The organism is Paenibacillus sp. FA6 (assembly GCF_051550225.1).
Taxonomy (GTDB): Bacteria; Bacillota; Bacilli; order Paenibacillales; family Paenibacillaceae; genus Paenibacillus_AQ.
Genome location: NZ_CP188820.1, coordinates 1384112 through 1441782, shown reverse-complemented (window position 1 = coordinate 1441782; position 57671 = coordinate 1384112). Strand labels below are relative to the sequence as shown.

Annotated in this window: 46 protein-coding genes and 3 pseudogenes (1 of these 49 cut by a window edge); 11 read left to right on the top strand and 38 right to left on the bottom strand. The window is 40.4% G+C overall.

Annotated features, from left to right (window positions below):
- Positions 1-177 precede the first annotated feature (177 nt).
- The 17 genes from ACP8HI_RS06615 to ACP8HI_RS06535 all read right to left on the bottom strand — a co-directional run bounded on the left by ACP8HI_RS06615 (position 178) and on the right by ACP8HI_RS06535 (position 21695).
- Positions 178-1065 (bottom strand): glycoside hydrolase family 43 protein, encoded by an 888-nt coding sequence (locus ACP8HI_RS06615; RefSeq protein ID WP_438350326.1) that lies wholly within the window; start codon positions 1063-1065, stop codon positions 178-180.
- Between the two features lie 15 nt (positions 1066-1080).
- Complete coding sequence (locus ACP8HI_RS06610) at positions 1081-2733, bottom strand: MGH1-like glycoside hydrolase domain-containing protein (RefSeq protein WP_438350325.1); 1653 nt, start codon at positions 2731-2733, stop codon at positions 1081-1083.
- A gap of 90 nt (positions 2734-2823) precedes the next feature.
- Positions 2824-4155, bottom strand: a complete 1332-nt coding sequence (locus ACP8HI_RS06605) for an ABC transporter substrate-binding protein (protein WP_438350324.1) — start codon at positions 4153-4155, stop codon at positions 2824-2826.
- 122 nt (positions 4156-4277) lie between these two features.
- The gene (locus ACP8HI_RS06600; RefSeq protein ID WP_438350323.1) at positions 4278-5114 is read right to left on the bottom strand and encodes a carbohydrate ABC transporter permease; all 837 of its coding nucleotides are present in this window, start codon (positions 5112-5114) and stop codon (positions 4278-4280) included.
- A 3-nt stretch (positions 5115-5117) separates the two neighbouring features.
- On the bottom strand, positions 5118-6032 hold the full coding sequence (locus ACP8HI_RS06595) for a carbohydrate ABC transporter permease (protein WP_438350322.1): 915 nt from the start codon (positions 6030-6032) through the stop codon (positions 5118-5120).
- A gap of 82 nt (positions 6033-6114) precedes the next feature.
- Positions 6115-7716: a response regulator transcription factor gene (locus tag ACP8HI_RS06590; RefSeq protein WP_438350321.1), complete on the bottom strand. Its 1602-nt coding sequence runs from the start codon at positions 7714-7716 to the stop codon at positions 6115-6117.
- On the bottom strand, positions 7709-9472 hold the full coding sequence (locus ACP8HI_RS06585; RefSeq protein ID WP_438350320.1) for a sensor histidine kinase: 1764 nt from the start codon (positions 9470-9472) through the stop codon (positions 7709-7711). Before ACP8HI_RS06585 ends, ACP8HI_RS06590 begins: the two co-directional genes overlap by 8 nt.
- 197 nt (positions 9473-9669) lie before the next feature.
- Complete coding sequence (locus ACP8HI_RS06580) at positions 9670-11517, bottom strand: DUF2264 domain-containing protein (RefSeq protein WP_438350319.1); 1848 nt, start codon at positions 11515-11517, stop codon at positions 9670-9672.
- 23 nt (positions 11518-11540) lie between these two features.
- Complete coding sequence (locus ACP8HI_RS06575) at positions 11541-12704, bottom strand: glycoside hydrolase family 88 protein (protein WP_438350318.1); 1164 nt, start codon at positions 12702-12704, stop codon at positions 11541-11543.
- A gap of 11 nt (positions 12705-12715) precedes the next feature.
- Complete coding sequence (locus tag ACP8HI_RS06570) at positions 12716-14317, bottom strand: response regulator transcription factor (RefSeq protein WP_438350317.1); 1602 nt, start codon at positions 14315-14317, stop codon at positions 12716-12718.
- Positions 14310-16121, bottom strand: a complete 1812-nt coding sequence (locus ACP8HI_RS06565) for a sensor histidine kinase (RefSeq protein WP_438350316.1) — start codon at positions 16119-16121, stop codon at positions 14310-14312. Before ACP8HI_RS06565 ends, ACP8HI_RS06570 begins: the two co-directional genes overlap by 8 nt.
- A gap of 74 nt (positions 16122-16195) precedes the next feature.
- Complete coding sequence (locus ACP8HI_RS06560) at positions 16196-17593, bottom strand: ABC transporter substrate-binding protein (RefSeq protein ID WP_438350315.1); 1398 nt, start codon at positions 17591-17593, stop codon at positions 16196-16198.
- Positions 17594-17709: 116 nt separating this feature from the next.
- Entirely contained in the window at positions 17710-18549 is an 840-nt protein-coding gene (locus tag ACP8HI_RS06555; RefSeq protein ID WP_438350314.1) for a carbohydrate ABC transporter permease, read from the bottom strand.
- Positions 18550-18576: 27 nt separating this feature from the next.
- Positions 18577-19518, bottom strand: coding sequence for a carbohydrate ABC transporter permease (locus ACP8HI_RS06550; protein ID WP_438350313.1), 942 nt, complete (start codon positions 19516-19518; stop codon positions 18577-18579).
- Between the two features lie 394 nt (positions 19519-19912).
- The gene (locus ACP8HI_RS06545; protein WP_438350312.1) at positions 19913-20293 is read right to left on the bottom strand and encodes a DivIVA domain-containing protein; all 381 of its coding nucleotides are present in this window, start codon (positions 20291-20293) and stop codon (positions 19913-19915) included.
- A 21-nt stretch (positions 20294-20314) separates the two neighbouring features.
- Positions 20315-20674 (bottom strand): helix-turn-helix transcriptional regulator, encoded by a 360-nt coding sequence (locus ACP8HI_RS06540; RefSeq protein ID WP_438350311.1) that lies wholly within the window; start codon positions 20672-20674, stop codon positions 20315-20317.
- 433 nt (positions 20675-21107) lie between these two features.
- On the bottom strand, positions 21108-21695 hold the full coding sequence (locus ACP8HI_RS06535; protein WP_438350310.1) for a TetR/AcrR family transcriptional regulator: 588 nt from the start codon (positions 21693-21695) through the stop codon (positions 21108-21110).
- Positions 21696-21840: 145 nt separating this feature from the next.
- Here ACP8HI_RS06535 and ACP8HI_RS06530 point away from each other — a divergent pair, with 145 nt between their 5' ends.
- From ACP8HI_RS06530 to ACP8HI_RS06515, 4 genes and pseudogenes are all read left to right on the top strand, one after another.
- Positions 21841-22554, top strand: coding sequence for a DMT family transporter (locus ACP8HI_RS06530; protein WP_438350309.1), 714 nt, complete (start codon positions 21841-21843; stop codon positions 22552-22554).
- On the top strand, positions 22555-22869 hold the full coding sequence (locus tag ACP8HI_RS06525) for a DMT family transporter (protein WP_438350308.1): 315 nt from the start codon (positions 22555-22557) through the stop codon (positions 22867-22869). It begins immediately after the preceding gene.
- 43 nt (positions 22870-22912) lie between these two features.
- Positions 22913-23767, top strand: a complete 855-nt coding sequence (locus ACP8HI_RS06520) for a CPBP family intramembrane glutamic endopeptidase (RefSeq protein WP_438350307.1) — start codon at positions 22913-22915, stop codon at positions 23765-23767.
- A 318-nt stretch (positions 23768-24085) separates the two neighbouring features.
- Positions 24086-24670, top strand: a pseudogene (locus tag ACP8HI_RS06515) (GNAT family N-acetyltransferase); the annotation flags it as partial.
- Positions 24671-24818: 148 nt separating this feature from the next.
- On the opposite strand, the gene ACP8HI_RS06510 reads toward ACP8HI_RS06515, so the two are convergent.
- From ACP8HI_RS06510 to ACP8HI_RS06485, 6 genes are all read right to left on the bottom strand, one after another.
- Positions 24819-25511 carry a M23 family metallopeptidase gene (locus tag ACP8HI_RS06510; RefSeq protein ID WP_438350306.1) on the bottom strand — a complete coding sequence of 231 codons (693 nt, stop codon included), beginning with the start codon at positions 25509-25511 and terminating at the stop codon, positions 24819-24821.
- Positions 25512-25584: 73 nt separating this feature from the next.
- The gene (locus ACP8HI_RS06505; RefSeq protein ID WP_438350305.1) at positions 25585-26217 is read right to left on the bottom strand and encodes a TetR/AcrR family transcriptional regulator; all 633 of its coding nucleotides are present in this window, start codon (positions 26215-26217) and stop codon (positions 25585-25587) included.
- A gap of 253 nt (positions 26218-26470) precedes the next feature.
- Complete coding sequence (locus tag ACP8HI_RS06500) at positions 26471-27460, bottom strand: alpha/beta fold hydrolase (protein ID WP_438350304.1); 990 nt, start codon at positions 27458-27460, stop codon at positions 26471-26473.
- Positions 27461-28445: 985 nt separating this feature from the next.
- Positions 28446-28562, bottom strand: coding sequence for an S-layer homology domain-containing protein (locus tag ACP8HI_RS06495; protein ID WP_438350303.1), 117 nt, complete (start codon positions 28560-28562; stop codon positions 28446-28448).
- Between the two features lie 39 nt (positions 28563-28601).
- Positions 28602-29678, bottom strand: coding sequence for an alanine/ornithine racemase family PLP-dependent enzyme (locus ACP8HI_RS06490; RefSeq protein WP_438350302.1), 1077 nt, complete (start codon positions 29676-29678; stop codon positions 28602-28604).
- Positions 29675-30763 (bottom strand): DUF1611 domain-containing protein, encoded by a 1089-nt coding sequence (locus tag ACP8HI_RS06485; protein ID WP_438350301.1) that lies wholly within the window; start codon positions 30761-30763, stop codon positions 29675-29677. The genes ACP8HI_RS06490 and ACP8HI_RS06485 overlap by 4 nt, the downstream gene beginning before the upstream one ends.
- A gap of 581 nt (positions 30764-31344) precedes the next feature.
- Between ACP8HI_RS06485 and ACP8HI_RS06480 the strand changes: the two genes are divergently transcribed.
- Positions 31345-31689, top strand: coding sequence for an SRPBCC domain-containing protein (locus tag ACP8HI_RS06480; protein ID WP_438350300.1), 345 nt, complete (start codon positions 31345-31347; stop codon positions 31687-31689).
- Here the strand turns inward: ACP8HI_RS06480 and ACP8HI_RS06475 are convergent.
- From ACP8HI_RS06475 to ACP8HI_RS06465, 3 genes and pseudogenes are all read right to left on the bottom strand, one after another.
- Positions 31616-31855, bottom strand: a pseudogene (locus ACP8HI_RS06475) (VOC family protein); the annotation flags it as partial. The gene ACP8HI_RS06480 and the pseudogene ACP8HI_RS06475 overlap by 74 nt on opposite strands.
- Before the next feature lie 4 nt (positions 31856-31859).
- A complete protein-coding gene (locus ACP8HI_RS06470; protein ID WP_438350299.1) occupies positions 31860-32486 on the bottom strand; it encodes a type 1 glutamine amidotransferase family protein in 627 nt (208 codons plus the stop codon).
- 113 nt (positions 32487-32599) lie between these two features.
- Positions 32600-33562 (bottom strand): helix-turn-helix transcriptional regulator, encoded by a 963-nt coding sequence (locus tag ACP8HI_RS06465; RefSeq protein WP_438350298.1) that lies wholly within the window; start codon positions 33560-33562, stop codon positions 32600-32602.
- Positions 33563-34338: 776 nt separating this feature from the next.
- Between ACP8HI_RS06465 and ACP8HI_RS06460 the strand changes: the two genes are divergently transcribed.
- Both ACP8HI_RS06460 and ACP8HI_RS06455 read left to right on the top strand, forming a co-directional pair.
- Entirely contained in the window at positions 34339-38838 is a 4500-nt protein-coding gene (locus ACP8HI_RS06460; protein WP_438350297.1) for an S-layer homology domain-containing protein, read from the top strand.
- Between the two features lie 272 nt (positions 38839-39110).
- Positions 39111-39467 carry an MmcQ/YjbR family DNA-binding protein gene (locus ACP8HI_RS06455; RefSeq protein ID WP_438350296.1) on the top strand — a complete coding sequence of 119 codons (357 nt, stop codon included), beginning with the start codon at positions 39111-39113 and terminating at the stop codon, positions 39465-39467.
- A gap of 103 nt (positions 39468-39570) precedes the next feature.
- Here ACP8HI_RS06455 and ACP8HI_RS06450 read toward each other — a convergent pair whose 3' ends face one another.
- Together ACP8HI_RS06450 and ACP8HI_RS06445 are read right to left on the bottom strand one after the other, a co-directional pair.
- Complete coding sequence (locus tag ACP8HI_RS06450; protein WP_438350295.1) at positions 39571-40200, bottom strand: hypothetical protein; 630 nt, start codon at positions 40198-40200, stop codon at positions 39571-39573.
- A gap of 282 nt (positions 40201-40482) precedes the next feature.
- Positions 40483-41298: a MerR family transcriptional regulator gene (locus ACP8HI_RS06445; RefSeq protein ID WP_438350294.1), complete on the bottom strand. Its 816-nt coding sequence runs from the start codon at positions 41296-41298 to the stop codon at positions 40483-40485.
- A gap of 96 nt (positions 41299-41394) precedes the next feature.
- Between ACP8HI_RS06445 and ACP8HI_RS06440 the strand changes: the two genes are divergently transcribed.
- The gene (locus tag ACP8HI_RS06440) at positions 41395-42903 is read left to right on the top strand and encodes an MFS transporter (RefSeq protein ID WP_438350293.1); all 1509 of its coding nucleotides are present in this window, start codon (positions 41395-41397) and stop codon (positions 42901-42903) included.
- 181 nt (positions 42904-43084) lie between these two features.
- Here ACP8HI_RS06440 and truA read toward each other — a convergent pair whose 3' ends face one another.
- Positions 43085-43822 carry a tRNA pseudouridine(38-40) synthase TruA gene (truA, locus tag ACP8HI_RS06435; protein ID WP_438350292.1) on the bottom strand — a complete coding sequence of 246 codons (738 nt, stop codon included), beginning with the start codon at positions 43820-43822 and terminating at the stop codon, positions 43085-43087.
- A gap of 321 nt (positions 43823-44143) precedes the next feature.
- Between truA and ACP8HI_RS06430 the strand changes: the two genes are divergently transcribed.
- Positions 44144-45865 (top strand): cellulase family glycosylhydrolase, encoded by a 1722-nt coding sequence (locus tag ACP8HI_RS06430; RefSeq protein ID WP_438350291.1) that lies wholly within the window; start codon positions 44144-44146, stop codon positions 45863-45865.
- Between the two features lie 198 nt (positions 45866-46063).
- On the opposite strand, the gene ACP8HI_RS06425 is transcribed toward ACP8HI_RS06430, so the two are convergent.
- The 3 genes from ACP8HI_RS06425 to ACP8HI_RS06415 all read right to left on the bottom strand — a co-directional run bounded on the left by ACP8HI_RS06425 (position 46064) and on the right by ACP8HI_RS06415 (position 48839).
- The gene (locus tag ACP8HI_RS06425; protein WP_438350290.1) at positions 46064-47491 is read right to left on the bottom strand and encodes an MDR family MFS transporter; all 1428 of its coding nucleotides are present in this window, start codon (positions 47489-47491) and stop codon (positions 46064-46066) included.
- Between the two features lie 9 nt (positions 47492-47500).
- Positions 47501-47926, bottom strand: coding sequence for a MerR family transcriptional regulator (locus tag ACP8HI_RS06420; protein ID WP_438350289.1), 426 nt, complete (start codon positions 47924-47926; stop codon positions 47501-47503).
- Positions 47927-48422: 496 nt separating this feature from the next.
- On the bottom strand, positions 48423-48839 hold the full coding sequence (locus ACP8HI_RS06415; protein WP_438350288.1) for a VOC family protein: 417 nt from the start codon (positions 48837-48839) through the stop codon (positions 48423-48425).
- A 1758-nt stretch (positions 48840-50597) separates the two neighbouring features.
- Here ACP8HI_RS06415 and ACP8HI_RS06410 point away from each other — a divergent pair.
- Together ACP8HI_RS06410 and ACP8HI_RS06405 are read left to right on the top strand one after the other, a co-directional pair.
- On the top strand, positions 50598-51125 hold the full coding sequence (locus ACP8HI_RS06410) for an RNA polymerase sigma factor (RefSeq protein WP_438350287.1): 528 nt from the start codon (positions 50598-50600) through the stop codon (positions 51123-51125).
- Positions 51119-52294, top strand: a complete 1176-nt coding sequence (locus ACP8HI_RS06405) for a DUF4179 domain-containing protein (protein ID WP_438350286.1) — start codon at positions 51119-51121, stop codon at positions 52292-52294. Before ACP8HI_RS06410 ends, ACP8HI_RS06405 begins: the two co-directional genes overlap by 7 nt.
- A gap of 483 nt (positions 52295-52777) precedes the next feature.
- On the opposite strand, the gene ACP8HI_RS06400 is transcribed toward ACP8HI_RS06405, so the two are convergent.
- The 6 genes and pseudogenes from ACP8HI_RS06400 to ACP8HI_RS06375 form a co-directional block, all read right to left on the bottom strand.
- Complete coding sequence (locus ACP8HI_RS06400) at positions 52778-53131, bottom strand: hypothetical protein (RefSeq protein ID WP_438350285.1); 354 nt, start codon at positions 53129-53131, stop codon at positions 52778-52780.
- Between the two features lie 256 nt (positions 53132-53387).
- A pseudogene (locus ACP8HI_RS06395) lies at positions 53388-53721 on the bottom strand (DNA polymerase IV); the annotation flags it as partial.
- 42 nt (positions 53722-53763) lie between these two features.
- Positions 53764-53997 (bottom strand): hypothetical protein, encoded by a 234-nt coding sequence (locus tag ACP8HI_RS06390; RefSeq protein ID WP_438350284.1) that lies wholly within the window; start codon positions 53995-53997, stop codon positions 53764-53766.
- Positions 53998-54330: 333 nt separating this feature from the next.
- A complete protein-coding gene (locus tag ACP8HI_RS06385) occupies positions 54331-55371 on the bottom strand; it encodes an NAD(P)/FAD-dependent oxidoreductase (protein ID WP_438350283.1) in 1041 nt (346 codons plus the stop codon).
- Between the two features lie 35 nt (positions 55372-55406).
- Complete coding sequence (locus ACP8HI_RS06380) at positions 55407-57128, bottom strand: ABC transporter ATP-binding protein (protein ID WP_438350282.1); 1722 nt, start codon at positions 57126-57128, stop codon at positions 55407-55409.
- Between the two features lie 37 nt (positions 57129-57165).
- Positions 57166-57671: the 3' portion of a FecCD family ABC transporter permease gene (locus ACP8HI_RS06375; protein WP_438351727.1), read on the bottom strand. Its footprint extends 478 nt past the window's final position; 506 of the gene's 984 nt are visible here — the last part of the coding sequence; its start codon lies beyond the right edge, outside the window — the gene reads right to left on this strand; the stop codon is at positions 57166-57168.

The window sequence follows — 57671 nt, the reverse complement described above, 5'->3', positions numbered from 1 at the left end:
TATCAAAGCATGTCGTTCTTGATTTGATAATCTGTCATCTAAGACAATCTTAATAGTAAAATATGTTCGAAATATCAAATGAACTGATGAATTTGATTAAATATAAAAAAAAACCAACCTTATATGGTCAGTTTCAATTGAAAACATTTATTAGCGCTTTGGCGACTCGCTTTTGTTTCATCTTATTGGAGAATTCTCCAATCCTTTAATTTCCAAGAAAATAGGACGCTCATCAGGTGTATTATTCGGTGTATGCAATGCTAATAGAAGCTTTCCTTCAAAAGTACGGAATACCATTCCGTGACCACCATCATTTCGATATAGGGCTTCATTAGCTTGTACCCACGGTCCCTTTATTTCACCCGTAACAGATTCCGCAAGGCCAAGCGCATACGTGTTATCGATAAAGCTCGCCCATAGCATACGTAGTTGCCCTTTGTTAGTACGGAATACATAAGGACCATCGGTAACATAGTTTTTAGTATCCGGATAACGTGGTGAAATATATGGTGTCGTCCATGCGGCCTCAGAAGCTGTAAACAAAAGAATGGGTTCTCCTAAAGTAGAGTACAAATCTTCACTTAACCGAACCGCACATACTTCTCCATCGCCCACTTGCTGCCATTCATGACAGAAAATCATCCAAGGAATCCCCTGCTCGTCTACATGTAAAGAACCATCTAAAGAACTCCATTCTTTCGGTGTGACAGGTCCATCACTATGTAGAGTGAACGGCCCAAGCAACTGATCACTTACTAATATAGCAGTACCTAGCAAGTTATTATCTCTTCTGCGAAAAGTTGCAAACATATAGTACTTATCCTTGTAAGCATAAACTTCTGGAGCCCAAAAGTTATTGTCTGCGAAGAAGTTTTCACCAGGACGAAATACAGGATATGGTCCCTCCCAGTTACTTAAATCGGTACTTACGTAAGCATCAAAGCCAGTACCTTTTCCCCAAATATTAGCGTCTGTACTTCCGTACATATAATATTTGCCTTCTTCCTCTCTTGGTACGATAAAAGGATCACGAATTTGAATATCTTTTATAGTGAGTAGACTCATAAGTAACTCCCCTCCTTATTCATAGGTTGGATGAACAATACCAATATCTCGAACAGTCACAAGCTGACCATCCCTATAATCAAGCTGCTCATTACCCTTCACTGTAAATGAAATCTCAAGTCCATCAAATTTCAACTCACCACTAATCGGTTGAAGAGTCATCCCAATGATGCTCAGCAATTGACCATTACGGTCGGTAACCACTCGAATTCCTGCTGGGAATACTAGCTTTAGCTCTCCATTACGATAAATTTGACATCCATCGCTTGTATTAACAAATTCAAAGGTTTGTTCATCTACCTTCCTACGATAAGCAAGATCACCTGTAATCTGCTCACCATGATCCACATCATATGGAAGTACACCTGTGAACCATAGTGTCTCATCTCTTGTCGGTAGAATACCTGATAGACGCTCAATATAATCTAATACAGCAAGAATGGCCGGAGAATAAACTTCAGTAAAGCCCTCCTCACCCGTCCACGGACTTAATGCTTGAGAGAATCTCGTCATTCTCGCCATTGCGGCCAAAATAGGGAACATGACCCATGTTAATTCAACATAGCGATGATGATGCTCAAACGCATGAGCAGTACGGATAATACTCAAGAAGTTACTTGGGCCTGCCCAGCTATTGTAGCTATTATGTGAATCGTATCTCGGATCATCTAATGCAATAGACGGATATGGATATTTAGCAAAGAATTTTCTTGTATTCAATAAATATTTACTTAGCATTTCCTCGAAAAATTTTGAATTCCCAACTTCGCAAGCCATCACTCGCAAGAGTACATCAGATTGTACGCGCACAAATTGATCATTTCGATCACGGTCATAGAAGAAATAATCTTCCTCGTCAAAGCAATACTGGAATAGGCTCTTTAAGCTTTGCTGTGCTTTCTCGTCCCACTGACTTCCATCTTCCCCTAACTCCTCAGCCATTTTTGCTATGTAAAGTCGCTGACAATATACATTTGCCGTTAAATCTGGTGCCAGGAAAGGAAGGATTGGTGAATTGGGATTACATTGCGTTGGATCATTTAGATGCGGAGTATCTGCAACATGCCAGAAGCGTGGAGACAAATCATGCCCTGTATCAAAAGCGCTAAACGCTTCTACACAGCCTGTTTCTCTCGTATTTCTATATTGCACTAACCAATCATCGTATTTAATCATTGCATCGTACATCGTTCGTAGAAATAGTTTGTTCTTACCATGCAGCTGATAGTGATTCCACACACAGCGAGCAAGTGGAGTCACTAGCTGAATTTGACGATACGAGGGCCCGTCCTTTGTAATTTTATAAGGGAGCATTCCATCTTCTCGTTGATATTTCGCAAAGGATAAATAAGTTTCCTCAGACACAGAAGGCAGAAAGCGTGATAATAGCTCCGCATTAATTGTACCTGTACTTTCAAGCCAACATCCGAAATAGATTCCACCTTCATGCAAAATAGGCTCTTTATCCAATGTTGGTACAATACAATCTAATAGCTTACGAATCGCTTGGTAATAGACGAGTTCAAGCTTATCGCTTTCTGCAACGAAAGAAACATTGAATGCTCCCCATTTCTTCATAACATCATGATCCGAATCTTTTCCAAGCTCTCCTATTTGACTTTCTACAGATAATGACCGTAGCCTTTCTAATAAAGCACTCTTTTGCATTTGTCCTATTCTCCTTTATCTCTACTCTTAATAGGTAATAAAGCAGGCTGCCGTCCGGTAGCCTGCTTTATAAGGATATGAACGATCTAATTATTCACTCACATTACTAGAGAAAATTTTAATTGTTCCTTCATAGAAATCTTTAACCGCTTGTTCAACTGTCTTGCGGCCAAAACCAATTTCTTGAATGGTTGTTTTTCCAAGCTTGGTGAATTCAGCAGATCCTGGAGGGTTATAGCTTACTCCGAAAGGTTCTGTTTTCGTTGCTTCTGATACACGGCTAGTATATTCGTATACGATTTTATCTACATCATTAGCAGCCGCTACTAGTACATCACGATTTTTGCTTGTAACGGGTACACCACGATTATTACGAAGAATTTGCGCTGCTTCACTATCATTTATAAAGAAATTAATAAACATTGCTACTTCCTCTGGGTGTTCCGTTTTAGAAAAACCAGATAAGCCTTGGCTTGATTCAAATATAACACCCGTTCCTTTGTCACCGCGCGGTAGTTGTACCATCGATAATTTGTCAGTCGTTAGACTTTGTAACGCAGATAACTGATTAGAAGCAAGTAGATTCATTGCCACTTGGCTAGTAACCATTAGTGATTTACTAATATCGTCTCCAGGGTTAGAAACGGCTAGTTCAGGTGTCACTACACCGCCATTTGCTGCAGTATCCGCCCAGTACTGAAACCATTTCAAAGCGGTCGCTTCATCAAATCCAAGTGTTTCTTTTTCCATATCATATATTTGCTTTCCATTTTGTTTGAAGAATATATCTAATCCTTCAAATGTAAAATCATAAGTACCAAATGCATTAGGACCTAGCTTATCGCTAATTTCTTTACTAATTCGTGCATAGTCTTCCCAGTTCCAACCATCCTGGGGAATAGCAATACCCGCTGTTTCGAACATTGTTTCGTTAATCACGATACCCCGAGCATTCGCTCCAGAAGAGATGTGAAGCAATTCGCCGTTGATCGTGCCATATTCAATCATTGCGTCATCCATATCTGATAAATCTAGCTGATTTCCAACATATGCATCTAATGGAAGCAACACATCTTTAATCGCGTAGTCTACTACGTTACCACCAAGGAAGAAGATATCTGGCGCCGTTCCTGATGCTAGCTGAGTATTAATTTTATCCCAGTAACCTGAAGATGGAGCGAATTCGCCAACAATAGTAATGTTTGGGTATTTGGCTTCAAATAACTCGACAACCTGGTTCGTTATATCGGCACGTTCCTGATCTCCCCACCACATAAGCCTAAGTTCCACTTTCTTTTCAGTTGAAGTGTCTTTCCCTGGTGAAGTATTCGTATTTCCGCTACTGGTATTACTATTACTAGAACATGCTGCAGTAAAAATCATTAATGCTGACATCAATACGATTAGCCATCCTTTTTTCATTTCGATCTCCCCTTATTTACGTTATGAAAATGCTTACATAGGTAATGGTAACGTTTATTCCCAAAAAATTAATTTCATTATTTCGGGTCTTTAGACATGTTTTTTTCAGGACCACTCATTTCTCACTTAAATCCTGTTGTCGCAATTCCCTCAAGGAAGTACTTCTGGAATATAAGGAAGATCGCTGTAATTGGCACTAATGACAATGCTGACATGGCTAGCAATGCTCCCCAATCCGAAGATCCAGATGGGTCAAATAATGAACGGATCGCTAACTGAACAGTGAACAAATCAATTTTGCTAATGTAAATCATTTGACTAAAGAAATCATCCCATGTCCAGATGAAAGTGAAAATAGCTGTTGTAATAAGCGCAGGTAAAAGTAAAGGAATCATGATTTTAGCATAAATTTGTTTTTGACTACATCCATCAATTGTTGCACTCTCATCTAATTCACTAGGAATGCCACGAATGAACTGTACCATCAATAAAATAAAGAACGAATCTGTTGCTAGCCACTTAGGAACAATAAGGGGTAAGTAAGTATTGAGCCAATTCAATTCACTGAAAACGATATACTGGGGAATTAATGTTACATGGTAAGGCAACATAATCGTTACAAGCATCATAGCAAACCAAAGTTTACTAAATTTAAATTTTAATCGAGCAAAAGCAAAGGCTGCCAGTGAACATGTAATTATGTTACCCAGCACACTCATAATAGAAATAAACGCGGAGTTTAGAAAGAATCTACTAAAAGATATACCTTGAAATCCTTTCCAACCTTTGATGTAATTATCCAATGTAAACTCACTTGGCCATAATCCTGGTTGAGAGAAAATGAATTGATTCGGTTTAAAGGAACTACTGATTAACCAAAGAACAGGATAAAGCATCAGAACGCCTAATCCGATAACAAATATATGTCGAATCCAATGAGTTGAAGTTGTCTTAGTCAATGATTATTTCCCTCCCTTATCGTCGCCGTAGAATACCCAATATCTCGATGTGGCAAAGACGACCGCTGTTAAAGCACCGATCATAATAACCATAACCCAGGCTAGTGCGGATGCATAACCCATATCAAAGAAAGAGAATCCTTTCAAATAAAGGTAAAGCGTGTAGAACATCGTAGCATTAAGCGGACCACCACGCCCATCACCAATAACAAATGCTGGTGTAAATGCTTGGAAGGAATTAATTAAACCCATAATGAGATTAAAGAAAATAACAGGTGACAATAAAGGAAGTGTCATTGTGAAAAACTGACGAACCTTACTCGCTCCATCAATAGAAGAAGCTTCATAAATTTCAGCAGGTACCTGCTTTAATCCAGCTAGAAAGATAACCATTGCTGAACCAAACTGCCATACTGATAAAGTGATTATCGTATATATAATATAATCAGGATGAGCTATCCAAGAAGGACCGGTAATACCGAATAGCGATAGAAAACCATTAACAATCCCATTACCATCAAAGATTTGACGCCATACGATAGCAATGGCAATACTACCTCCAAGTAGCGAAGGAAGATAATAGACTGTTCGATAAATGCCTAGACCTCGCATTCCTTTGTTCAAGGCCATGGCTACTAACAAAGCAAAAATCAGCTTGAATGGAACAGATAGAAAGACATATTTGAAGGTTAACCACAAGGAGCTCGTAAAGGTCGGGTCATTGGTAAAGATTTCAACATAGTTGTCAAGACCGATCCATTTGGGGGAATTGAAAAGATTATATTTCGTTAAAGAGAAATATAATGATGCTATCATTGGACCTACCGTTAAACAGATAAAACCAATGAACCATGGTAACAAGAACAAATATGCTGTTCTATTCTGTTCTCGTGCTATATTTCCGCGTGAAAAGCGCATGAATAACAATCCTCCCTAATCTACATAGTCGAAAGCATAACTCTTGACTTAATAGTAGAGAGAATTGCTATTAACTTGAATTCTATTTTTTCGGGGAAGTGCTATCATTTTTTCTAGGTAATCTTTGCCGATAATCGGTAGGTGAGATTCCAAAAACCTTTTTAAACTTAGAACTGAAATAGCTGGGGTTAGAAAATCCCGTTAATTCAGCGATATCCCATAGTCCCAAATTTGATTCCTCCAATAGCTTACAAGCATGTTTCATTCTAACCTCAGTAATATATTGGACATATGTCTTTCCTACCTTACTTTTAAATAACTCAGAGAAGTACGAGGGATTGTAATTATACTTTTCGGCCAACATTGGTAAAGTGATTTCATACATATAATTATCATCTATGAAGCTCTGAGCCTTTTTAATAACAGATTGCTCATCTGTCACTTCAGCATTCACTACATGTTGATGAATGTGATTAGCGATTTCCATCAGGAATACATTCGCCTTTTCAATGGTGTCCAGACTTAACGCGAATTCAGGTCTAAGCCATATTTGTTGGGCGCTACTTAGTGATGCATTCGTTTCATGAGCGATACCTTCAATCACAAGAAACAACTGAAAAATTGACTTCACAAAGCTACTTTTAGATTGCCTATATGCTTCTTGTAATTGAATCTCAATAATGTCCTTAAAGGAGGACATTTCACCCCGAAGATGCATTCGTTTCAATGCTTGTATATCACTGCCCTGCAAGTTCAATTGTCCTTCTTCTAGCTTAATCTCACTATTTTGGACATGACTTACTTCCATATTCCAGGATAGAAGCGCACCCATATAACCTTCATTCCACTCGCTGTAGCCACAAACTGGTAAACTGCTTCCAATAACAAGCTCAAATCGCAGTTTAGAACTTACTATTTCTCTCAACTTATCTGTTAATGCAACCTTATTCATCTCATTATCTAATGAAATAATATGGAGTAAATTGGGATAGTTATTATCTTTAAACAGAATACTTGATTCCGTTGTTAATTCAATGATTTCTCTGCAAATCAATTCAAACGGAAACTGATATAGCTGTGGTACTCGGTCAATACCAGTCTCATCGTTAATAGATTGCCTCAAACCAAGCGTTAGAAAACTAACGGACTGATGTTCCCAGTTGTTCATATGAAAGAGCTCTGCTCGATTTTGAATATTGAAATTAGTTTCCCCTTTAGCTATACGCAGTACAAAATTTTCACACATCTCCATAAGAAACATGGACAGCTTCCATTCAGTAGCTGTCGTTTTTTTATATTTTTCACGTTCATTATCTAGCTCAAGCTTCACTCGTTGTAGAACTTCCGTTAATTCCTCAGACATGATAGGCTTCAATAAATAATCACGCGCATTTCCACGAACAGCAGCTCTGGCATATTCAAAATCATCGTATCCAGTCAATACGATCACCTTAATACCTGGATATTGCTCCTTACAATAATCAAGAAAAGCAGATCCATTCATTACAGGCATGTTCATATCTGTCAGTACAATATCTACAGCATGATTCTCCAAAAATTCTAATGCCGCCACTCCATTACCTGCTTCTCCAACAATTTGTAGCCCTATGGAATCCCATTCCACCTTTAATTTCAAACCATTTATGATCTCTTGTTCATCATCTACAATTAGCACTCTAAACATTATTCTCTCTCTCCTTAACCGGTAAAATCAACTTTATTCTTACACCACCGAGTTCACTTTTATCTATCTCATACTGGAATAGCTCTCCATAATAAAGTTTACAACGAACAAGTACATTACCTAGTCCTATCTGATTCGTAACACCCGTCAGTAATTGATTAGATTCAGCAATGTCAAAATATGCTGTAACCTTATCTAGCTGCTCTTGTGCAATACCAGGACCATTATCGTCAATAACGATGACTAGTATCTCTTCTGATCTGGTAATGTGAAGATTGACTCTAGCAATCTCCTGGGTCTGGAAGCTATATTTGACTGCATTTTCTAATAACGGCTGGATAATAAACTTCGTAATCATTACGCCATCTAGTTCCCCTTGTTTGCTTACTGCAATTTCAGCACGATCCTTATAACGAAGATTAATAATAGCGAAATAGTGCTCCACATACTTCAACTCATCCGTCAATAATACAAGATCATTACTAATCTTCAATGAATAACGCATCATTTGCCCTAATGAATGTATAATTCTTTCGGTGTCCCTTCCCCTATTTTGTAGAGCAAGACTACTAATTAACTCCAAAGTATTGAACAAAAAATGTGGATTAATCTGCATTAATAAAGCTTTATATTCAGCCTGCTGTCGCAGTAACTTTAATTCAAATTCATTTTTAATATGTTGTCTTAATTGTCCCACCATTTTACGGAAAATTTCCGATACAAACCCCATTTCCGTTCGAATGACTGACTCTGGTTGAATACGGAGTTCAGCTTGATTAAATTCTCCCCGCTGTACGTGTCGCATAGCAGCCACAAGAGAAGTTAACGGTTTTGATATACTATGAGATAGTACAATAGCGACAATGACTGATAGTACAAGCAGGAATGAAGCAATAATAATAATGCTTTTACGAAGACTAAAAAGCTCTGCATATAAATCATTTTCTGATACTATTCCTATTAATACCCACTTCGTCTTCGGTAATTTTTTATATACTAATATCTCTTTTGCGCTACCTTTACTATCTAAATAAATCGTCCCTTGAGTCTGACCGTTAGCAATGATGTTCTGTACATGATTAGCTAATTCTATATCATCTGGAAATTCCGACTGTGTTAACAATGGTGTTCCATACCGATCTAGCAAAAAAATCGTTCCATCCTGACCTAGATGAATACGATTTAAAGGCTCTAAAAAATAACTTTCATTAACATTCACCTTTAGTAAGCTTTTGGCAAGTTTCGGTTGAAAAGTGTCTATAGGCATAACCATACCAATTACTGCATGATTATTATTTTTCATTACTTCAACTGCATCCACATGCGCACTAGACCAATAAAAACTTTGATCTTTAAAGTTTTTATACCATGTCTTACTAGTAATAAGATCGTTCTTTCCTATTAAGTTTTCACCGTTTATCCATAAATTATGATCTCGATATATGGTTACACTCGACACGCTAGAGTAGCTATTCGTCGTTTTGGTTAAGTAATCACCTAATTCCAAATTGGAAAGCATCTTGTCTCCTTCTGTTGAAGAAGAATCAGATAAGACTTTATCCCAGTCATGAACGACATCACTATTAAATACAAGTGAGGCCAAATCATAAACTTGCATTTGCACCATTTCAATATACGCACCGTACTCCACCATTTTTTCTAAAGCAGAAGATTCAATATAGGAACGAATAATTGTGCGTGATTCATTAAATAAAAATAATGCAATTGTAGTGAATGATACAAATATTAATATCACAAACGAAGTAATTAATTTATTCCTTAATGAATATACTATAATATAGCCCCTCTCTTTTATAAGTCACTATTTTTCACCAAATAATTGAGAGCGCTTCCACGCTATCGTGGAATAACTTTATATCTCACAATACGGATTATCGTTGATTACTCGTGGTCTGTTTATTGATAGTGTAATACCAAGACTATACATGGTTTCTAGCAAGATATCACCTTTCCACTAAGTGTCGTTACAAGTATCTTATTCATTTCAATTTGCACATTCAATATTTCACTGGGGTTATCTAACCTATGATCTTCCGTTCCCCTTCCTCCTGGTTCACCGTATACCGCCGAAATTAGCCAGTGTGTACCCGGAGCTATGCTCGTCTTCAACGTTGGAATAACAGTACGTGGTTGCAGTATATTCGTATTCGCTTGCGGAAAAATAAGTTCCGCCACATCATAACCACGTAAACCTACAATCCCGCTGCTCCCTAGATAACATGATGCAGTAATACCGACTCTATCGTCGTCGTCATTCACCTGAAGGTCAAGCTCATTCCCTAACGCAAACCCGCCCTCAGCAACATCTAGACTTCTTTGTGTGCATACTTGATGAATACGAATATGCCAAGGGAGACCAGCCACAATCCAGGTCTGTATCTCTACGTCTCTCCATGGTTTCCACCTTGAATATAATACATTGTCATCGATCTGAGATTCCTCATTCATCCTTCTGACTCTATACAAATTATCTCCTTCGCTTAGAGCGAGCATTGAATCGAACGCACCTTGCCCAAGTCCCCATTCTGACCTAGGAACACTAAAACCGAATGCATTGGAGTAAGCAAATTTCTCATACTTGGCCGAGGTATGAGTATGTTCATTGGTGCTAAGATGACCACTGTTAAAAGCTGTAATATGATCCGTCTCCTCTTGCCGACAAATAACAAGATGAGCAGGCGACTGCACGGATAAAGCACTCAACTTCGGTAATGGCAGCTCATCCGTATGCCAGAATGGATGATCATCAGGAAGTGCTAATGGTAGAAACGTCTTCAGTGCCCAATAAGGTGATCCTGGTGAATTATAATTCTCCGCCATGATGATGTTAGGATATGTATAACCGATCGTAAGCAGTCCAACATCACAGAATATAGGTTGCTTAAACCACCATCGTAAATTTCTTAGAATAAGCCCCTTTAATACGCCTAGAGGAATTGCATCTACTTCTGCGTACACCATGGCACTCCAGAATGCCGAATGAGCGAATCGATATGCCAAGCTTCTACCATAAGGAACTGCCGAACCATCCGCTGCAAACCATTGAATGAAGTCCTCGGCGAATACTACCGCTCTTTGCTTATATCTAGCCGACCGCTCAGAATCTTCATCTATCATCAGTCGTGAATACAACAACCCATAAAAGTGAAAGGCAAAGGGAACGTAATAGTCGCTATGTCCACCGATCCCATCGCTATACCAACCTTCAGTTAAATAGAAATCATCTATCCGAGCCAGATTCGTATTAACCTGTTCACTATCGTAAGGAAGTCCCACTTTACGAAACCCTATATTAACTAGTACATGGAAGAACAACCAGTTACAGTCATAACAAGGATGGCTATTGATCTGGTTCAGCCATTCATATAAATTAGATTTCTCCCGCTCATTAAAGGGGTCCCAGATTCTGTTCGGAATCAGCGCGAAGGCATAACCGAACACAGCCATCTCCACAAGCCGTTGATCATAGTCGCTCACAGCCCCCCAGTACTCTACATGCTCAGGATTCGTACCGTTACGAATCCCTTCAAGGCATGTCTCCCAAAGCTCGTTATCCCCTCCACCTGCTAGCAACGGAACCATTCCCCATAACACTCTGGAGAAACCCTCCATCTCTGTTACAAAGGGATGATTACCAGCTCCGGTTACTCCAAGTTTCAACCTAGAGCTCCCTTCGCTATAAAATGGCTTAAGAGGATCTACAATTTGTCGCAATACCTCCTGCAAATCCTCCTTACTTTGTAGTGGATTCTCGCTAATTATACCCCATTGATTGTTCATGATCAGACCCCCTTTCCATCGTTTTATTCCCAGTAAAATGGTCCTTTCTCTTTCAATCGTGCAAGTCCTTCGACATAGAAATAATCACCGTAAATTAGCGGAACATCAATGTTGGTTCCTTGAGGATAGTTGCTCGTTCCGTGAAGAATCAATCCTTCCTCATTCATATCATCCCAAGTGCCATAGTTCTCGTATAACGATTTCAGTATCCGAATGGCTGAATCCCGGTAGACCGCAGCTTCAACCTCATCCACTTTCTCAGCAAGCAACAACAATCCACTTGCTGCGCACGCCCCAGCAGATGAATCCCGATATTGACGTTCTTCCATAGGTGCTCGGAAATCCCAATGCGGCACATGATCCTGTGGCAGACGAGTCAAGAAGAAGTGAGATACACGCTTAGCGGCTTCGAGATAATCCGTCTTCCCCGTATGATGATAAGCTAATGTTAATCCGTATATTGCCCATGCTGATCCCCGAGACCAAGCGGATTCAGCTGCATAACCCTGACCACCAATTCCCTCGATGACCTCTCCTGTGTGTGGATCGAATCGCACAATATGATATACGGAGCCATCTGGACGGATGAAATGTTCCATGACCATATCCATATGAGCTTCTGCGATATGACGATAACGCGGATCACCGCTAATCTCCGAAGCCCAGAATAGTAAAGGCATATTCATAACACAATCAATGATGGCATATCCTGAATTGTCTTCACCTTCATACCATGGATTCCAGGCACGAATGAAACTACCTTTTATATTAAATCTTGCAGCAAGGAAATTAGCAGCTTTCAGTGCTCTAACCTTTGAATCTTCATTGCCTGATAGTTTATAGGAAGCAACACTCGTTAATGTCCACATAAATCCTAGATCATGATCCAGACGAACATAATCGTTCAATACAGAATCAAGACGTCCCTCACATGCCTCAGCGATTAATTTCAACGATTCATCTCCGCTGTCATTGTATAGAAGCCATAACATCCCTGGCCAGAACCCTGCTGTCCACCAATATGGCTCAGCCGAATCATACATTCCTCCTTGGCTCGCATGGGGAAACCCTGAGCCAATTCTCACACTGTTATGCTGAGTCTTCTTCAATGCTTTATGCCACGCTTCTTCTACCCATTCCTGCTTCATCATATCCATTTCCATTCTCTCCACCAACCAATCTATCATTTATTTAAGTCTTATCCCCGATACTCGACCGGTGTAACACCTGCATGAGTTTTAAATGTCTTGATGAAATAACTTTGGTTGTCATATCCCAACAGCTCGCATATTCCCCCAACCGTATAATTCGTCTGATCCAGTAGTTCTTTAGCCCGTTCCATCTTTAATCTTGTTACATATTCGATAAAGGTGATTCCAGATTCTTTCTTAAATAACCTACTGAAATAGCTTGCATTCAAATGGAGATGATCTGCTACTTCGTCCAAGCTAATTCTAACATTCAAGCGAAGGGAAACATATCTACAAGCTTCCATCACTTCTGCCCGTTTGCTAGTTCCGGGACCATTAACTGTCGCAACAAATTCCAAATGTTCACTTAACCATAGACGCAACTCTGATAATGTATCCATATCGACGATTTCCTTATGCAGTGAATCGGCAGAATATGAAGGCTTAATCGATTGCAACGAGTGGAGCTTTAACTTAAGATCGAGTAGCAACTTCAGCATCCAATCCTTGACATTCTCAGGAGCATACATCTCAGTCTGAATAAGGCTGACCCATTTCTCGGTTACTTCACGGGCTTTATCTGAATTCTTACCTAGAAACACTTCACGCAGTTCTGAACTAGCCTGATCATAATAGTCAAAAATGTTCTGCTGTAGTCCAGATACCGCTATAGCTTGTATCTTCGTGATTTCCCCAGGCTCTAAGTAGAAGCGCTGCTTCTCGCATCCTAACATGTCATTCAAGCTGATTTTCAGGCTTTCTGGGGTAGCACAACCGTGACCAGTAATGAAAGAAAACCGGATCTTAAGTACTTTCAGTAAAGTAGCTTGGATCGCCTCTAGATTTAGGAATACTTCATCATAAATGTTCGTTTTCAATGTTGGTTTATAAGTGAATAATAGGAACGATGTTTTAAAATTGTATTTAACATGTAGCACCCTCGTCTCTAAACTATTTAGAACTTCATTAATCACATTAATAACTGCAAAATTCAATGTTTGTTCTGACAAGAAACGATACTTGATCCGTCGATAATCTTCTAAATAAGTAATGACTGGCAAACAGAACTCACAATCCGCGAACAGCCCATATTCGGATGCTTCCTTCTTCCATTCTTGCGGCGAAAGTAGCGGCTGATGAATGAAATTTTTGATATATTGCTCTTTACGGAGTTCCCTCGTCTCACTATACAAATACTTCATTCGGGATTGCTCCCAGCCTGCTTGCGACACCTCATCTAATCCAGTTTTGAATCGGCGAAGTAATTGCACCAAGTCCTCCGGATTCAAGCTATCCTTTAAGAGATAGTCCTGCACATTCAACCTCATCGCTTGCTGAGCAAATTGAAATTCATTATGACATGAAAGTATAACAATCCGTATATCCGGTTTCACTTCTCTGATTCGGGTAATCAATTCTAACCCATTCATCTTCGGCATACCGATATCTGTGATTAGAATATCTGGCATTTCTTCCTGTGCCTGCTCCCATGCGCTTACACCATTCTCATGAGTTCCAATCAGATTAAGTTCCAATTCATCCCACTTGATTGTCTCGGATAGTAGCTCGATGACGGGATAATCATCATCTACTAACATGATTTTATACATCCCGTTCCCCTCCTCTTTGCGGAATCATCATCTCAATAACCGTTCCTACTCCACCTTTGCTTTGGATTGTTATTTCGAACTCTTGCCCGAATAGAATTCTCATACGTTCAACAACATTTTGGAGACCCATTCCAGAGAATGAACCCACAGCCTCTCCCTTGTTAAGAACCTCTGATTCAACAACTGTTAATTTATCGACAAGACGAGCTAATGCGATGGAGTCCATTCCCATTCCATTATCCTCAACGGTTAGAATCAGATTCTGTTGATCCATCGTTGCAGAAATACGGATCGTTCCTGCTTGCTGATTCAGCCCATGAATCATAGCATTCTCGACAATCGGTTGAAGGAAGAGACGGGGTACTTTGATCAAAAAAGCCTCAGGGGCAATATTTAGCTCAATCTTCACTTCTTCCTTCTGTCTCATATTCATTAGAGCCATATAATGTGTGACCAGATCGACCTCTTCATGTAGATGAATTTCATCTTCCTCACGGCTAATGGTCATTCTAAGAAGCATGGATAATGAACCTATCATCTGTGCACTCTCAGGGTCACCCCGTTTCATGACCTTCATCCGAATAGAATTAAGCACATTGAACAGAAAGTGAGGGTTAATTTGAGCCTGAAGCATTTTTAGCTCCGCTTTTCTTTTACGCGCTTGCGTATCTGAAACTTCTGTAATCATTTCTTGAACTACATTCAGCATCTGATCGAACATAATTCCAAGATGTCCGATCTCATCATTGCCGCGAACACCTGAGCGTAACTGCAAATTGCCCCTCTGCACCGCCGATGTAACCTTTCCTAATCGAACTAGTGGCTTCGTAAATGCTCTAACGAGCGCAATAAGCAATACTAGAAAAACTACGAATGAAGATATCTGAAAGATAAATACTCGGTTAAAAATCGAACTGATGTTTACAGTAGCTTCATTATAGGGTTGCAACAGCACAAGCGACCAACCAGCATATGAGATCTGCTGCTGTGATAATAGGTAGTTATTGTTGTTGACCTTAATCATCGATGATGACTCGTTAAGATTAGATTGGTCCAAATAAGTGAATTTAGTTCCAATCTCCTTATCATTCAGTTTCGAAACGATGACCCCAGCATCGTCTACCAGCTGGATCTCACTCCCCGCAGATAAACTACCCAGAATTGAACTAATCTGATCCTCCATTACTGTAACCACGACATATCCATAAATCTCGGAATTAGCAAGTCTCAGTGTCCGAGCAACGGAAACCTGATAGGGATGATCGAACTTATCGTATTTAAAAGAGGTCGGTTCAGCACCAATCCAATACGATTGTAAACCTGTCAATTCCTGGAGATGATTGAACCATGATTCGTTTACAATATCCACTGGGTTGTAATCGCTTACGGGATAATTCATGTAATATGAACCATTCGTCAGCAATACCGTTACGTAACTTTTCACACCACCAACAGTTAAGCTGTCCAGCTGCTCCAAGATCCGGTTCGCTTCCATAAATTTAGTGTAAGGACTTCCATCCATATGGCCTGATACTACCTGCTTAAAGTAAGTTGTCATTCCTGAGTTCACTTGGATATAGTTCACTGTCTTCAACATATTATCAAACAGGTTACTTACCGATTTATTTACAAGTTGCAGGGAATCCTCCGCATTAGCCAGAGCCTGCTGTTTCACAGCTTCTTGTGTTAAGGAATTGTAGATCAATAGTGTGAACACAGCGGGAACAACAATACAAGTAATAGAAGCTATAATTAGCTTATGACGAATAGATTTAGGAGCCCATCTTCTGATCCAATGAATCATTGTTATTCCGCCCCCCCTATACGAAAAAATGGGGGCGGGAACTCCGCCCCCATTGATGGGTCCATTATACCAAATTATTTTTTGTTAGCGTCAATAATTTGTTGCACACGTTCTTGAGAAGCTTTCACAGTGGCATCAATATCTTGATTCCCCAGAATTAGTTTCTCATATTCATCATTCACAGCTTTGAATACTTCATTTTGATAGGAGGATGGTGGAACGATTGCCGATGCTTTCGAAACAACCAATGTGTCTACCAATGTTTTCTTATCGACTTTCTCTGGGTTCTTAGTACCCGCTAGAATGGTATCGATGATACCTTCCACTTGCTCCGTCTTCACTTGGCTCCATGCTGGAATATTCTTACCTTGTACAATCTGTCCTTCCGTTGTATACCAACGAACGAATTTATAAGCTTCTTCTTTATGTTTGGATTTCGCACCGACTGCGACATAATCCGTTGTAACTGGCGTTAAGCCTGTTGGATCTCCCGGTTTATTCTTAGGGAAAGGAGCAACGGCTATATTAAAGTTAAGTGGAACCTTTTCCGTACCCCCAATTTCGGTATTCATCCAGCTTCCGATCGTGAGCATACTAGCAGATTCATTGAAGAATTGTGTCCGATAAGCTAACTTTTGCGAGATCATATCTGAATAAGGAACCGAAGATTGATCTTCCTTCTCCATTCTTACTCTTAATTCAAGTGTTTCTTTGAACAGGGGATTATCTAGATTAGATGAACCATCCGCTTTGAGATAATCTGCATCCTGAGGTTGGTTCTCCATTTTCAACTTTAAGAATTCCATCCAGCCACCTGCTTGTGGACCATGGAAGTAAGTACCGTACCGTTTCGCAGCTCCTTCTCCCTTGGTTAATGCTTTGGCATAGTCTGCATACTCATCCCATGTCCAATCGGTTGGAACGGCAAGCCCTACTTCGTCGAGATGATTCTTATTGAGCAATACATACCATGGATTGAATTTACCAGGGAGTGCATACACTTTTCCATCCAGACTAGTGTCTACTTTATATTCTTCCGCTTCTTTGTAGCCATCCTTAGCAATGAAATCATCCAAAGGTTCCGCCATACCTAGCGCTACACGTTGTGCATAACCCGCTGGGTCACTGAACATGAGCACATCTATAGCTGCACCAGATGCTGCCTCAAGATCCAGTTTCTTTAATGCTTCCTGTGTATCCCCTTTGTCACTAAGTTGTATGAGTTCAACCGTAACGCCTGGCGTTGCATCTTCATATGCTTTCAATGTATGCTTCCAATTGTAAGCTTCCTCTGTTCCATAAGTATACAAACGAAGATTTACTTTTTCCACACTTTCGCTTGGGGCTTTAGGTGTATTGGTAGCAGTACCTTTAGCTTCTTTGTTACCATTATTCGACCCACCACAGCCCGATAACAAACCAATCATTAGAACACCAGCGATTGCCCCTGTCAACACTTTTCTTTTCTTCATTCTATAACCCTCCCTGGTATGTTTAATGTCTACACTTCACATTATATAGAGCGCTTTCAATTTACTGATAAAACTATATTTACTTATCTCGAATTATTTTTACCATTCATGGATCTCTAGCCTTTTACTCCACCGAGAGCAATTCCCTCAATAACACTTTTCTGACCGATAATAAATACGATAACGAGCGGAAGAATCGCGGATACAGCTCCAGCCATAATCAGTGAATAGAATTCCCCACTCATCGAAGTGAACTTCTGCAATGCTAACGGCAGTGTATACAGATTGTCGGTTCTAAGAAAAATAAGCGGATTCTGATAATCATTCCAAGTCCAGATAAATCTTAGAATAGCATAAGTCGCCACTGCAGGCTTTACAAGTGGTAATCCAATGGAATAAAAGATTCGAAAATGCCCGGCACCATCTAATTTTGCAGACTCTATAAATTCTTGATGAATGCCTATAAAAAACTGTCTGAGCATAAATGTCCCTAGCACACTAAAGCTTCCAATAATGATCAAACCGAGATGACTATCAAACAATCCAATATTACGATACAGAATGAACTGTGGTACTAGAATCGCCTGGCTTGGAATCATGTAGGTAACAAGTACAATCATAAACAACCCATTACTTGCGGCGAAATGAATTTTCGAGAAACCGTATGCCGCCAAAGCGGATACAAGACAAGAGGTTATCGTCGTAAGGATACTTATTTTAATAGAGTTCCAATAATATAGGTAGAATGGATAATCTCCAAACCATACTTCTTTATAGTTCTCGATCGCATTCCAAGTCTGTGGAATCCATTGAATAGGATAAGTGAATACATCTGTCTCCATTTTGAATGAAGTCATTAACATCCAAATGAAAGGTAACAGGAATAATATACTGATAACAAACATGATAGCTGTCATGACTGCTTTGCGCCAATCAATTCCAGATTGTACATTCATGCTTTTCTCTCCTTCCTCTGTGGTCTGTTAATAGTTGACCCATTTCTTCTGAGCAATCCATTGTAATAACGTAATTAACATGACGAATCCGAACAGGACTGTCGCAATAGACGACGCATATCCAATCTTCAAATTTACAAAAGCGGTATCGTACAAGTACCACACCATCATCGTAGTCGAACCGATCGGTCCACCCTGTGTCATAATAGCAATCAGGTCGAATACTTTAAACGTTGATATAATCCCAGTCACCATAAGGAAGAATGACGTTGGGGATAACAACGGGAATGTAATCCGTATAAACTTTGTCCAGCCGTTCGCCCCATCAATATCAGCAGCTTCATATAAATCCTTCGGAATAGACTGCAGACCCGCGATGTAGATGATCAAATTAAATCCGATCGATATCCACACGGAGATCATCATGATGGAGATCAACGCAAAGTTTGGATCAGCAATCCATTTCGGCGGATTAGCAATCCCAATGGACTTTAGCATCTCGTTAATAGGGCCATAGGAAGGCTGGAATAACACTTGCCACACAACCCCTACTGCTACAACCATGGAGATATAAGGCATAAAGTAAGCTACTTTAAAATACGACTTAAAATATACTTGCTTATCAATTAATATCGCAAGCACCATAGAAATGATCATATACGTAGGCACGGTCAGCAGAAATAGAAACGTGTTACGAACTGATTTAATAAACAGTGGATCATCAAGCAATTTACTGAAGTTCCCGAACCCAACCCATTTGATTCCATTCCAACCCTGTACGAAGTTCCAGTCAGCGAACCCTAGAATCATCGTAGCAATAATCGGCAAGAGCACCAGTATGGACACCCCGATTAACATAGGACTTACGAATAGGAATCCCGCCAGGGTTTCTCCTCGTTGCAGCGAATAAACTTTACGTTTTCTCCCTGCAGGTGGCTTCTTCGTTATAACTTCAATATCCTGCGCCATGTCAAACACCTCGCTTGTTTTGAATTAGCATCCTGTAATATATCTTTATTATAAAAAAAATACCGTCAAATGAATGACGGTATTTTGATCATATTAACGTTAATTTTTACTTGTTAGCATGTAAGTTCGAGTTCAAAAAGTCAGATTTTCAGCACTAAAGTGTATGCTTACGATGCTGCGTTTCTTCCAAACGCCTCAGAAGATGGGATGAAGCAAGGGAGTGAGGAGCGGAGCTACACGTTTTCGTAGAAAACGACTTCGGAAGCCTACACCTGCAGTACCTACGTGAGCACCGGAAAGACCGGCTGAATTCAATCTTCGATGTCGAATAGGCCTCTTGCTATTCTTCGTGATCAAAAGATGACTTTTTGAACTTCCTCTTTATGTAGATTGCTTACTCGATGTAGAAATCTTGCTCTGGTCGTAACTTGGATCTTAATTGTTTCAGGTTAAGTTCCATTTGCAATACGATATCCTCTATTTGAGTCGGATCAATCTTAGGCATCGTCACCGTTTCATGTGCAGCTCCCGCTTTTATATCACGCATAACGATCTGCTGCTCCTGCCACTTATCCATTAAATCAGCAATCGTAGCATAGAAACGTTCATAATCTTTAATCACAAGGTCCAGGAATGTATCGACTTCATCCGGATCATATCCTCTAAGCTTATTACTGAATGCTTTTTCATGAATCGAAAGGGCATCCAAATGAATCCCTAATTGATTAAACAGTTTTTTTTGTTTGTCTAATCTACGCTGCATATGCTCGTCCAATTCCAATACCTCCTACAAAAATTAATAATTATCCTTTACAGCTTTGTTTAATATTCCAAGACAACGATCAAGATCCGTCTTGATCTGTTTCTTGTATAGATCAGCTTTCTCTCTACCCTCATCTGTAAAATGATATAAGACAATCTCCTGAAAATCAACTTTGGGATCATTCCCCTTCAATTGCTTCTTCCGATATAATACCCCTTCTTGCACTAGTTCATGAAGCGCACGATATATTTCACTTTGTGGAGGAGAGTAACCATAATCGCTGAAATCTCTCCGGAGTTCTTCTAGCATTTGATACCCATAACCCCGTTGCTGCTCCACCATCGTGATCAGGTAGACTTTAATAAATGCTCGCTGTGCGATCATGAATGCCATAGGTAGAACCTCCTTAATTATGATGGAATTTCAAAACAAGTCCTTAAAAAGGAAAACCTTAAAAACCAAGCCCTTAAAACCAAGATCTTAAAACTTTCGTGTAGGCTCACCGCTTCTGCGATATCCATAACTTCATTATAAACAACTACTTCTCAAATTGCACAGCATGGTTTATTCATAGAGGTCCATTTTAACCGATAATGTGAATGTAATAAAAAGCTTCATAGTTTGATTACGTAGGTATGAACTAGGAACATTTTTTTGAATTTACTGTTATGAATTTTTCATATGATGAAATAATTACTATATAAAAAAATTAATGGTCAACATTTTAAAGAGACAAAAAAAACTGAAAGCTTTATGCCTTCAGTTTTTCTAAGAACAACTCAAATTTCACACATGACCAGTTATACTTACAAAAAACAGCACAAAATCACTTGTTACAAATAGAATTAATATGATAGTGAATTGTTTTGATGACGCGGTCACTATTCAACCGCTCTGGATCAAGTAGAGCATGCATGGCAATACCATCAATCAATGCATAGAGCCGCTCAACTTCAAGATCGAGATTAAGATCTATCTTTAATAAATCCATCGTATGCAAATAGCTAATGAGTTTTTGCATACCTTCTAATAATCCATCATTAGGAGCATCCAATGTAGAGTTGCGATGCTTTATATGTGCTTTGAATGCAAACCATACTGACATTTCTGCAAGCGATTCTGTATCCACGGGTACACATTCCAGCAATGTAGCGATAACTCTTTCCTTTGGCGGTAAATCTCGTTGTATGACAACCTTAATTCGAGCATTCGCCCGATTGATTACGAGCTCCATTGCATAGACCAGCAAATCATCTTGGGTTTGAAAATAATAACGCAGTGCCCCAAGGGAGAGCCCTGCTTCCTCCGCTATATTTCGTACAGTCGCCCCTTCCATTCCTTTATCCAAGATGACTCGCCACATTGCCTCTGCAATGCGCTTTTTACGTTCTTCATGATCTACAATTTTAGGCATACTGTTAGTTTATCAAATAATTCTCTTTATGCAATTAAAAAATACACTTGTATTAAATAAAATTAATATGCTATTGTTGTTTTAAGTAAGTTGAATGTATTAAAAATCCAATGATTATTAATACACTTTTGGAAAGGGGATACACATGACACCTGAAAAATTCGGATCTAAACATGCGCAATCCGAAAGGCAGTATGTATATATTCATTTGAGCATTTTCATCTTTGCTCATGCAGTATGTATCTTTATCTTCGGCTTAGTCCCCAGATCGGAATTGCCTAGTGGTTCCTACTTAGCGCACATAATGGATTGGGTTTTGCGTAAAGATATTAGTTTCTATAAGAATGAATTGGTAAATTCGATTAGTGCCATTTGGATTACGGTCCTTTTCGTTCATGTCATTTGGGGATTTTCCTATACTTTATTTCCAAGGAAAGAGAAGGTCTCTAAAATAAAAGAGGATGCAATAGTATCTGAAAAGGTTTCAAATCACGATAGTCCTTCTACGAAGAAACAGAAAAAAGAAATCTCAGAAGGCATGGCGTGGATCTTTTTGATTATTGCGGGTCTCATTGAAATTTACTGGGCAACAGGGCTTAAAACTAACTCGATGGGGATTCTTACTTTGCTTGCAATTTTTCTTAGCTTCGACTTACTTATCCGGGCAACTAAAAAAGTTCCGATTGGAACTGCATATGCTATCTTTACAGGGATTGGGACAATCGGGACAATACTCGTTGATATGTTCTATTTCCAGGAACCGTTTAAGTTGATAAAAATCTTATTAATTCTATTATTAGCTGGGTTTATCATCGGGTTGAAGTTTTCGGACGGCACCGTAAAGAAAGGGGACGCTTAAATGGCATGGGGTTATCTTATTATCGCAGGGCTCTTTGAAATCATAGGCGTCATTGGCGTCAAAAAGGTTTCCGAAAAAAACAATTTTAAAAACAATGCCATTTTAATAGGCGGATTTATCGTCAGTTTCACTTTTTTGAGTTATGCAATGGAAGTTATTCCTTTGTCGACAGCTTACGCAATTTGGACGGGAATTGGAACGTTAGGCTCTACGATAGTCGGTATTCTATTTTATAAAGAGCCTAAAAATGCATTAAGAATCTTTTGCATCCTTGGAATTATTTTTATGATTATTGGTTTAAAGGTAGTAAGTTAGTTTCCGTGCATAAATACTATCAAGTCAAAGGCAGGGTTCTCGTATGAATACAGGAAGAAATCGGATTTTATATCTTTTATTAGGTTGGTTGGTTTTTACAATCGCTGTCCCTGTTGCGATATGGGTAGGTGAACTTATTCCTACTGAATATGCTAACGGTGAAAAGCTTGTTCAGGCCATTGTTACCTCTGCTATTGTCATTCCGATAGTTTATCTACTGGGTAAAAGACGTTGGGATAAAGAAATATTTAAGAAAATGAGGATTTCCACTACTATACGTGGAGTAAGTACCATGTTTTTTGTTTTCTTTGTGGTCATTTGTATATCATTAATAGGTTTTTTTCTCCTTGTGAAAATGAATGACATTGATAATGTCACCATTCATTGGAGTAAGGATGTTTTAGGGATGATTTTGTTTACCTTTGTAGTTGCTTTCTTTTATGAAGCCTTACCAGAAGAAATTGTTTTTAGAGGGTTTCTTTCAAAAGTACTTGAAGAGAAATGGACGAATTGGATCGTTTTATTTGGATCTGCTTTCCTCTTCCTTGCATCACCAGTAACCATGTTCTATATACAGAAAATGTTTGGTATGCCCACTAATGAAATCACGACCAGTTACGTGATTTTGATATTCTCCTTTGGAATTGCACTTTTGCTAATCACATGGTATTTCCAAAACCTTTGGGCCAGTATAGGGTTTCATATGGGATATCTTATGTCATCTCGATTTATTATGAACAATGATGAACGTGCTATTTTTAACTTTACGGAAGAGGAAAACGGACTTGCTTTCATTTCTGTTCAATATTTGTTAGTCGTAGTTGGGTCTATTATTATCTTGACAATCCTGTTGCTGATAAAAAAAAGAAAGATACGTTCAAGGGACTTTCTTCAATAAGATTGGATTAATCCTCTTCCATAAATTCTTAGCAGAAGGTAATCGATGCGCTGTGATTGTTCATAAGAAGCAACAAACATCTAGCTAAATTTAATCTCACCGATATATCATTACCACGCATTCCACATAGCTTAACTACTGATCAATAGAAAACTTGCCAAGATTATGACGGTGGCGGAAAGAATAATTATAGAGGTAAAATATATTGATACAAGTAATAGGGTGTGATAACGTAAATGGTAATAACAGTTAAAGGAGGAGTTTGTTGTGAGCCAATCATCCATTGAGATTTCAATCCGTCATTTCCAAAAGGAAGACATGCCATTGCTTGGCGAGTTATATCAGTCAGTTAGAGCAAAAGAAAATGCAACTTTTTGGTGGGTCGGCGACGAAGATAATTGGAGTAACGTCTATTGTGCATTTGAAAATGGAAAAATCGTCGCCAAGGGTCAAATAAGCATCATTAATATTGTCCCTTCCGGTCGTTCAAAAGAAAGCAATCATTCCATATACGTCAATCTTAAAACGATACCTGAAAGAGAAAATGACGTTGATCTACTTGACAAAGTTTATCAATACCTTTTCTTAAGAGCCAACCAATTAAAAGAATCTCTGCCTAAAGAATACGGAACAATACTTTGTGTCGGTAATGATTCGACAGAAACAGCTAACAATCAATTTTTTATCCAACATGGATATAGCCATTTAAATAGTCTGTATTGCATGAATCGCGACTTGAATGAACCTATAGCTGCAAGAAGGATTTCATTTTTCGTATTCGAAGATGGAAACTTCACTTGAGGAAAGTGAATATCTAGATGTAGAGACCTAAATATGGTCTGGCGAGAGGAAAACCATGGTGTAATAGAAGATGTTTTTGTTTGTGAATTATGGAGGAAGCGTACTCATCTCTCCCCGCGCGAGCGAACCCATCGGGGTTCATCTTCCCCTAGCCAATCCGACAAAATAAAAATCCCTCGAAACTAATCGTGGACTTGAATGGTATATAGACTCCATGGATTTACATCCCTGTCATTTGAGAAATGCCAATTCATTTATTAAATCCGATTCTTTCCTTATCTGAAGGAACTCCTTTATATACTGTTTTCCATTTCCCGTCTTGAAATACATCATACCTCTCAAAAGCACATGGGATACCCTTTGCTGAGAGTAAATTACTACTGTCCATAAGCTGGAAGTGCAGATGTGGCGCAGTTGAATTACCGGAATGCCCTACTTTTCCTAAAATATGGCCCTTTTTCACGCTTTGACCAACTGAAACAGCAATTGACCCCATTTTCAAATGTGCAAATGCGGCATATACATTATTTTTGCATTTCATAATAATATAATTGCCAGCAACAGTCTGTATTCCATCTTTTACAGGATTAAATGTATAAGCATTCTTTAGAGCAATAAACAAATCAGATACCACATGAACTCTTGCCCTTTCCCGATAACCATCTTCGGATTTTATAATTTCTCCATCACAAGGCGCATACACTTCTTCACCCCAGCCATAAGTCTTATTTAGAGGAACACCAAAGAAGAGATACCGTAACGAATTTGTATTATAAAAAGGCCTCCCTTTTCGTTCATGATCAACCTGTAAAAAATCAAAAGCATATCTCTCTCCTAATTGGTCAGTTCCATGACTTGGAACCTTCTTCCCTGGAGTATTTGGTGCCATCCACTCTCCTCTTAAAGGGAATTCGACGATCACAGGATCTTCAAATCCTTTCACGTTATCACTCCTTAATTTGGTGTTTAGGTCATTATGTTTTCCCTTTCACATTTAATATGCCGATAATTAATTTCTATTTATAATAGGTTTTCCTGAGTTCATTAAGGTAACCATCAAGTTCTGCAAGAATATTATCATAATCCAATTCAGTGATTTCTGAGTTTCTAATATCCTCCAGTATCTGATTTGTAAAACCAATATTCGCCCAAAAAATAAGCTGTTTGCATCTTTCAACGTTCAGCCCTTCTCTGAATTTAGATTCATCAACTATATCAAACATTGATACATGGCATGTTGATTGTTTCTCGTTAATTCTTTCCTCTAACTCCTTATTGATTTCATCAGATTTAGTGCTGGCAGTAATTTTATTAAATTCAAAAATCCAAGGATGCTTTTGCAGTAACTCAATCTGGAGAAGATATGATTGCCGCAGCCTTTCAAAAATATCCTTTTCGTTAAAGTTCATTAGATCAAGATATTCTTTATTAATCATGTCAGTGCAATAATCATAAAGGAATAGAAAAAGATCCTTTTTGTTATTTACATAGTGGAACATTAACCCTTTTGAAATTCCAGACTCTTTTGCAATAACATTTGTCGAGGCATCATCAAATCCCTTCGTGGCAAATTCCTTTAATGCTGCATTTAAAATAGCTTCTCTTCTTTTGGATTCCAGATTCAAAATTTTTGAAATCGTGATAACCACCTTTATATATTTTTATATTTTACCCCCTAGGTCAATCATATTATAATTTCATTTACCTTTAAGATCAATACGCATCATCCCGTTCAGCATTTTCACATGCTTCACATTGAAGCCTTATGAAGCATTCATATCCAAACTGGATTTGGACATCACGAAACGATTCACCAGTTTTCAATAACAAAAAGCCCCTCAAATCAAAGTCTCTACAGGATTGAAAGATCTGTTAAGCAAAAAATACCAAATGTGAAAGGAATTAATTCAATTTACTTCCTGACCTGTCTACAACATCGAGTAAGTTCCAGATCGCTTCGATCACTTTGTCTGGACAATCCGTGTGGATCGTAGTATGTCCAGCATTTTCGAGAATACGATGCTCCCCACGTGGAACTGAATTTGCTAATTTTGTATAGATCGTACTTTTTACATTATTGAATGGATCAATAGTCTCACGCAGGAATGATTTACTCATGAGCGGAGTCATGAATGGGTCGATCCCCATCGCTGTAAACACAATCAACGGAATATCCGGCATGTTTCCTCCTTTACGGACTTCGTTATAGAGCTCGCTGTTCAAGTTTTTCCTTTCGGTAATCGTTTTCGATAATGTCCTGACATGATATTCAATCAGCGGTTCACGTATCGAATCTGGCCACTTTGCAAACATCTGCTCGAATAAACCACGAAAGAGCTGCTTGTAAGTTAGGAGTGTCCGAAGGATTGCAAAACCCTGCTGAAGAAGGTATCGCTTCTTTAACTTTGGTGTATTGGTGAGAAAGTCCTCATGAGCTGGTTCTAGCAGAAGCATTCCGGCTACCTCATCTGGAAATCGTTGGGCGTACAGCCGTGAGTATATTCCACCCAACGAGTGGCCGACGAACAGAAAGGGAGCAGGTACACCAGCGGTATGCAAAAGACTCCGCAATTCATCAGTGACCTCGAGGGCACTTCGAGGTAGCTTAACTTGATCGCTCCAGCCCGTTCCCGCTCGATCATAGATCACTGATGTTGTACGCTGACTAATTTTATTGTGGATATTTAAATAATCAAGTCCGACCATGCCGGATGCCGGTATAAATACTACTGCTGGACTTCCAGTCCCAGAACAGTCGAGTAACAAGTCACGTCCTTCCACGTTGTAGAAACTTCCAATCGGCGATCCACTGTCTAGGGAATTATTACCTTGGTGTTTGTTTGTATAATCTTTCATCGCTGTATCAAGACCTCCAGTAGTTATTTTTCTCATGCTCTGGAATCATCAGTGTAGATAGCAGCCCAAAAGAATCAGGTGAGGCCTGCAACAACCTCTCAACTATCACAGGAAAAAGCTTGGGATCTCCGAAAGATGGTCTCATGGGACCACATATAGACTCCTTGCCCTTCTTTTGGATTTCAGATTCAAAACTTTTGAAATCATGATAATAACCTTTATTTATATTTACACTTTACCTATTAGGTCAATTTTATTATAACTATGTTTACCTAAAAGGTCAATATGCATGATCCCGTTCGGAATTTTCACATGCTTTACATTGAAGCCGTATGAAGTAAACATATCCGAACTGGATTTGGAAGTCACATTGATATACAGGATGGTCACCTTTGAACTGTGGCTCAGAATAATGAAATCGCGTATTCTTGTGAGTAGAAAACCGTGTGTACGTCAATATATTCCCGATCATGCGTACACTCTCCCTGAAACTACTTGCTCCTGAATATTAAGGCCGTTTCCCTGCTGACCGTGATGAACACTCCCGACTTCATTTATAGATGGATTTTTGGAAATCTCGTGACCAAAATCCTATTCCGGAGCACCTTACGCAAGATAGGAATACGGAAGAACCTCGATTGGTAAATTATACAAGTATATCAGATCATAGCTTAGAGGAGCGGATAAAGTAGTTCGATAAGACAGAACAATGATTCACTCAGCTATAGTTTGCTTCTCATTTCAATATAAGAATACTCAATGCAAATAAATGAGCTCTACTGTTAAAGCTCATTTATTTTGAACTATCAATATTAGATACTCTACATGTGTTAGTTGCTGACTGTTTAGATACCTTTCGACAATTTCAAGCAAAAATAAGAAGGGAGCGTGACTACTACTCCCTTCTTATTTAACAAGTACACATTTGTACGATGATGACTACTTGCTTGCTCATATGTGCCAAGATGTTCAGCAGAACCGTTATGGTCTCTGCTCTTGTAGCGTGGTGTTGAGGAGCGAATTAGTTATTGCCTTTACCTTGTACAATCCCTGCTTGCTTCACGAAAGCAACACTATTTTTCGCCCACGCTGGTATATCCTTGTCATCTGGACGGAAAGTACCATCAGATTCCACCATTTACTGCTTGCATGATATTTGTCCTGCCAATATGACGGCTCACTGCAAGCTAGTATATTGCTTGAATACGTATGGGGAAGTCATAGCAGAAAGCAATGCCCCGTAGTTGAGAGAGAATCTTACCTCGTCCCCTACTTTCAAATCTGTCCTTTTCAAATCAAGAATGGTATGATCGCTACTGGAGCCAAGAATGTCAATGTCATCTTCCGGCTGCAATCCGGTTACGAGCACATCCTGAGAACCAACGCCAAGGATACCACGTCTCATCAGTCCGCGATTCTGAAATTTGGGACGATTTCCGAAAGCGTCCTGACCTAGTTCCCCATAAGGCTCGGATGGCTTTATTTTCACTTCTATTACTTCAGCGACGAATGTAAACGCATCTGTATATAACCCTGGAATAACCTTTCTTTCAAGTGGCTCGCATCCCAGAAATATCGATTCGCCTAATCTTACATTATTGATGTTGCCAGTGCTTTCAGTAGCTATAAACCAATCGAAATTAGCCGAATTCCCCCCCGAAACAAAAGAAAGAGGCAGTGAAAACTTATTTTCAATTTCGATCGAAAGCAACGAAAGCTGCTTCATATTCTGCTCGCTTGGTTTGACACCTCCAAAACATGCAAAGCTGGCTCCAATACCAACGATCTCAATTCCCGGAAGTCCCAATACTTTCCGAATGAATTCCTCTATATCATCCGGCATAATTCCTTCCCGCAAATCTCCCAATTCAATCATCAGAATGATTTTATGTAGGGTATCGTATTTTGTCGCAGATACTGAAAGGGCTTTGATGACAGACAACTCCGTATTCATACTGATATCAGCATATTGAATGACCATGTCTATTTCACTTAAAGCCGGTGTTCTCAACAATACCAGCTGTGCTCTGATCTTTGCTTCACGCAAGATCTTCAAATTTTGTATCTTAGAGTCAGCAAGCGTATGAATACCATTGTTGACCAGAACTTCCGCAATCGTATAACTGCCGCAAACAACCTTGGTTACTCCCATGATTCCGATGCCTTTTGAATTGTATAATTGTTTCAGTTCGGTTGCATTATGTGCAATTTTCGCAAGATCAATCTCAATTCTAGGGGTAACCGGCTCAATCATTCTACAGTTACCTGATTCGCTTTCTTGCTCAATTCCGGATATCTTTCCACAATGCTTGCGATTAGCTTGTCGCAGCCATGCTTAAGGACGTCCGTCGCCGGAATCTTGAATTGTTGTTCATATTCGGCAACAGCAGCATCTATCTCATTATCCGACATATTCTCATGGTTAATTGTAATCGCGATGACCTGTGACTTTGAGAACATTTCGATCAGTTCGATTTCATCTTCCAGCTTAGGCATTTTCATAAAGTCGAAGTCGCCCAGGTTTTCCCGCTTGGGAGCATGCTGAACGATGATGGCCCCAGGCCGCGCCCCCCTAATAATGCCGCAGGAGCTAATATATGCCGGATGGCTCATCGCACCTTGTCCTTCAATAACGATGATGTCAGGGTGCTCATTTTCGTAAGCTTTGACAACCTCTTTTTCAATTTCACCGATCATAAACTGAAACGGGATTGCGTCAATGGCAACACCATATTTCGCCCCTTGTATGAGTCCCGTTTGCCCTGTTGCCACGAAGGCAGCGTTATATCCTTGATCAATGAGTGCCTTTACCAGTAGAACCGATGTTGTTCTTTTACCAATTGCGCCATCCGTACCGAGTACTGCAACAACTGGCGTTGGAACATTGAAAATTTGTCCTGAAAATATGCCCATATCCTCTTTCTCAGGCGGTTTTCTGATATCAAGCATTTGAACATTATTTTCAGCAGCAGACTTGACAAAGTCCTCATCATCAGTGAAAAACTGCTGCAAAGGATTAACAATATTCATTCCTTGTTCCATCGCTTCAAAGATGATAGCCCTTTCATCTTCTTTCAAAAAAGCGTCCGCGGGAGCAATTCCATAAATAAAATGTTCCGGTACTTTGCCTAACAATTTAATCGCATGAACGAGGCTTGAAAAAACCAGAATTCCGTTCTTTTGTCCTTCAATATATTCACCGGCATCGATACCAGCCTTTTTGCTGTCAATCACGCCGACAATCTGATATTTCTTTGAATTTCTAACTAGTCCGTTTGCCGTCTTTCCATCCATCGTACCAAAGTTGCCTTCACAATAAATAATCGCCGTTTCTCTCATAACGAACTTCCCTCCCATAATCAATTCCCCTTAATTACTTGAAGATTATTGTAAGTAAGTGTTATTAACTTACCACATTTTGGAGAAAATATATACTTTTGTACAAAATACGATCAGCAATGATATTTGGTATACCAAAGAAGCTCTATCCATCTATCGCGAGAAAGATGTGCTTGGAAAAGGATTGTAGAGGGAGATTACCATAAAAACCTGTTGATGATTTTGTCAAATTTGCGTGCACAAGAGATTAATGGAGAAGTATAGCAATATCAGGCTTTACTTAGATACGGCTAGGGTACCGAAAACGGTATCAGCCCTCTTGCCGATTGAAACTGATCGAAACCGATTTTGAATTCGAGCAAGTTGGCATCAATCATGAAGTAGTAAATATTTGAAAAGGAGTATGTGTCCTCCTCCTATTTGTATCACTTAGTGAAGCGCGGTTTCATAATACAGTTCCAATTATATTGATTTATAATAAAAACCCAGTTCTTTTTACGTTTTTATAAAAGCAACAATATTTAAGAAAAGAGTTTAAACAAAAGAAAAACCGCCCATGATAAGAGCAGTTAATTGAACTAATGTACCAAGGGAGTTTAACGGTAGAAACCACAGTTCATACACCGGTTGGAGAAGTGTGGAATTATTGGACGGAGCCACAGCATATAACAAAATGGTGTTATGCTTCTGATGATTGGCATGCGCCAAATGCCGAAAATGATTTAAGGGTTGGCGGGAGATTTCTTACAAGAATGGAAGCTAAGGATGGTAGCTTTGGATTTGATTTTGGTGGTGTTTATGATGAAGTGAGAATAAATGAGTTTTTTATGATAAGGCTTTTTGGATTTAAAAAACAAAGCTTTCAACCGGTTCCCTTACTTTTGCTCCTCTTGCTACTGCATTTTCAAATACCTCATCAACATTAATTACTTAAATTCCTAAAGAATAACACGCATTGTCTTCATCTGGCGGCAAGGCCAATTTATATGCCGGATTCGCTGCTCCCAGCTGCAAAAAACCATTTCCAAAATCTAATTCCGCATGAACAATTATTTCATTGCCATTTCCATCAGGATATTCAGTAATATCCTTACCTTCATTGGATTGAATTCATCAACTCATAGAAATATTTGGATTCATGAGTCTTATTAAGACTATACCAGGCATCTAATGTTTTTGAAGAAAATACATCCAAAGCTTTCAAGACGTGGACAGAAAATTCCAACGGAGCTATTCCAGATGCAGTGATCAAATTTCCATCAGTTACAACAGACTCCATTTTATAATACTCTTCGCCCTTGTAAGTGGGACAGATCATTTTAAGATATTCCAGATCATTGCTTGTATGCTGACGTGAATTCAGCAATCCTGTCTGGGCAAGTGCCATTGTAGCACCACAAATCGCCGCAACCAATATACCTTCCTTTAAACACCTCTCAACGATTTTTAAGATCGGTTGGTGAATTATTTCTGTCCATGTATCTCCACCGGGTAAAATCAATGCATCTGTGCTTTTAATGCTACACTCATCCAGTTTGATGTCAGGCAGTATTTTCAATCCGCCCATTGTAGTTACAGTAGTCTTTTCAATTCCCACGGTAACTATTTTTGATGGAGCCAGCCCCTTTTTATAATATCTCCCCGAGTTCAGTTCGGCAGTTAAGTAACCTATTTCCCAGTCTGCCATTGTGTCAAACACATAAAGATATACTGTATTATTCATTTGCAAATTCTCCTTATTTTACAATTCATCAAGTTATACCAACGATTTATCGGTAATCAATGATTATCATCATTATAAAATAGCTTCACTGACATCTGCTGTCAGTGAAGCTATCAACATTGATAATATTCTATTAACTCCGACGCAACAGCAACAAGTTTTTCCTTCAAACTCTGTGGTTCGATTACTTGAATCGATTTCCCGTAGGATAGGAGAAGATAAGGGACATATGTATGAATTGATTGTTCCTCAAGTAAAAAGATTGCTTGGTTTGATGTCCGCTCTTTCAGATGATGCCCCAAAAACCAATGCAGGCATAAGTCATCCAATGCCCCTGACGTGCCTCCGATAATTAAAGAAACTAAATCGTCCTTGCCCACTAAATCAGGTAACTGGTTTTTCATAAAAAATTCACGGGTCGAAAAAGCTTCGGAACGCTTAAATATGAGTTGAGTTCGCTTGATTTGTAGAATCCGTTCTACCCGAAAACTGCGGACCTCATTCCTTAGGTGGCAAAATGCAACTGTATACCATTTATTGTTCCAGTAAACCATTCCATAGGGGTCTATCACCCTATTCTTATGTTGTTCTTCACGGCTTGTGCGATAATCAATTTCTACAGAGAATTCGTTTGCTACAGCCTGCTCCAATTCCGCCAATACCGGCTGAACAGAAGGGTCTCCCATGCGGTTTATAACTTCAAATCCGGCTAAATGACGGCTAAGTATAGTTTCCTGCTCCTGATTCGAATACATTTTCAATTTTGATGTTGCATTGCCTAATGCATCACTCAAAGGGTATCCGGCTTCTTTTGCAAAAACAGCAGCATGAAGGAGTGCCTTTTTTTCTTCAATATCAAATAGCAGAGGTGCTCTGATAAAATTATTCAGCAAGCTATACCCGCCATTATGACCTGTGTCGGATATTATAGGCACTCCACTGGTACATAGTGCATCAATATACCGATAAACTGTCCTTATATTTATTTCTAACTTTTCAGATATTTGTTTTGCAGTCAATTTTACGCCCGAATTCAGCATCCATAGAATTGCCAACATATTATCGTTTTTTGGCATAACATAAACCCTCACCTTTTATTAAACCTCAATATTTTAATAATATCTTTTTTATCTTCTCAAGGATCGCACTAAATTATTAGCTTTGCAAATCGCCTGCATCCTTTTATTCATCAATCTTTCAGCCTTTCAATCCTCACGCAGCAGTCAAAGTGACTCGTCTGCCTATCTTTCAACTTCCTTGAGCGGTACTGTCACATCTCTTTTCGTACCATCAATATTAGACACTCCACATGTGTGGTGTGCTGTAACAAAATCAAAAAACGAGATCTCTTCCGTTCTAATTTAAGCTATTGATGGAATATCGCCAATGAAACCGTTGTTTGCGCTCCTTCATGAATTTCCATTGGGGAATGTTCACCACCCATATCTGTTTTTACTCAACCTGGATGACGGGCTTTCACCTTCACCTTTGTTCCCTTAGTCTGATCGGTAATTGTACAGTTCATGTATAAAGCACCCGTATCGTTGCTTTATGCAAATTTTCAACACGACATCTCCGATCAATACTTACCTAAACAATAATTTTTCTACTTCAAACTTCATTTGGTCATATTGTTATATTCCACCTCTTTACGTATTTCCGAAGTCTAAGAACTCATACATATAGGCCTTTAACGGATCTATCAACATCAATGTGGAATATAGCGAAGTAAATGAAAGCCCTTTCTTTACAAACTCCCCCCCCTTCTTTATGTTCATTATGCAGGGTAATTTACCATAACGGATACGTTCATGGTTGGATTATTAACATGAGAAATGGGAGGTCTTTCATTTTGAAAAAATGTTCATGGGTAGCTTGTGTATTGATTTTATCATTAGTAGTAGGATTGTTTGGTGCTGCTCCAGTTGCATCGGCAGCGACCGACCTAACTACAGGACAGTCCAATGAGCCGGTTGATTTAGGTGCACCCGTTCAAACAGCACAGTCACTTGACGTTGAATTCGGTCAAGAGGATGGAGTTAATGTCGCGTATACAACTGTAACAGGTAGCGCTTCAGCAGGCGATTATGCAACCTTCAGTGTGCTTGATATTGACAATGAGGTACTACTTCGCTCCTTTAAACTTGAGGGTACATCAAATGCTTGGACCCATGTCATGACACCGGATGGTCGAGTGTTTATTGGCGCCTCCAATAAAATGTTTGTTTACTCTCCTAATACGAAACAAGTAACTGACCTAGGGGTGCCGCTCGCAGGTTCCAGCTCCGTCTGGTCCCTTACAGCCGATGAGCATGGCAATGTTTATGGCGGTATTTACTCCGAGAGCGCCAAGAGTCGTATTTTTCGCATTGATGCACAGACGTTGAAAATAACGGATTTTCTAAATGGGCCGCTCGATAATATGGAGGCTTATGTTCGCAGTATGGCCTATCATGATGGCTACATCTATGCGGGTACAGGCTCAACCAATGGTCGCGTGTGGAAAATCAGTACAACATCGCCGCTAAATGATAAGACGAGACTAGAGCTTCCGGGTACGCCAACGGACGAAATATATGCAGGCAAATATAATGCTATGGGCTTCGTATATAGCATTAATATTCACGAGAACTATTTATTCGCATTCTACAACGGACCATCGATTATGCAGGTGTATGACCTGGATAATGATAAGTGGACAAGTGCAGCTTTTAAGGATATTCGTGGTGTAGAAGCTGCTACTGGCTATAAAGACGGTAAAGTATACACAAGCAAGAAAGATGCGATGATGTGGGAAATTGATTTGGCTACATTGACTGAACGGGCTATTATGCCGTTTGATGGAAGTATTCGTCATAGCCAATGGATTAATTTACCGAATCAACCTGATTTCCCGGACGGTGTAATGGCCTCTATTTCATTTAATGCTAAAGTGATACTGTTCGATCCCCAGACTCAGAAAAATAGATCAATGAAGCTATTGGTGGACGGTCAGGGCATCAATCTTCAGGCACTTGAAACAGGACCTGACGGCAAGCTATATCTGAGTACTTACCTTAATTCCGAAGGCGCTCAGTATGATCCTGCTACGGGGAACTTCACAGTATTCCCATTGGGTCAAGCTGAAGGTATTGGACATGTAGGCGACAAAGTATACTTTGGCTTGTATCCGAAGGCCGAAATTGCCGAATATGATACAACTAAGCCGCTTTCGAAGACAGTAGCACCACCCATCAAATTTAACATCGGTGAGGATCAGGACCGTCCATTTATTGTTACAGAAGCTGACGGCAAGCTGTTGCTTGGCACGATTCCTGGATATTCCCAGAACGGCGGCGCATTAACCATTTATGATCCGGTTGCATCTGCCGAAAATGGGAAACCGCAGTTTGAAGTATTCCGCCATATTGTACAGGATCAAAGTATTACCGGGTTGCTTTACAAAGACGGCTTGATCTTCGGATCGACGTCAATTGCAGGCGGTCTCGGAGAAGCACCTGCCGGCGCTCGCGCCAAACTGTTCGTATGGGACATGGCAACGAAGACGAAGCTACACGAATGGGAACCAAATATTGAAGGAATCTCAAGTCTACAGATGATCAGCGGACTGGTGCTCGGACCAGACGGTCTGATCTGGGCGGCTGCTAATGGTATAGTATTCGCTTTTGATCCTGAGACACGTGAGATTGTGAAATCGAGAAATATTCATCCAGATGTAAGAGTGTATGGCAAATGGCGTCCAGTTCATCAACGTTTCAGCAAAGACGGCCTACTTTACTCCGATGCGGCTGGCAAGCTGGTCGTCATTGATCCAGAGACAATGGGCTTTACGCTAATTCGCGAAAAGGCAAGTCTGTTTACATTGGATGAGAACGACAATCTCTATGTCGCAGATGCAACAAAGTTGCTTCGTTATGGTCCATTTGTGAAGCCCGATGCTCCTGCCGGAGAACCGGAAGGTCCATCTAGAAAGTATCTGGACATTAAAAATGCTAGTTTCGAAGAGGTCAATAAGGATGGTTCCATCCCCGGCTGGCAAATTACAAGCTTCAAGGAAGGCTTAGCAGAAGTAATCGTAACGAATGAGAAAAGAGTTGAAGGCAATACAAGCGTTAAAATTGTGGATTCAAGTACTACAGATACTGTCGAGCTGAAATCCGATCCTATTCAGGTGAAACCAGGCAGAGCATATACAGTAAACTTTAATATGTATCTCGACGGTTCATTCCCAAAACCGGGTTCTGACACTCCGTTCAGTATGAGCCGCGCATCTGTAGGCGTTCGTTTCTATGATGTAGCCGGCAAAGAATTAAAGGTCACAGCGACTGAGAATAAACATATTGAAGGACCCCAGAAAAGCTGGATTCCTATTGAAGCGAATATAACTGTTCCTGAGAATGCTGTAGAGATGCGACTTGTCTTGTTCTGCTCACCATTGTGGGTAGCTACCGTCTATTACGATGACATTTCTGCATATACGATTATTAATCCTTCAGAAGTGCCTGTTGTGAGCGCACAAGCTACTGCAGCAGACATTAAAGAAGGCGATGATGTGACGCTTTCTGTGAAAGCAACGGAGAACACCGTCATCATCGTGACTGAGGAGGACACAATAGTCGCACAAGCAATTGGTACAGGAGAGACGCCTGTTACCATTACGATCCCAGCTCCTGAGGCAGGACCACATCATTACACGGTAATAGCTGATGTACCATTAGTGGCTTCGAGCACACCCGTGCAATTACCAACGATAAACGTTCATAGCTTCACGAAGCTTGCGTTAAACACAGACAACATTCGCATACAAGTTGGCGATAGCCATACGGTCGTTACCCAATCCGTTTATGGACCACTCGTTGAAGATGTATCGTCCATGGTGGTATTGAGTGCAGAACCACAGGATATTGTGAAGATTGAAGGCAACCAAGTATTCGCTCTCCAAGAAGGTAGCGCAACGGTTACCGTAGCGTATAGCGGCAAGACCGCTCAATTGAACGTTGAGGTTACTTCAGATCCTGTAGATCCTGTAGATCCTGTAGATCCTGTAGATCCTGTAGACCCTGTAGACCCTGTAGACCCTGTAGACCCTACAGACCCTGTAGACCCTACAGACCCTGTAGACCCTGTAGACCCTGTAGACCCTGTAGACCCTGTAGACCCTACAGATCCTGTAGGCCCTATTGATCCCGTGGGTCCGGTAGACCCTCCATCTCCAGGTGGCTTTAATACAGAACCGGTGAAGCCAGTAGTTAAAGATGGTCAACAAATCATTACTGGTGAACAATTGAAACCGACTAACGGCAAAGTAAACGTATCCTTGTCACATGGTAATAAGGAGCTTCTACTTCCGACTAATGCTGCAAAACTATTAGCAAATAGTATTCTAGCAGTCAATGCTAGTGGCGCTACACTTCAGTTTACTGCTAATGCCCTACTTGAAATTGCCGCTGGCAATACTGGCGCACAAGTCTCTATTACGCTAGAAAAGCTTAATGAAGCAAAAAGCAGCAGTCAGATGGATCGAGTGTCTCCTGGTGCAGGAGTTTCCGTAACTCTTGCAGGTGACATCGCTTTCGTTGATCTTGCAGCAGTAACTAAAGATGGAAAGAAATTACCTTATAGTAAGTTGATTAATCCCATTAAGCTGGAGCTGAATGTAGATAAAGACGCAGATACAAGATTTATAGGTATCTACCGCATTCTTACAGATGGTACGTTGGAATATGTAGGTGGAAAAGTAGTGAATGGCAAAATCCAAGCGGATCTGTATCAAACAGGAAACTATGCCGTCCTGGAGTGGAATCAATCGTACTCGGATGTACCGAGCAACCATTGGGCCGATGCAGCCATTCGCACTCTTAGCGCGAAGCATGTTGTGAACGGTGTATCCGCTGAACAATTCAAACCGAATGATATTGTAACACGAGCACAATTCGTATCTATGATTGTTCGTGCATTCGACTTCACAGACAACAAAGGAGAGGCACAGCATTTTGTAGATGTCGCCGACGATACATGGTATAGCGATTCAATAGCAATCGCTTCCGCAGCAGGTATTATCAATGGTAGCGATGCCGAACACTTTAACCCAAACCAAGAAATTACACGCGAACAAATGATCCTTATTCTTGTGCGTGCATGGGAGACAAATAAGAATACTCTACCTCAGACTTCAAATGAGCTGACTTTCGCAGATAAGTCTCAAGTAAGTGATTGGGCGAAAGAAGCTGTACAAATCGCGCTAAGCCTAGGCTGGATCCAAGGAAAGGACGCGAATATCTTCGCTCCTGGTGATTCGGCAACACGCGCAGAAAGCGCAAGGTTAATGTACAATATACTCTTTGAGCAATAGTAATAAAATAACCAAAACCGGAGAAAGCATCGAGTGCTTTCTCCGGTTCTTTTGTTAGTCAACCTTTCGGGTAGGCATAACTATGATCTTTCACTTTCTCTACCAATGCTTTATTTGCTTGATTTAGTTCATCTAGACAATGTAAAATTAACAAATATGATACTTGCATGCCATTTCTTCCTCGCAGAATAAAGGCACAATATGAAGTGGTAATTCATTTGATTGAATTGTACATTTAGCAATTAGATTAACTCAAGGAGACATAGATGATCATGGACATAAAAGCATTATCCAGTTACTGTTTGTCAAAAAAGAGCAGCCTAGAGGATTACCCTTTCGGTCACGATGTTCTTGTAATAAAAGTTACCTCAAAAATGTTTGCTTTAATTGCCTACCATAATAATCAGCTAACTATCAGTTTAAAATGCGATCCATTTATAGCTGAAAACTTAAGACAACAATACTCTTCGATCACTCCAGGATATCACTTAAACAAAAACCACTGGAACACCATCTTGATCGATGATTCCATTCCAGAACTAGAATTATTCACAATGATTGATCATTCTTATGATTTGGTGTTCAAAGGATTAAAGAAATCGGAGAAAGACGCCATTAACCAACAGTAATCCGTTACAGATAGGCAAACAGCATATATTCGGAAGGTACTACCAAGGTAATACCTCCCCTTTATGAAAGAAACCTCCTGTGGACGTACATGCTCAGCACATCTTAGTCCATACCATGTTCTTTTCGGATCTTGTACAAGCCTTGAACTAGCAGCTCTGCAGGGTCCCGATTTAATTGTAAATGTGTGAACAATAGATGTAATGGGAATGCGCACACGTTATTTCCTTCTTTTATCGCTGGGAATCCAGCTTCGAAGATCGGACCTTGCTCTTGGTTCCAAGCTAAACCCGCATGAACTTCCTCCGGAGCAAATTCCTCACGTACTTCTGCAATACATTTGGGAACTAACACCTTGTCTATGATTGCTTTCGCTTCGTCTTCGCTTGAAGCTGGTTGTGGAAGGGCTTTGCCTCCCTTATTCTTCATCAGTTCAAAGAAGTAAGAAGCCATCCAAATTGCAGGATCATTGCCCGACTGGAACCTTGCAACTAACTCTCGCAGAAAAAAACCACAGGAATAAATATCATTCGAGTCATCCTTCACATGATAAACAAAAACCGGACCATAAGCTTCCAGATTCAAAACTTGTCCTTGGACTTCGTTGAAATGCTTTTTCAAAGAAACGATGCCGTTATGATGAACAGCCTTTAGGAGCTCAACCATGTTTTCTTCAGAAATGGTTTCTTGATTATTGTTTACTTCCTCATTGGTTGTCTTATTGTTGATTTTCATATTCATATTCACCCCGCTTTCTATCATACCATTCAGTAGTTTTACTGAAAAGATAGATTCCCTTAGCCACGTTACGATATCGCACACAAGCACACAAGTAATCTTTTATTAATACGAAACAACAGTATGATAGACAAGTTAAATTTACAATTTTTACGTAACCGTGAAGGTCTTAACATCGTTTATTTCAAACATAAGAGAATTTTCATTATCAACAAGGTATGTAAAGATCAATGTAGCGTTAAGATCAGGATTGAAAAAAGTTGGAGAAAGACACCTAATCTATATTTGAATCGCGATTTGAATGACATACTTATCTGGATCCCCAACAGCTATATAACTAAGTAAATCATATTCGTATGCGTTGCCAGTAATGGTCAGATTACTAGCGGTAATATATGACTTTAGCTTCTCATAGGACGCAGGTAAACTTTCGTAAGATCCCTTATGATTCATGATCACATATTTACCCTTTGGCTTGATATATTGTAACTCTCCGTTATGTTCATAGCTGATTTTATTGCAATAATAATCGGGATCATAGACCCCTTCCTCCAGATTAGATTTACAAATAATCGCACCGATATAAAAGTCATATTCGATAAGGTGTTCGTCGCAATAATCAAAAATATCATATATTTTTCGAACATGATCCTTTTCGCCTTTTTCCTTCGAAAGTCTCACTGCAATGAAATACTCTTCCTCACATTCTTCGATCCAAGGCTCTCCACATTTAGCATGAAGTCCACGATCCGTATTATCAATGGCTCCCTGTAAAAGTCTCTGCATTCGCTCTAACTTTTTTTGTTCTGCAACCAACTGCAGCTGTTTTTGCTTGAGCATTGTTAAAAAATGCGCTGTGTTTTGATTGTTTATATACGCTTTTATCTCATTCAATGGGGTTCCAGTCTCTTTCAAAGCTGCAATAATATCGAAGGTATAAAACTGCTTGTACGAATAATAACGATATCCGTTGTCCTTAACGATCTCCGGTTTTAATATACCAATGTCATCATAATGAAATAACGTATGTTTCGTTACCCCGCATACCTTGGCAAATTCACTCGTCGTAAAGTATTGATCAACATCCGTAGACATTTAAATTCACTCCTCTTGACTATCGGGTTACCCTATAGTTCATCATCATACCTTACAAGACACAAAACTTGAATAGTTAACTAAGGAGTATTACTAATGTCTACATTTCATTTGTCCAAACTTCAACGTTGGATTGTGCTGGCGATTGTGTCCAGCGCCCTATTACTAATCGTCATCGACATGACGGTACTTTACACAGCTCTCCCGCAGCTAACGCATGATCTTTCTGCTTCCGCTTCGGAGAAACTTTGGATTGTTAACATTTATCCACTCGTCATGGCTGGGCTATTGCCCGGTCTAGGTACACTAGGAGATCGTCTTGGGCATAAGAAGCTCTTCGTTATCGGACTTGCCATCTTTGGGATCGCTTCGCTGATGGCAGCCTTCGCGCCGATACCATCCGTACTTATTGCTGCGCGTACCCTGCTTGCTGTTGGTGCAGCGATGATGATGCCTGCAACACTCTCCATCATTCGTACTACTTTTACAGATGCGCGCGAGCTCTCTCTGGCCATAGGCGTTTGGGCATCCGTCTCATCTGCTGGAGCTGGGATCGGACCACTCATTGGCGGCTTATTACTGGAACATTTCTGGTGGGGCTCGGTTTTTCTCATCAATATTCCAATCGTGATTATCGCGATAATCTTTGCAGTCTGGCTAATCCCGAACCGTAAAGGGCATGTGCCCAAAACATGGGATTTCATAGGTTCTGTCCAGATTATGATCGGTCTAGTTGGCCTCGTATATGCAATTAAGGAAATCAGCAGACGCGAAGGTTCAACTGTCATCGCTTTGATTTCTGCCATACTTGGAATCATAGCGATGATCATATTTGTGCGCCGTCAACGCAAAAGTGCTAATCCATTAATCGATTTCAGCCTATTCAAAGATTCACGCTTTACGACAGGTGTAATCACAGCTCTACTATCCTGTTTCGCACTTATTGGAATGGAATTAATCGTCACCCAGCGGCTTCAGCTTGTTCTTGGATATTCTCCCCTAGAGGCGGGTCTGTTCATTATATTTACCCCGATAGCTTCCTTTATCTCAGGTATACTCATCGGTATGGTATTGCATCGAGTTGATACGATGAAAGTACAATGGATCTGTTTATTTGTCTCTGGATTGGGAATGGGTGCCCTTCTGCTCTTCCATAACGGAAATATAATCATACAGATCATCGCCTTAATGGTTCTGGGAGCAGGTCTTGGGGGAGCGATGACTGCCGCCTCTAATTCGATTATGGTTAATGTCCCAATCGAGAAAGCAGGAATGGCCGCATCCATTGAAGAAGTATCATTCGAGCTCGGTAGTGCCCTAAGCATTACGCTTCTGGGAAGTCTTTCATCGCTCGTCTATACCGCTTCATTCGTTCTTCCTGAAGGACTATCCGTCTCGCCGATCGTACGGGACAGCCTGGACGAAGCACTTATTGTAGCAGAAAACCTGCCAGCTACAGCTGGAGCCACTCTCATTGAAATGGCACAAACCGCTTTTGATAAGTCTTTTGTTGTTGTCCTGGCAACTGCAACCATCATCCTTTTTATAGCTGCATTTATGATTCGGGTGGCAGCACATCGTACTAAGGTTCGAAACCATAAGTAATGTTCATATTACCGTTTCGAGTATCCATATTGATTACTTTCTTATATCTAAAAAGGCTGACCATTTGGTCAGCCTTTTTAGATAAAACAAGATCATATTACTAGATGACTCATATCTGATTTATGATTCCGATATTTTTCAAGGTTATCACATTTTCAATCGTTATTATTCCTACAAAATCCTAAAAATTAATCTTCTCCAAGTAAAGCCCACTTGCATCCGCCATGCCACCCGTTTGGACTCGTTCCTTGGAGAGTAAAATGGTTGGTAATTCTTCCGCTTCTATCTCTCCCAAACCAATCTCGATCAGCGTTCCAATCATCTTGCGAACCATATTATAAAGAAATCCATTACCGGACACACGCAATTCGAGAAAGCCTGCAACCTCTTCTAGTTCTAGAGAATAAATTTCACGCACCATAGTCTTTTTATTAGACTTGGCATTCGAATAAGCAGTAAAATCATGTTCACCAATGAAATACTGACATGCTCTTTTCATTTTTTCGATATCCAGCTTCTTCCTAACATGCATACTGTATTTCCTCATAAAGGGATGGCTATATGCCTCGTTCCATATTTTATACAAATAAGTTTTATCTTTTGCATGATAGCGAGCGTGAAAACGATCATCCACTAGAATAACCTCACGAATGCTAATATCTTGGGGTAAATAACTATTCAAAATACTCATCATTTTAGATTCAGTCATATTTTCACTCATCTTAAAATTAGCTACTTGAGCAAGAGCATGTACCCCCGCATCCGTCCTGCTTGATCCAATGATTTCAATCGGTCGACCTATCATTTCTGATATGGCCTTTTCAATTTTCCCTTGAACCGTATTTTCATTATCTCCCAGACGTTGCCAACCCTTATACCGTCCACCATCATATTGAATGGTTAGTTTGTAATTATTCATTGTTTATCCCTTATCCCTTTCAAATCATAGTTGCGATTGCGTTCATTATATTATCTCATGGAAAAATATAATAGTAAAAGTTTATCTGTCTTCTATTCCCACCGATTCAGCCCATTATAATTCCCAATTTTGGTTATCACTAATTTACATATGATTTCCTTACAAATTAGCATGGTATTTTTGGAAAATATTCTATGTTAATCTTAATTGGATAGCGCTTTCATAACTTTCAATTTTTTTATGAAAACGTTATCGAAACAGCCCGTTCCGAATCAAGGCCATATTTATGTATTCAAAATTTATCTACCAAAGGAGAACTCAATGACTACGAAAATGCACAAATCTTTCTTATCACTCACCATTGTCACTGCCCTTCTACTCTCTCTATTCTCATCTGTTACTGCCGCTGCTCCCACAGATGAGCAACAAGCTAAGGTAGCGCCCAAAAGTAAGATGCAATCCTATGTAGACAACATGCAGCCTGGATGGAATCTCGGCAATACATTAGACGCAACAGGTGACGATGAAACATCCTGGGGTAATCCGCGTGTAACCAAAGAGCTTATTAATCAAATATCCGCACAAGGCTATAAAAGTATTCGACTTCCCATCACATGGGATAATCACATCGGTGAGGCACCAGATTATACTATTGAAAAAGCCTACCTCGATCGTGTAGAAGAAGTGGTTGGCTGGGCGCTAGATGCAGACCTGTATGTGATGATTAATATCCATCATGACTCTTGGTTGTGGGTAAGCCACATGGAAGAGAAACATGATGAAGTGCTTGCACGTTATAACGCTGCCTGGACCCAAATTGCTGATCGCTTCAAGGATCAATCGGACAAGCTGATGTTCGAGAGCATTAATGAGCCACGCTTCACTGATGGAGGAAGCACGGATGAGACAAAGATGGAAGAAATGCTAGTCGAACTTAATACTTCCTTCCATACCATTGTCCGTAAATCCGGTGGCAACAATGCAGAGAGACCACTGGTCCTGCCTTCATTGGAAACTACTCCTTCGGAAGAAAGAATGAATGCGCTTTACAAAACCATCACAGCTCTGAACGATCCAAACCTAATCGCAACCGTCCATTACTATGGCTTCTGGCCATTTAGCGTGAATATTGCGGGTCACACCACATTTGATAAAGATACAAAGAACGATATTACCCAAACTTTTAATAACGTATACAGCACATTTATTGCTAAGGGTATTCCGGTAATTGTCGGCGAATTCGGCCTACTTGGATTCGATACAGATACAGGCGTTATTGAACAAGGTGAGAAGCTGAAATTCTTCGAGTACCTAACCTATTATTCCAAAGAGAAAAAGATTGCGACCATGCTTTGGGATAACGGTCAGCATTTAAATCGCACGACTCATAAGTGGTCAGATCCTGAGCTACATAACATCTTGATGTCAGGTTTGAAGGAACGTTCATCAACGCTTGAATCTGACCTAATCTTCCTTAACAAAAATTCTAAAATGAAAGACACGAACGTTAATCTCAATCTGAACGGTAATAAATTCAAAACGATTAGTGCTAATAATAAATATTTGATTGAAGGAAAAGACTACACCTTGAAAGGCGAAGTACTTACCTTAAAGGCAAGCAAGCTTTCTGCACTCACCGCTTCCAAGAAAATAGGTGAAGAGGTCGGTTTCACTGTCAAATTCAACAAAGGCGTAACTTGGAAGCTGAAACTGACAGTGTCAGACATAGTTAAATTCAGCAACGCAAAAGGTACAACCGAGGCTTTTGCCATTCCAACTACCTTTAACGGCAATCAGCTTGCCACTATGGAAGCCGTATATCCAGATGGAAGCAATGCAGGTCCACAGGACTGGACTTCATTCAAAGAATTCGGTTATACATTCACACCTTCTTATGATACTAAAGAGATCAAGCTGCTTCCGAACTTCTTTAAAGATGTAAAAGACAGCGATGTGACTTTGAAATTCCACTTCTGGAATGGTGATGTTATTTCCTATAAGATCACGAAGAATGGAACGAACGTTGTAGGTACAGCTTTGTAATAACTATTCATGCGAACAAGTAGAAACGGCTATGCCGTCCTTTTTCAAAGACGGGACCCGTTTCAGCGGGAATATAAGGAATAGAGTATCAAATGAAACTTATACTTCCTTATATTTTAAATAAAAAGCGTTCTCCAGAGAGGTTTCTGGAGAACGCTTTTTGATCAAGTAACATTATTATCGTTAATACTATCCCTATTAATTCACTAGAGCTGCCTCTGTTTCCTCGGCTTTACCCTTACGCAGCAACAAAGTAAGCGGCATAGTAACAATAATAATTATCGTTCCAATCAGGAACACATCTTGGATACTGAGCGAAAGTGCGACGTTTGGTGACACCTCGCCTGACTTCAAATGTGCTAGCGTCTGTGATGACAGAATCGAACTAAACAAACTGATCGATAATGCCGCTGTTCCTTGTCTGACCCAGTTCATTACAGCAGACGCATGACCTGAACTTTCTCTAGGAACCGCTGACATCGTTGCGTTGGTCACCGGCATGTTGCAGAAACCTATCCCCGCATAACGAATGACAAGCCATACGGTAAGGAACAATACACTGGAAGTCATGCCAACATGGGTAAGCGCCCAAGTAGCAACTCCCATCAGAATCAATCCTGTAAATATGAGCCGCGCAGGGCCAATTTTAGTGTAGAGCTGTCCAACAACTAGAGAAACTAGCACCATGACTAGCGTACCTGGAAACATAACCAGTCCCGTTGTAAAACTAGATGCGCCCTTAATATTTTGCATATAGATCGGTACCAATAATGTAGCAGCATATAAAGATATAGTAACAGCACAGTTAATAATCAGCCCATAGGTGAATCGAGGTATTGTCAATACGCGTAAATTCAGAAGCGGATTGCTTATATGCAGTGTTCTTATCACGAAGAGGGCAAGCATAATCAATCCAAAAGAAACAAGTCCGAGCGTTCTCCAGCCTGCCCAGCCCCAACTATGAGCCTCACTAAAGGCTACGAGCAGTGAGGTGGTTCCAATCAACACAGCTCCAAATCCGATCCAATCAAGCTTGCTACTACGGCTTAACTTATAGCTTGGAATGTAACGCAACGCGACAATAACTGCGACAATCCCGATCGGTATGTTCATTAGAAACAAGGATTTCCATCCGAATAACTCGGTTAACCATCCGCCAATGGATGGACCAAGTGCAGGAGCCAGCATGGCCGATATACTCCAGTAGCTGATCGCAACCGCCTGCTTCTCCTTCGAAATCGTCTGATAAATGATCGTCATCGTGGTTGGCATTATCATCCCACTGAATAGCCCCTGCAATATCCGAAAAGCAATGAGCGATTCAATGCTCCAAGCAAATGAACATAGTGCAGAGAAAATAGTGAAACCAGCTAAAGCAAACACGTACAAACGCTTATAGCTCCATTTATCTCCCATAAAACCTATAATTGGTGCAATAATACCGGTAGCCATTATAAACCCGGATAACATCCATTGTACTGTATTTAAGCTAGCGTCGAAATCATCCATAAACACAGGTAAAGCCACATTAATTGTTGTTGTACTGAGCGCCGCCATAAAATTACCGAAAAATACAGCAACAAGGATCGTCCAGAAGGTTGATCTTTGTTTATTTGATGTCTCCATACATTACTCCTACCCCTTTAATTTCTCTAATCCGTCCAGCACACGTTTCTCCATACTGTTCAGCTCCTCTTTGAAATCCTCCATACGCTTGATCTTTTCATCGATCATCGTTTTTTCTTTTCGCAGGCTTGATAAAATATTCTCAAGTTTCACTTTTCTTTCTTCCCGATCAGCAGTTGATCGGTATTCACTTCGTTGCTGATCAAGCGTCGTACGATATTCAAGAAACTGCTGCAACTCTGCAAGTGAGAAACCAAGCGCTTCTTTCACGAGAAGTATCTTCTTGAGTGTCTCCACATCTTCTTCTGAATAGATGCGTATGCCACCCGACGTTCTCTCTGGAGCCCGAATCAGCCCAATATCCTCGTAATAGCGAATGGCTCGTTTCGTCAGACCCGTTTGGTTCGCCACATCTTCAATCTTTAATATGTTCAAATCACCGCACCTCCATCATCTTCTTATCAATTATATTCCTCGAATACAGTTAACGTCAACGTTAACTTTATGGTATTATATGGGCAATTAAAAAAGAAAGGACTTCAAAGAGTCCTCCCTCCATGTTCATAAAATTGAAGTTATATCCGGGATTCGACCCGTAACTACTTCGTGAAGTCATACATGCATTGGATCAGCTATTACCTTGTTCAGAATCCCTTCTGCTAACTTGCCATGTGTTTAAATCATAGTACAGAATACATTAGTCCTCATCTTCTTGAACAGCTGGCGATTAAAACATATCAAAAGTGAAAAGAAAAAAGCGAGAACTCCTTAGTATAATAAGGGTTTATCGCTTTTTTATTGTTTTCTATGAATAATGTGGGATTTATTCAGATCTCTCCCTCGCTTTTCATTTCGATTCAATTATCCCGCCTATTTGGTTGAGTAAGGAAATCGCTATACATCAACAAAACGATGGTTCCTCTGCTATTTCTTACTTCTTCTGTATATTACTCATATCCATATACAACACATTCCACCGATGACCATCCAAATCAGTAAAACCACATCCGTACATCCAACCTTCGTGCTCTCTGGGCTCGGCAAAGATTGTACCACCTGCCTGTACCGCTTTCTTTGCCATTTCATCTACTTCATCCCTGCTTCCCGCGTCAACGGAAAACAATACTTCGGTGGATTGCTTTGTGTCCGTAATTTCATTCCTTGTTAATTTTTGGAATTCGGACTCCGCAAAAAGCATAACAACAACATTCTGATCTCCGATAATTAATCCAGCCGCTTCGTTACTATTGCCATGCTCCGTAGTAAAAGAAAACCCAAGTTTTGCAAAAAATGATTTTGATTTAGTAATGTCTTTCACCGGCAGATTGACCCAAAATTGTTTTACCATTGCTAATTCTCCTTAGATTTTATTCTACCTGCGTTGATTCAAATAGATCAACGTTAACACTTTTAAGGGAAAAGTACACACTTAACCTTATCAATTTCACCCCAAATTATTCACAGGTCAGATTTTTAAGGAACCCTCTTTCTTTTTGTTTTTTTGTGGTGATTAAAGCATACCAAAAGTGAAAAGAGTGATTTCATAATAAAATCTTCGCTTTACTCTTGATAAGACCCTACCCCTTCTCAAGAAGACATTGAATTAACAAAAGGGTTGGTGAATGCAAGCTCCTCCGCTTGTAATCGCTGTTCTGCCTGCTATTTCAATAGCTTTATCGCTCAAGCTTCCACCTTCTTTCATTGAAAGATTTCCAGCCTCACTTTCCTATACGACGAACAAATTTATAAATGAAATAGTTTCAGATAGTACTAAATACTGCGATATTTTGCTGCAATCGGCATATAAATATCCATCCAAAAGGTATGCTAATCAATATATAAGCGGCTATCATACGGATTCCTCCAATTTTGATCTGGTAGCCACTTGTTGTTTGGGTAATCTTCATAAACTGTATGCGGCTGCAGTTGCCAGTCTTATTATGATAAGGAATCATTGTAACGATTCAAATTCACTTTACTGGAGAACTAAGGGATCGAACCCCTGACCTCATCACGGCCAGTGATAGAGATGAGATAGGATTAAGTATGCTAAATTACGAACATTCCTAATTCTATAAGGGTTTGTAGCAACCCTCGTATGATCCTTTTGGTTCTTTTGTGATACTTGGTGACTGTTTTGGTCCCCAATTCGTCCCCATAATATAATGGACTATGTTTCTGCAGACCACATTTGTCGAGTGTTCAGTGTGAACAAATCTTATACGATGTGCCCCCATCCAATGACTGTGAAATACCAATTGCCTTCAAGAAGACTTTTCAGAAAACAAAATTTTGTTAAGCAACAAACAGGCCCACCCGTGATGGGTGGGTTTTATACACACTTTTTCTGGTATCTCCCCTTTGATTTCCTGCATTATTTTCTGCACTTCCAATTCGCGGTCAAACAATACCTCTAACAATGGTCCGTTATCTGAGGCAATCTCAATCGTTTCATCCTCAGTAAAACTCTATTACCTATGTCGCTAAAGCGCTCGCACGCTACAACCTCAATAGTAATCTAAATATATTGAGTGTCATTCTTTCCATTTAGTCCTTATTACTCACTTTTAAAACGATCTATCCCGTGTTTAGTAAAAATTCAGCAAGGAAGACGATACTTGTGTAGATCACGAAATAGGACAATTGCCAGTTACCCAGGTACCGTCCTTTATAATGCAGTTTTCTTGTTGCTCAACTAACGATTCTCAGGGTTGTGTGGAGCCAGTCGAAGATGGTCTGATGAAGTAGACGCATTGCGCCCATATGGCAGTAATCGCCTGCACCATCAGCGTTCCGCATCACAACATGCTTGTGCGGAGCTTTTAGCTCGGACGCAAGCTTGCTTGCCTGGCCCTTTTTTGGTCCCTGTCTCACAAACGGGGTGCAGTCCTTGAATACGTTAGTTTTTTTTCATGTAACCTTCTAGCTACCAACCCGATCAAATATATAAGTAACGTTACGAACATTCTAATACTTCTAGTCAAGAAAACAGGTGAACCCTTGCAGTTGGTTTTTTTTCCATGTAACCTTTTAGCTACCTACCCGATCTAATATATGTAACGTTACGAACATTCTAATACTTCTAGTCAAGAAAGCAGGTGAACCCTTGCATACAGATCCTATTGTCGTCAAAGCCCAAGCTGGGGACCCTGAAGCATTCATGCAGTTGATGCAAGAGATAGAGTTACCTTTATATAGAACTGCACGGTCCATCGTCAACAAAGACGAAGATTGCGCAGATGCCCTCCAGGAGACGATACTTAAAGCCTTTAAGTCCATCCATACACTCAGAGAGCCCGCTTTTTTCAAAACGTGGATCTTCCGGATTCTGATTAATGAATGCAACAAAATGGTCAAAAGCAGCTCAAGAACCCTCCCTTACGGAGAGCTTCCCGACGTCCCTTCCACTTCCAAGGATTATGAGAAAATCGAATTATGGGATGCCGTTCAACATCTTGAGGAGAACCTACGGATTGTCATTCTCCTTCATTACCTACAGGACATGCCGATCAGTCAAATTTCCGACATTCTCGAAATTTCTACGGTAGCCGTGAAGACCCGGCTTCATCGCGCCCGCAAAAAGCTAAAGCATTCATCTCAAATCAATCAAGAAAAGGGAGTTGCCACATGGTGAACACTAAGTTAGAGGAACAATTAAAGAACTGCCAAAGCCTACTTCCCGATCAGTTATCTGATATTGCCCGCTCCAAGCTGAATGAGACTTACCAAATCATCAGGGAAACCGATAATTCCATTTCCCCCATTCAGAGAAAGATAGATGTATCAAGAACTTTTAATAAATGGTGGGTTTCCACTGCAGCCGCTTCAATCCTTGGAGTTACACTCATTGCTTCCGGCTTTGTATCGCCCGTAATGGCTGATGCACTCAAGCAAATTCCGGTTCTAGGACAAATCTATTCATTATGGGGCGAAAATAACGGAGATCCCGGTGTTCAACAAGCCGAGGATTTCATCACAAACGTAAACCAAAGCGTGACCCATGGCAATGTGACTATGAATATTCCAACGTTGTTATTTGACGGGACCCGAATTCTTATGAACATAACCACTCCTGGAAACACTCTAGCTTCGGAGCCCAATTCGCCGCCTTCCGATGCCAATAAAGGGGCGATAGATGCAAATAAGTTTGAGGTCCTCTATAAAGGCCAGCCTCTGATCTGGAGTTACGAACACATGGACGGTGAGACTGCTTCCAGCATAATGGTTCAGGTTACCAGCACTTATTATGAGCCGAGCACAACAACACAGACTATCCAGTTCCCTGAGCAGTTTGACTTGACTGTAAATGTCCCGTTAAAGGGTTACGATGTCCCGTTCCAATTCGTTGTGCCTGTTACAAGATCAACGCCCGTTACCGTTCTAACTTCAGAGGAGACCAAGCATCACGATAACATTAACTTGCAGAACAGTAAGCTGGAAATCACCCCAATCACAACGCAGTTATCCGTTGAGTACAAAACCAAACCGGGCCAGAGCGTAGAAGAAATGCTCGCTTCTATCCCTTCGAAATACAAGGGTGCTAACGGGGGCGTCATCGCTCTTCAGTATGACATTGTGGATGAACATGGCGTTCAACTGAAGCCCATCGGTGCTCACCCCTTAAGCGAATCTTATAATGTTCTCTTTGAACCCTTCAAGACTCTACCGCGTACCGTAACCATCAAACCGTACTTAATCGTATCCGAAGGTCAAGCACCAGCTGGGGCTAAAGGACTGGTGGAACTCAAAAATATGGTCAAGGAATATATCCCTGAGCTAGAGACTGTACTTTCGGTGCAATAGTTCAGCTGTAAAAAGGACCTTATTATCTAGGATTAAAAGGGTATGCAAACCTACTAAAGACGGAGCCATAATTGGCTTCGTCTTTTTATTTAAATGACTTTAACCCTTGTCTGGCCTAACTCAAGTCATCTTGTTCTCTAGTGTTTTGATGAATATCTATTCCGCCTTTACTCCCGTTTCAAAATACATAAACATATTAAGTATAAATTAGTTTCCCGGGTACAGTTCATGGATTATGGACACCAATTTTTCTGAATTAGAACGGAACACTTGGTTTGAATCCGTCCACTCCAATTTCATAAAATACGCAGCATGAAACTTCCATCCCTGATGAGCTGGATTAAATTCCATTTGAATTTCGCGCCCCGGCCTTCCTATGTACATCCTAGAACCCGTCTTGGGTGATCCTGTCCGGATTCTGGCCTGTGATATATGTAAACCTGTCATTGTATGGAATGTCCCTCAAATGAAACTTTGGACACCCTACAGCAAATAGTTGAACTTGCTGAAATCCGTACTTTCCCTCCCAATAAAGCCCTGTCCGATAAGGATTAAGTGATCCGAAACTTCTACATGCTCACGGATGATTTGCGATACGCTTGTTACCCGCTTGGACTGGTCATGGTGTAGATCATAGCCAACTTGAGTAAGCTGCCTTGCCAAGAGACGGATTAAAGAGAAACCCGTAGTGCGGTTTGCAATCTCATAGGGAAAGATCATCACAAATTTGACATTTCGATATCTTTTGGCAATCTCACTTGCAGCGGCTTCAAAATTATTTCGATAAGTCAGTACACCGGCAAAAAACAGACCACCGTGCGGTACTTTATTGTACATGTGCTATTGGAGGATACGAACGACTCTATCATGATTTCACAACTACCTCCTTATGAGGTGCAAATTTATTCATTAGTAATCAGCTATCAATATGTACCATGCACCTATCTTTCTCTTCAACGCAAGGTAACGAAGCTTAGTAAATATTCAGTAAGGAAGACGATACTTGGCAAAACACAAAAAAGGACGGTTGCCTGTTGACCAAGTACTATCCCTTTTAATGTGCATCTCTATTCACTTGGATTCTTTCCACTCTAAACTGTTCATCAATCGAAAAGGGTCCCACCAAGTCGGTATAGGTTTCATAAATATTCGTAATTTGAAGAGATACATTCACATACTCCTGCATCCGAGGTTTTACGATAATCAGGTTAGGGCATTTTACAAGTGACTCCCTCAGACTTTCCGTAGACTGCACGCCAAAAGATTTAGCAAGTGGACAGGCCGCTAATATAATCCCTCTTCGACGTTCAGGATCACCAGCAACCACTAATGGCTTATTCCTATACTCGGGATGCGATGCTTTTTCAACCGATGCATAACAATTACTGACAATCCACAAGAAATATGACCCTTTTTCTTTTCTTCATGTTGTTCAGTTCCCATCAGATGTAAGATCAATATTCAAATATCTACTCAAATGATGGATACATATAGGTATATCTCCACTTTGGCTTCGTTTCAAAGTAATATACACAATCTCTGGTGTTCTCTACTAACTCGAACAATCGTCTTTCATTCGTGGAAATCTGCTCCTGTTCGGTTTTCGAGTTCATTTTTTTGTACTTAGTAATGCCATATGTAATCATTATGCCTACTACTATGCCAATCACAAACCAAATCACAGTTCGATCTCCTTCTTTCATCAGCTTATGTAACCACTTAATTATCATGATCTTACCATGACCTTAGAACTATCTAAAGGGGATTTAAGGAAATGAATTCAGTTTGCCGCCCTTTCTCATTTAAACAATTAAATGTGTATGGTTAAGAGAGTCGGAGGTATGGATCGGGAATGGCACTAATAGTCAAATAAATCCAGGAATAGAGTGTTTAGAACGTTACTAAATTCCTAAAACACATCTGAATTTAAACAAAGGTTATCCCGAGAACAGCCCATTCGACTGTCCCCAGAATAACCTCCCATTATTACGTTACTTGCTTCCCTCTTCAAAATGATACATTCCTTGCTAGTAGCTCTATTCCCCATCCAATACACTGAGTGCTTTATTTTTCTCCTTGAACCGCTCGTTATGCGAGGAGACATAAGCTACCTTTGGTGCTTCGGGATCAAGATACAGTTTGGCGCTGTTCAAGGCAAGCACACCGTCAGTGAAGGTACCAGCTATCAATTTCACTTTGCTATCATAGGTAACGAAATCTCCGGCGGCATAAATGCCAGGAATGTTCGTCTCCATCTTGGCACCCACTTCCATTTCCCACTCACCCATATTCAGCCCCCATTGAACAAGCTTACCAAAATGAGGCTCCATTCCATGATTCACAATAACGGCATCTACCTCAACTAACTTAATCTCACCGGTCTCTGTATGAGTAATCTCGACTGTCTCAATCTCTGTCCCATTAGTACTGTGAAGCGCTTTAATGACATACGGTGCAGCAATCGTAACTGACGATTGTTGCATAAGTGCGATGCTTTTCTCATGTGCAGTGAACTCCTCGCGGCGATGTACTATCGTTACGCTTGCGGCTAAAGGCTCAAGCTCGTTAGCCCAGTCAATTGCCGAATCCCCTCCACCTGATATAAGCACATTTTTGTTACGGAATACATTCAATTCCTGTACGGTGTAATGCAGATTGCTCAATTCATAACGATCAGCACCTTCTATATCGAGCTTAACCGGCTTATTAAACCCATACCCTACTGTTAATATAATCGTCCGCGTATAATGTTGCTCACCTGTTGCTGCCGTTAGCAAGAAGGTACCGTCGATTAGCCTTTCCATGTCGGCGATCTCCTGTTCAAGCACAATCGTGGGATCAAACGTTCTTGCTTGTTGTTCCAGTTGGCGGATTAACTCCTCGCATCGAATTGGTGTTACCCCTCCAACATCCCAGATCATTTTCTCTGGATAAATGAGCATTCTTCCACCCAACTGATCTCTGGCCTCGATTAGCTTCGTCTTCAAATCGCGCATTCCGCTATAAAAGGTTGTGTACATGCCTGCGGGTCCACCACCAATTATCGTTACGTCATATATGTCCCTAGACTCAATCATCTCTATTCCTCCGTTTTACGTGTCCTGTCTCGTAATCAAGCTTCGTACTGTGCACGATGCAACCGACTATATGCACCGCCAATACTCAGTAGCTCCTCGTGCTTGCCTTGCTCGGCAACGCCTTGATCCGCTATGACGATTATTCGATCAGCATTTCTAATAGTCGCTAAACGATGCGCAATAATAAGGGTCGTACGCCCTTTCGACAGCTCGGATAAAGCAAGCTGAATGGCTGCCTCGGTTTCGGTATCTAGCGCAGAAGTCGCTTCATCTAGAATTAGAATAGAAGGATTTTTCAGAAACATCCTGGCAATAGACAGACGCTGCTTCTGTCCGCCCGAAAGCTTAACGCCCCTCTCCCCAATCCACGTATCCAATCCTTTCTTCTGCTGTAAAATCAGCCCCTCCAATTGTGCCCGGCGAGCGGCCTCCCAGATTTCTTCTTCTGAAGCATCCAGCCTACCATAAGCGATATTCTCACGAATGGTTCCATCGAACAGAAATACATCCTGTTGGACAATTCCGATATGAGACCGCAGCGAATCCAGCGTCATATGGCGAATATCGTGACCATCAATCGTAATTGAGCCTTCTTCTACATCATAGAAACGCGGTAGCAGGCTACATAACGTTGTCTTCCCTGCTCCGGAAGGACCCACTAGAGCTACCGTTTCCTCCGCATAGATTTGTAGGTGGATATTCTGCAAAACCGGTTCCTTATTTTCATAGCCGAAGCATACTCCGTTAAAGCGAATATCTCCTTTTACTTGTTTAAAAGGCTTTGCATCCGGTGCATCCTGTACATCTGGCTTGGTTTCCAAAAGCTCGATAAACCTCTTAAATCCGGCAACACCCTTCGGATATGTCTCGATAATCGAACTTATTTGCTGCATTGGAGCAATAAACACAGCCGACAGCATAATAAATGCAAAGAATTCTCCCGCGGTCATTTGCTTCTGCAAAACAAACCACGTTCCACAAGCAAGAATAAACAACGACACAAATTTCATCATGATAAAGCTTAACGACGAATTCCACGCCATAATTCGATAAGTACTCAGCTTAGTTAGACGGAAGCGTTCATTGTTATGAGCAAAACGATTGATTTCAAAGCTCTCATTAGAGAATGCCTGTACAACCCGAATACCGCTTACATTATTCTCAACACGCGCATTATAATCAGCAATATCCTTGAACATAATGTCAAATGCACGTGACATTTTCCTACTGAAATACAAGGACAAATAAACAATTAAAGGTACAATAATGAACGTAAGAACAGCCAGCTTCCAGTTAATACTGAGCATGATGACAAATGCTCCAGTAAGTGTCATGACCGCGATAAACAAATCTTCCGGCGCATGATGAGCAATTTCACCAATATCCATTAGGTCATTCGTCATACGAGACACCAAATGACCGGTTTTGTTGTTATCGAAAAAACGAAAGGAAAGCTTTTGCACACGTTCAAAAAGCTGTTTACGCATATCGGATTCAATACTAATACCCAGCTTATGCCCCCAATAGGTGACTATATAATGAAGCACGGAGCTGATCATATATATACCGAGTAGTCCTAGACAAACATATAAGATTTGGGTCCAGTTACCACTAGGCAACAGCTCATCGACCACCCAATTAATCGCAAGCGGAAATATCAACTCAAGCAGAGCAGCAAATATTGCACAAGTAAAAGTGACAATAAACAACTTTTTATAGGGGCGGTAATAGGCATAAAAGCGCCTCAATAAGTCCAACTTTTCCCCTCCATTCTACCAATATAACATTTGTTTTTTACACCTTCGTCCTGCTAAGTAAATATAGAAAATACGGTGCACCAATAACCGCAATGACGATTCCTGTAGGAATCTCGACGGGCTGAACGATCCACCTCCCGATGGTATCCGCTACAATGACAAGCAGAGAACCAATTAATGCAGATATCGGGAGCAGAAATTGATGCATGGAACCAACAAGCCTTCGTCCTAGATGAGGTGCAATCAAACCAACGAAACCGATACCGCCGCTCACCGCTACACAGGAAGCGGCGAGACCTACAGCTGCTGCCAGTAATAACTTCTGCTCTCTAGTTACTGAGGTTCCGAGTCCCCTTGCCAGTTGATCGCCTAAACTCAGCACATTCATCGTACTTGCTTTGAAAAAAACGAAAGGTAGAAGCACAACAATCCAAGGCAACAAGGATAACACAAACGTCCAGTCCGTTCCCCATATACTTCCCGCTAGCCAAGACGCAACGAACCGAAACTTTTGTGGACTTAGTCTAATGGTGAGTACAATCA

What these genes read in the sequence shown, in the direction of transcription:
- ACP8HI_RS06615 (WP_438350326.1), bottom strand. Translation starts at nt 1,065, where the DNA reads ATGAGTCTACTCACTATAAAAGATATTCAAATTCGTGATCCTTTTATC.
- ACP8HI_RS06610 (WP_438350325.1), bottom strand. Translation starts at nt 2,733, where the DNA reads ATGCAAAAGAGTGCTTTATTAGAAAGGCTACGGTCATTATCTGTAGAA.
- ACP8HI_RS06605 (WP_438350324.1), bottom strand. Translation starts at nt 4,155, where the DNA reads ATGAAAAAAGGATGGCTAATCGTATTGATGTCAGCATTAATGATTTTT.
- ACP8HI_RS06595 (WP_438350322.1), bottom strand. Translation starts at nt 6,032, where the DNA reads ATGCGCTTTTCACGCGGAAATATAGCACGAGAACAGAATAGAACAGCA.
- ACP8HI_RS06590 (WP_438350321.1), bottom strand. Translation starts at nt 7,716, where the DNA reads ATGTTTAGAGTGCTAATTGTAGATGATGAACAAGAGATCATAAATGGT.
- ACP8HI_RS06580 (WP_438350319.1), bottom strand. Translation starts at nt 11,517, where the DNA reads ATGAACAATCAATGGGGTATAATTAGCGAGAATCCACTACAAAGTAAG.
- ACP8HI_RS06575 (WP_438350318.1), bottom strand. Translation starts at nt 12,704, where the DNA reads ATGATAGATTGGTTGGTGGAGAGAATGGAAATGGATATGATGAAGCAG.
- ACP8HI_RS06570 (WP_438350317.1), bottom strand. Translation starts at nt 14,317, where the DNA reads ATGTATAAAATCATGTTAGTAGATGATGATTATCCCGTCATCGAGCTA.
- ACP8HI_RS06565 (WP_438350316.1), bottom strand. Translation starts at nt 16,121, where the DNA reads ATGATTCATTGGATCAGAAGATGGGCTCCTAAATCTATTCGTCATAAG.
- ACP8HI_RS06560 (WP_438350315.1), bottom strand. Translation starts at nt 17,593, where the DNA reads ATGAAGAAAAGAAAAGTGTTGACAGGGGCAATCGCTGGTGTTCTAATG.
- ACP8HI_RS06555 (WP_438350314.1), bottom strand. Translation starts at nt 18,549, where the DNA reads ATGAATGTACAATCTGGAATTGATTGGCGCAAAGCAGTCATGACAGCT.
- ACP8HI_RS06550 (WP_438350313.1), bottom strand. Translation starts at nt 19,518, where the DNA reads ATGGCGCAGGATATTGAAGTTATAACGAAGAAGCCACCTGCAGGGAGA.
- ACP8HI_RS06540 (WP_438350311.1), bottom strand. Translation starts at nt 20,674, where the DNA reads ATGGCATTCATGATCGCACAGCGAGCATTTATTAAAGTCTACCTGATC.
- ACP8HI_RS06535 (WP_438350310.1), bottom strand. Translation starts at nt 21,695, where the DNA reads ATGCCTAAAATTGTAGATCATGAAGAACGTAAAAAGCGCATTGCAGAG.
- ACP8HI_RS06530 (WP_438350309.1), top strand. Translation starts at nt 21,841, where the DNA reads ATGACACCTGAAAAATTCGGATCTAAACATGCGCAATCCGAAAGGCAG.
- ACP8HI_RS06525 (WP_438350308.1), top strand. Translation starts at nt 22,555, where the DNA reads ATGGCATGGGGTTATCTTATTATCGCAGGGCTCTTTGAAATCATAGGC.
- ACP8HI_RS06520 (WP_438350307.1), top strand. Translation starts at nt 22,913, where the DNA reads ATGAATACAGGAAGAAATCGGATTTTATATCTTTTATTAGGTTGGTTG.
- ACP8HI_RS06500 (WP_438350304.1), bottom strand. Translation starts at nt 27,460, where the DNA reads ATGAGAAAAATAACTACTGGAGGTCTTGATACAGCGATGAAAGATTAT.
- ACP8HI_RS06495 (WP_438350303.1), bottom strand. Translation starts at nt 28,562, where the DNA reads ATGGTGGAATCTGATGGTACTTTCCGTCCAGATGACAAGGATATACCA.
- ACP8HI_RS06490 (WP_438350302.1), bottom strand. Translation starts at nt 29,678, where the DNA reads ATGATTGAGCCGGTTACCCCTAGAATTGAGATTGATCTTGCGAAAATT.
- ACP8HI_RS06485 (WP_438350301.1), bottom strand. Translation starts at nt 30,763, where the DNA reads ATGAGAGAAACGGCGATTATTTATTGTGAAGGCAACTTTGGTACGATG.
- ACP8HI_RS06480 (WP_438350300.1), top strand. Translation starts at nt 31,345, where the DNA reads ATGTACCAAGGGAGTTTAACGGTAGAAACCACAGTTCATACACCGGTT.
- ACP8HI_RS06470 (WP_438350299.1), bottom strand. Translation starts at nt 32,486, where the DNA reads ATGAATAATACAGTATATCTTTATGTGTTTGACACAATGGCAGACTGG.
- ACP8HI_RS06465 (WP_438350298.1), bottom strand. Translation starts at nt 33,562, where the DNA reads ATGCCAAAAAACGATAATATGTTGGCAATTCTATGGATGCTGAATTCG.
- ACP8HI_RS06455 (WP_438350296.1), top strand. Translation starts at nt 39,111, where the DNA reads ATGGACATAAAAGCATTATCCAGTTACTGTTTGTCAAAAAAGAGCAGC.
- ACP8HI_RS06450 (WP_438350295.1), bottom strand. Translation starts at nt 40,200, where the DNA reads ATGAAAATCAACAATAAGACAACCAATGAGGAAGTAAACAATAATCAA.
- ACP8HI_RS06445 (WP_438350294.1), bottom strand. Translation starts at nt 41,298, where the DNA reads ATGTCTACGGATGTTGATCAATACTTTACGACGAGTGAATTTGCCAAG.
- ACP8HI_RS06440 (WP_438350293.1), top strand. Translation starts at nt 41,395, where the DNA reads ATGTCTACATTTCATTTGTCCAAACTTCAACGTTGGATTGTGCTGGCG.
- truA (WP_438350292.1), bottom strand. Translation starts at nt 43,822, where the DNA reads ATGAATAATTACAAACTAACCATTCAATATGATGGTGGACGGTATAAG.
- ACP8HI_RS06430 (WP_438350291.1), top strand. Translation starts at nt 44,144, where the DNA reads ATGACTACGAAAATGCACAAATCTTTCTTATCACTCACCATTGTCACT.
- ACP8HI_RS06425 (WP_438350290.1), bottom strand. Translation starts at nt 47,491, where the DNA reads ATGGAGACATCAAATAAACAAAGATCAACCTTCTGGACGATCCTTGTT.
- ACP8HI_RS06415 (WP_438350288.1), bottom strand. Translation starts at nt 48,839, where the DNA reads ATGGTAAAACAATTTTGGGTCAATCTGCCGGTGAAAGACATTACTAAA.
- ACP8HI_RS06405 (WP_438350286.1), top strand. Translation starts at nt 51,119, where the DNA reads ATGGTGAACACTAAGTTAGAGGAACAATTAAAGAACTGCCAAAGCCTA.
- ACP8HI_RS06400 (WP_438350285.1), bottom strand. Translation starts at nt 53,131, where the DNA reads ATGTACAATAAAGTACCGCACGGTGGTCTGTTTTTTGCCGGTGTACTG.
- ACP8HI_RS06390 (WP_438350284.1), bottom strand. Translation starts at nt 53,997, where the DNA reads ATGAAAGAAGGAGATCGAACTGTGATTTGGTTTGTGATTGGCATAGTA.
- ACP8HI_RS06385 (WP_438350283.1), bottom strand. Translation starts at nt 55,371, where the DNA reads ATGATTGAGTCTAGGGACATATATGACGTAACGATAATTGGTGGTGGA.